Origin of the sequence: Fusobacterium sp. (assembly GCF_019012925.1) — a bacterium.
In the GTDB taxonomy this organism is placed as follows: domain Bacteria; phylum Fusobacteriota; class Fusobacteriia; order Fusobacteriales; family Fusobacteriaceae; genus Fusobacterium_A.
Map to the genome: position 1 here is coordinate 57,672 of NZ_JAGIRL010000021.1, position 57,671 is coordinate 115,342.

Consider the following 57,671-nt stretch of genomic DNA (forward strand, 5'->3'; position numbering starts at 1 on the left):
CTGCTCCCGCTTTTTCAAATACTTTTGCTGAGTCATACTCACAGTTTGTTCCAGGGAAAGCTGGAACTAATACTCTTGGTCTAGCTATCTTGTTCTTACATACTATTATCTCTTTTTTCTCATATGGTGTCCAAATATAGTTTTCAACCTTTTCAACTGTCTTATGTGGAAATACTGGGAATAACTTATCTAACCAAATTTTTTCTCCTTCACTCATATCAAGTGAAACATCTCCTACAACCACTTTATATTCTGATATTGTCTCTCCCAATAACTGAACATTCTCTCCAGTTAATTCAACAGTTGACTCAACTACAAATGTTCCATATCCCAATTTAAATAACTCATCACCTAAATCAGATATCTTTGCTCCTATTCTATTTCCAAATGTCATCTTACTTATTGCTTCTGCTATACCACCATTTTTCAATGTAAGAGCTGAGATGATATTTCCTTCTACTATATTTTTATGTACAAACTCAAAATTCTCTTTTAACTCCTCTATATTAGGCATATAGTTTTCTAACATATGATATTTTATTAAATATATCTTATTTCCAGCTTTTTTAAACTCTGGTGATATTACAACACTTGCTTTAACAGGAGTTACTGCAAAGGAAATTAGTGTAGGTGGTACATGTATCTCATTAAATGTTCCACTCATTGAATCTTTTCCACCAATAGCTGGTATTCCAAATCCTCTTTGTGCCTCTATTGTTCCTAATAAAGCTGAAAATGGTTTTCCCCAGTTTTTAGAACTCTGTCCCAATTTTTGGAAATACTCTTGGAATGATAATCTTACAGTTTTATAATCTCCTCCTACAGCTACTAATTTAGCTAAAGATTCAACTACTGCATAAGCTCCTCCGTGAAATTGTGACCAAGAAGAAAGTACAGGATTGTATCCCCAAGTAATTGCAGAAGCTGTATCTGTCTCACCTTTTAATAGAGGTATCTTCTGTACACTTACATCTGTTGGAGTCATCTGATATCTTCCACCAAATGGCATTAAAACTGTTGTAGCTCCTATTGTTGAGTCAAATATCTCCATCAATCCTTTTTGTGATGCTACATTTAAAGAAGAAAGCATATTATACCATCTCTCTTTTAAATCCTTACCTTCATAAGAAGATTTTACAAGTGGATTCTCCTCTAATTTTACATTCTCTACTTCCACTTCAGTCTCTTGAGTTACTCCATTAGTATCTAGGAACTCTCTAGATATATCCACTATTTTCTTACCTTTCCAATTCAATACAAGTCTATTTGTATCAGTTACTTCAGCTACTACTGTTGCCAATAGGTTTTCTTTATTTGCCAACTCTATAAACTTTTCTCTATCTTTAGCTTCAATTACTACTGCCATTCTCTCTTGTGACTCTGATATTGCTAACTCTGTACCACTAAGTCCCAAATATTTAGTAGGAACTACATCTAAATTTATATCAAGTCCTGGAGCTAACTCTCCTATTGCTACTGATACTCCTCCTGCACCAAAGTCATTACATTTCTTTACAAGTCTTGTAACCTCTGGATTTCTAAATAATCTCTGAATTTTTCTCTCTTCTGGTGCATTTCCTTTTTGTACCTCTGCTCCACAAAGTCTCAACGAATCATCTGTATGCTCTTTAGAAGATCCTGTCGCTCCACCACAACCATCTCTTCCTGTTTTTCCGCCTAATAATACTACTATATCTCCTTTTGAAGCATTTTCTCTTCTTACCCAGTCAGCTGGAACAGCTCCAACTACAGCTCCAACTTCCATTCTCTTTGCCTTGTATCCATCGTGATAGATCTCAGCAACATGTCCAGTTGTCAATCCTATCTGATTTCCATAAGCTGAATATCCAGCTGCAGCTCCTGTAGTTATTTTCTTTTGAGGTAATTTTCCTTGTAATGTATCCTCTAATTTCTCCAATGGATTTCCAGAACCAGTAACTCTTATTGCTTGGTATACATATGATCTTCCAGATAGGGGATCTCTTATAGCTCCTCCTAAACAAGTAGAAGCCCCTCCGAATGGCTCAATCTCAGTAGGGTGGTTATGAGTCTCGTTTTTAAACATAAGTAACCATTTCTCTAATTTTCCATCTACATCTACATCTATATATACTGAACATGCATTTATCTCATCAGAAACCTCTAAGTCATCTAGTTTTCCTGTCTTTCTCATCTCTTTTCCACAGATAGTTGCCATATCCATAAGTGACATATATTTCTTTTCGATTCTATCTTGATGTACAAATTTTCTAACTTCTACATACTTATCAAAAGCTCTTTGTAAAGTCTCTCCAAATTCACTCTTAGGGAATACAACATTTTTTATTCTTGTTTCAAATGTTGTATGTCTACAGTGATCTGACCAGTAAGTATCCAACACTTTTATCTCAGTCTCTGTTGGATCTCTTCTTTCAGTATTTTTGAAGTACTCTTGAACAAAAGCTATATCTGCTAGTGTCATTGCAAGACCAAGCTCTTTTCTAAATTTCTCTAACTCATCTCTATCATACTCAATAAATTTATTGAATACAGGAACCTCTTGTGCTTTCTCTCCCTCTTCGATCTCCAATTTTTCAAGAGATTTTTCTCTCATCTCCACAGGGTTAATATAGTATTTTTTTACTCTCTCTAACTCAGAATCTGAAAGATCTCCCTCTAATACTATCACCTTACCACTTGTTACTGTTACATTCTCGTTCTTATTTGAGATAAGATTTAAACATTGCATTGCTGAGTCAGCTCTTTGATCAAACTGTCCAGGTAAAAACTCCACTGCAAAATATTTCCCTTCATTTAACTCTAACTCCTCAGTTACTCTATCTGTAACTACTTCTGAAAATATCAATTTTTTTGCAGTCTCTAACTCTGATCTCTCTATTCCAAATATATCATAGCAATTGATCAATCTTATTTTTTTCAATCCTGTTAGTTGTAAACTCTCTTTTAACTCATTTTCAAGTCTCTTTGCCTCTAAATCAAAGCCCTGTTTTTTCTCAACAAAAATACGATAATTCATTTTTCCTCCTGAAAATTTTAATATAGATTCCTTTTAGTAAATTATTTAAAATAGCCCTTCTATTTTCCCATTCTCATCTATGTCTATCAACTCTGCTGCTGGTTTTTTAGGTAGTCCAGGCATATCTATTATATCTCCTGCCATAGCGACAATAAATCCTGCTCCTGCTGAGATTCTTAACTCATTTATAGTCACTGTAAATCCTGTTGGTCTTCCTATTAGTGAAGCATTATCTGATAAAGATTTTTGAGTTTTTGACATACAAACTGGTAATTTTCCATATCCTAACTCATCTATTGTCTTTAGCATCTTTTTAGCTCCACTGCTAAACTCTACACCTTCAGCTCCATATATCTCTTTAGCTATCAGTTCTATCTTCTCTTTTATACTCAAATCCAATGAATACAATGGTTTATACTCATCTTTTCCCTTTTCAATCTGTTCTAGCACTTGGTTGGCAAGGTCAATTCCTCCCTCTCCACCTTTTGCCCAAACGTCACATAAGGCAACTGGAACTTCCTGCTTTTTACAGTGCTCCTCTATATATTTTAACTCTCTATCTGTATCACTAACAAATCTATTGATAGCTACAACTACTGGTAAACCATATTTTTTCATATTCTCAATATGCTTATCTAAGTTTGTAATTCCTTTTTCTAAAGCTTCTAAACTCTCCTCTGAAAGCTCCTTCAATCCACCGTGATGTTTTAAAGCTCTAACTGTTGCAACTATAACAACACAATTAGGTTTTAGATTTCCTTTTCTACACTTTATATCTAAAAACTTCTCTGCTCCTAAATCTGCAGCAAATCCAGCTTCTGTTATTGCATAATCTGAAAGTTTCAATGCTAACTTAGTTGCAAGTATCGAGTTACATCCATGAGCTATATTAGCAAATGGCCCACCGTGAATAAATACTGGTGTGTTTTCTAATGTCTGTACCAAATTTGGTTTTAAAGCTTCTTTTAATAGTGCTGTTACAGCTCCCTCTATTTTTAATTCTCCCACTGTTAGAGCCTTTCCATCTCTAGAGTAGCCAAATACCATATTTTTTATCTTATCTTTTAAATCCATAAGTGAATTAGCTAAACATAAAGCTGCCATTATCTCTGAAGCAACTGTGATTTGGAATGATGATTCTCTTGGAATTCCATTAGCTTTTCCACCTAAACCTATCACTACATTTCTCAATGCTCTATCATTCATGTCAACTACTCTCTTCCAAGTAATTTTTGTTAAATCAATATTTAAAGCATTTCCTGAGTTAATGTGATTATCTATACAAGCTGCAATCAAATTGTGTGCAACACCTATAGCATGAAGATCTCCTGTAAAGTGAAGATTTATATCCTCCATAGGAATAACTTGAGAATAACCTCCACCAGTAGCTCCTCCCTTCATTCCAAAGACAGGTCCCAATGATGGTTCTCTAAGTGCAGCTATAGATGATTTTCCAAGTCTATTTAAAGCTTGTGTCAATCCAACTGTCACTGTTGATTTTCCCTCTCCAGCAGGTGTAGGAGTAATTGCTGTTACCAATATTAATTTTCCATCTTTTTTAGCTTCTAACTCTTTTAGTACCTCTAGATTTACTTTAGCCTTGTATTTCCCATACTGTTCAATACTATCTTCACTAAGTCCTATCTTTTTAGCTATCTCCATAATATTTTGAATTTTTGCTTCCTGTGCTATTTGAATATCAGTCTTCAATTTCTCCTCCTCAAATCCTTTCTAATTAAAAAGGTCTAAGTACACACTAATGCTTTGCATCAGTACACACTTAGACCATTAAATTTACCTATTCTTATATTTACAATTATGCCTTTGTTAGATTTCAGATTATATATTATATTTCTCTTCTTCTTTTTAACAAATAGCATTTCTCTCCTCCATAGCATTTTTCATATATACCAAAAGGAATGACAAAAAAGCATCTTGTCAAACAACTCATAGCGGTTAATTTAGGGTCAACCGTAGAAACTCCTGACCATATTACAGGTATATATGAGATATATTTTTTTCTATACATCTAGAATAACATAAAAGTTAATTTTTGTCAAAATAAAAACTTTTTTTAATGCTTTTTATTTTTTTTAATGTTCTTTGTGTATTTTTTGTTCTTATTTCTTACTTTTTACTAAACATACGACAAAAATACTCTAACCCCATAACATAACTGTCAACACCTAACCCAGATATCTGACCTACACAAGCTGCAGCTGTATAAGATATTTTTCTAAAATCCTCTCTTTTATGGATGTTTGAAAGGTGTACCTCCAATGTTGGAATCTCAATACTTTTTATAGCATCAAATAAGGCTATGGAAGTGTGAGTATACGCTCCAGGATTTATAATTACCCCATCATATTTTTCAAAGTATGCTCTTTGTAAAATATTGATCATCTCTCCTTCAATATTACTTTGAAAAATATCCAAGCTTATCCCTTTACTCTCTGCTATATCTTTCAGATAATTACACATATCTGCATAATTTTGATGTCCATATACTTCCTTCTCTCTTATCCCTAAAAAATTTATATTTGGACCATTTAATATCATTATCTTCATAATTTTTCTCCTCTTAGTTCCTTCTCTACCAACTCTTCTAACTCCTCTACCAAAGCTCTATCTACCGTGATTCCTTTCCATATTTCATCACTTTTTATAGCTTGGTTTACCAGCATTGAAACCCCGTTTACACATTTTAATCCATTTTTTTTTGCCAATCTTAGAAATTCTGTATCTGCTGGATTGTATATTAAATCTATAGCCATATCAAAACGTTTTAATATATCCTCAGTTACAGGTGAGTTAAGAGTATTTGGGTACATTCCTACTGGAGTCGTATTGATTAAAATCTCTCCTCCTATTATATCTTCATAAGAAACTACCATTATGTTTTTAAACCTTCTCTTTAATTCAGCTTTTTTGCTCTCTACATCTCTAGTTACAACAACTATCTCTTTAGCCCCTAGATCATTTAAAGCTACAATTACTGATTTGGCAGCTCCTCCACTTCCCAACACATAGCAACTCTTCTTACTTATCTCTACACTGTGCTCCTCTAACATCTTTATAAATCCAAAATAATCACTGTTGTAACCATAAGTTTTCCCATCTTCTATCCTTACCAAATTGATAGCTCCTATCTTTTTAGCCTCTTCTGATATATAATCTAACTCATCTAATAATACCTCTTTGTATGGAATTGTAATATTAAATCCTACTACATCTTCAGCTCTCAATTTTTTTAAAATATCTTTTTCATTCTCTATCTCATATAAAGAGTACTCTCCTGATAAGTTTAATTTTTGAAATACATAGTTATGAATCAATGGTGACAGTGAATGACCCAATTTTTTTCCAACAAGACCATATTTACTCATATTTTCCTCCACTTTCAAATATTTTATCCAATAAAGCTATAGCCATAATAGCCTCTATCACTACAACAGCTCTAGGTACTATGCATGGATCATGCCTTCCCTCTATTAAAAGCTTACAATTCTCTTCACTCCTTATATTTACAGTATTTTGCTCCTTTGATATAGATGGAGTAGGTTTTATAGCTACTTTAAAAGATATTGGCATCCCATTTGAAATTCCACCGAGTATACCTCCATTATTGTTAGTTAAAGTTTCTACCTTTCCACTGTTATAATGATACTGATCATTCACTTCAGAGCCATAATATCTCGTTATATCAAAACCACTTCCAAACTCAATCCCCTTAACTGCAGGAATTGAAAAAGCTAAATGTGCGATTGTACTTTCCAATGAATCAAAAAAAGGTTCTCCTACTCCACTTGGAACTCCAACAGCATAACAACTTATTGTTCCTCCTACCGAATCTCCTGTAACTCTCGCTTTTTCAATCTCAGCTTTTATCTTTTGAATCTTCTTCTCATCGATAATTGCCATCTCTTTGTTAGCTAATTTTTCAAATACCTCTTTATTTAACTCTTCTTTGGTCAATCCCTCTATCTCAATCCCTTTTATACTAGTTATTTGAGCTCCAACATATATGTTTTTTTGAGCTAGTATTATCTTTGCAATAGCTCCAGCAAAAACAATTGGTGCTGTAATTCGCCCTGAAAAGTGCCCCCCTCCCCTTACATCATTATATCCACGATACTTTATATATGCTGGATAATCACTGTGGCTAGGTCTCATCATAATTTTTAGATCCGAATAATCTTTAGATTTTTTATCCTCATTTCTTATTATGACACACATAGGTGCTCCAGTAGTCCTTCCTTCATAGATCCCACTCAAAATTTCATATCCATCACTCTCTTTTCTCTGTGTTGAAAATCTATTTTTTCCTGGTGCTCTCCTCTGCATCTCTCTTTCTATATACTCATCTATTATCTCTATTCCAGCTGGTAATCCATCAATATTTATCCCAATAGCCTTTCCATGTGATTCTCCAAAAATTGACAATCTAATAGTTTGTCCCCAGTTAGCTCCCATCTCTCTCTCCTTTACTTCTATTGTTAGTATAATTATACCATATTTAGATTATGAACTAAAATTTTATTGTGTATTTTTTTTTATATGTTACAATATATCTATATTCTATTTAGGAGGGAAATTTTTATGAAATTAAAATCTTTAATTGCAGGTATGGCTCTTATATCATCACTATCTGTTAGTGCTAGTCAAGGAGCTCAGTTTTCAGTTTTACCTGGAGTACAATTTGGAGCTACTAAAGCAGACTCTATTGATGGATTCAGTTTTAACTTATTAGGAGCAGAGAACCAAAATGTATCTGGTTTTGATCTATCATTAATAGGTTATAGAAAAGTTAATGGTAATTTCAGCGGACTTCATCTGTCTCTTTTCTTAGAAGCTTTTAGAGTAGATGGAAATATGAAAGGTATCTCTCTATCGCTTTGGAATGATGTTAAAGGTAGTGTTAGCGGTGGGACATTAGGTCTTGTAAATACTGTCGGTGGAGATGCAACTTTCCAATTTGGAGGAGTTAATATTGTAAATCGTGAAGCTCTTGTTCAAATTGGATTTGTTAACTATGCTCAACAAGTTGGAGGACTTCAATTTGGACTTGTCAATGCAACTAGAAGATTAGAAGGATTACAAGTTGGACTAGTTAACTATGCTGAAAATGGAGTGTTACCAGTTTTACCTATCGTTAACTTTAGAAAAACTCTATTTTAATATAAAAACTGCACCTAAAATCTTAAGTAATTAAGATAGGTGCAGTTTTTTATCTTACCTCTGTTTGTTTATACTTAAAATTATCCCCATAGCAGCAAATATCGTTACAATTGAGGTTCCACCAGCACTGAATATTGGCATTGGTATTCCAAAAACAGGTAACATTCCTAAGGCTACATATATATTGATAAGAACCTGTGTTATTAAGTATCCACCAATCCCTATAGCCAAATACTTTCCAAAATAATCTGTAGTTTCCATAGCTGTCCTCTTTATGTTATTAAAGAGCAATACAAATAGAAAAAGTAAAAGTAGCATACCTACAAATCCAAACTCTTCTCCAAAGGTTGCAAGTATGAAGTCAGTATTAGCTTCTGGAAGATAGTTGTACTTCTGTACTCCATTTGCATATCCCTCACCCAAGATTCCACCTCTTCCAAAAGCCATAAGTGATTGTGCCACTTGATAACCAATATCTAAATCATACTCATTTTTTAATACCCCATTCAAGTAACTAACTACTCTACGCAATCTATAACCATAGGTTAGCTTATCTCCTATAAAAGCTACATAATAGAAAAATCCTCCAGCTACTCCTATAAACAGTGAACTCAATCCTACTATCAATTTCATACTCACTCTACTCATAAAAAGCATTGTAATAGCAATAGCAATATAATGTATTGTAGTCCCTAAGTCTTTTTCTAACATTACCAAAACAAGATAGATAAGAACTATTCCAGCTACATTTGCTATTATTCCCAAGCTTTTATACTTCTCTTCCTCTCCCTTTTCTAAAAGTTTAGCTAAAATTATTATAAATGGAAGTTTCATCATCTCAGCAGGTTGAATACTAAAACCGGCTATTCTAATCCAACCAATAGCCCCATTTATTGTTGGTACATATTTTTTTAGAGCTGGTATTTTAGCTCCTATTACAACAGCTAAAAGAGATAAAATTGAAATTAACAGTAAAAAGCCTATCATCTTTTTTCTCTTCAATTTTTTATAATCTCTCGTTGAAACAAACATAAAAACCCCTATACCAGCACCTATATATGTACAGTGATTTCTTATTGTTTTTAAAATTCCTTTTAAATATACACCTTCTAGCTTTACACTTACCATATTCAAGAGACTCATTATTATGAGAAGAATGAGAATTACTACAATTCCACCATTTCTAATTCTTTTCCTTCTTCTTATAGCTTCCTCTTTATCCTGCCTATTTAATTGATTTCTCTTATTGTATAAATTTTCATTCTCCACTATCATACTCATACTATTATCACTCTATCTCTAAAAATTTTCTCTCTAAATACTCAGCTACACCGTCTTCTGTATTTTTTCCAATTATCTCATTGTTTGGTAGTCTATCTTTTAATCTAACTGAAGCATTTTCCATGATTAAACCCTTTCCTACCTCTTTTAACATCTCATAGTCATTTAATCCATCTCCAAAAGCAATTACACTCTCTAGAGGAATCTCTAATCTTTCCATCACACTCTTTATAGCTTCTCCCTTACATACAGAGTGTGCCATAATTTCTAAACACTCCTCTCCAGATAGTGTCAATGAAATTCTATCTCCAAACTCATTTTCAATCTCTTTTTCCAAAGCTTCTAACTCTTTAAAATTTTTACTTATAAAAAATATTTTTATAACTTTAGAGTAGTCAACTTTGTCAAAATCTTCCACTGTGTAAGAAAAGCCACTCTCTTGATGAAAACTTTTAAACTCCTCTAACTCCTCCTCTATATACCAGTTATTATCTGTATATATGTGTCTTGAGATATCTTTACTACATTTTTTTTCTAATATTTTTTTTACTACATCCTCTTCCATATCTCTCTCATATACAATCTCATTATTTTCATTATGGATTATTGCACCATTTGAACTTATCAAATATGAATCTAATCCCAACTGTTTTTTTAGTTCTAAGGCATCTAAATGGTGTCTCCCTGTAGCTATAAATATCTTTTTAACTCTATCTTTTACCTCTTTTATAACTTTTTTTGTTTTATCTGAAAATCTATGCTCTCCATTTAAAAGAGTTCCATCTAAATCACTAACTATTGCTTGATATTTCATTCTGTATTCTCCTTTATTTATATCTCTTATTCTACGTAATATAATACCATTAAAAAAAAATTTTGAAAAGTTTTTATTTTTTTATTGACAGTTTTTTAAAATTATGATATTATTATTTCTGTTGATGGGAGCGGAATATAGCGCAGTCCGGTAGCGCATCTGCCTTGGGAGCAGGGGGCCGCAAGTTCGAATCTTGCTATTCCGACCATTTAATATTGGGGTGTCGCCAAGCGGTAAGGCAACGGACTTTGACTCCGTCATGCGTTGGTTCGAATCCAGCCACCCCAGCCATTTGATAACTACCACTTAATCAGATTAAGTGGTTTTTTTTATTTCATTTTTAAAAAAATATATGCTATAATGAAAAAAAATATATTGAGGTGGTTTTTTATGGATAACAGAATTTTACAACTTGCAAAAAACTTAGTTTCTCACTCTTGTAGAGTTGAAAAAGGTGAGCGTGTTCTTATAGAGATCTTTGGAGATGCTCCTAAAAATCTAGCAAAAGCTCTAGTTAAAGAGGTAACTAATGTTGGTGGACTACCCTTTGTAACATTAAAAGATCAATCTATTACTAGAGAGCTTATTAAAAACTCTACTAAAGAACAGATTGAATTGATGGCTAAGTATGAATTGGAAAGAATGAAAGATATGGATTGCTATATTGGTATTAGAGGAAGCGAAAACACTGCTGAATTATCTGATGTTGCAGATGATAAGATGAGACTTTACTCTGATTGCTTCTCAATGCCTGTACATCTAAAAGAGAGAGTTAATAATACTAAATGGGTAGTTTTAAGATACCCAAACAACTCTATGGCTCAACTTGCAAATACATCTTTAGAGAGTTTTGAAGACTTCTATTTTGATGTTTGTTGTTTAGATTACTCTAAAATGGAAAAGTCTATGGATTCTCTGTCTCAACTTTTAGAAAAATCTGATAAAGTTAGAATAACTGGGCCAGGTACAGATATCTCTTTCTCTATTAAAGATATACCTAATGTTAAGTGTTTTGGTCGTAGAAATATCCCTGATGGTGAGGTTTACACAGCTCCTATCAGAAATAGTGTAAATGGAGTTATATCTTACAATACACCATCTGTATATGAAGGGTTTACTTTTGAAAATATAGTATTCGAGTTTAAAGATGGAAAAATTATAAAAGCTACTTCTAATAATACAGAAAAGTTAAATGAGATTTTAAATTCTGATGAAGGAGCTAGATATATTGGAGAATTTGCCTTTGGAGTGAACCCATATATTCTAAAACCTATGAAAGATACATTGTTTGATGAAAAGATTTCTGGAAGTATACACTTCACTCCTGGTCAAGCTTATAAACTAGCTGACAACGGAAACAAATCTAATATTCACTGGGATCTTGTTCTTATCCAAAGACCTGAATTTGGTGGTGGAGAGATTTGGATAGATGATGTTTTAATTAGAAAAGATGGAATTTTTGTATTAGAAGAATTAAAAGTTCTAAATCCTGAAAATTTAAAATAATTCGGAGGAGATTATGAATATACTTATGGCTCTCTCTCAACTTGAAGTGACGGGAGCAGAGGTTTATGGTGTTACATTAAGTGATGAACTTATAAAGAGAGGAAATAAAGTTATAATTGTTTCTGACACCCTTACAAAGAAAACTCAAGCTAAATATATAAAGCTTGAATTTAATAAAAGAGGTTTATCTCAAAGAGTAAAACAGGTTCAAACTCTACTTAAAATTATAAAAGATAATGATATTCAAGTTGTTCATGCACACTCAAGAGCTTCCTCATGGAGCTGTGAAATAGCTTGTAAAATAGCTGGTATTCCACTGATTACTACAGTACATGGAAGACAACCAGTACATCTTAGTAGAAAAATATTCAAAGCTTTTGGAGATAAGAGTTTAACAGTTTGTGAAAATATAAAAAAACATCTCATAAATGAATTGGGAGTAAAGAGCAGTAAAATCGAGATTCTTAGAAATCCTATTGAAACAGCTAAATATCCATTTAACTATTGTGATACCTTTGAGAAAGAGGAGAGAACTGTATCTATAATTGGAAGATTATCTGGTCCTAAGGGTGAAGTTGCCTTCAAAGCTCTAGAGATCTTACAAGATATTCCTAATATCACGACTCAAGTTATTGGTGGAAAAGATATTCCTAACAAATTTCAAAAGTTTTTAAATAATGATAGAATTAAATTTTTAGGTTATGTTGATGATATACCTGAAAAAATTAAAAGTTCTGATATTGTTATTGGTGCAGGAAGAGTTGGAGTGGAGAGTATTCTTTCTGGAAAACCTCTAATAGCTATTGGAGAAGCACAATATGTTGGATTGGTTAAGGAAGATAATATCTCTCAAGCTTTAGAATCAAATTTTGGGGATATTAACTTTAAAAATATAAGTGAATTCCATTGGGATAAGCTAAAAAAAGATATTGAAGATAGTGTCCTGCTATCTAAAGAACAACTTTTAAGCCTTAGAGATAGTATTATCTCTGAATTTGATTTGAATACAATCATTGATAGAATTGAGAAACTATATGCTAAGACTTATGTTATTAGAAAAAAATATGAGATACCTGTTGTTATGTACCATAGAGTTATAAGAGATAAAAGTGAAGGTGGAGTACACGGAATCTATGTTACAGAGAGTGATTTTGAAAAACAACTTCAATACTTAAAAGATAATAACTATGAAGTTATAACTTTTAAAGATCTCTTAGACAATAGATACAAAGAGCGTTTTAATTCAGGGAAAAAACAGATTATTCTCACTTTTGACGATGGTTATGTGGACAACTATAAATATGCCTTCCCACTCCTTAAAAAATATGGTTTTAGATGTGTTATCTATCTGCTCTCTGATTTAGATTATAATAGATGGGATGTAGATGTAAAAGATAATCCAGAACATAGATTTGAGCTTATGAATTTAGAGATGATAAAAGAGATGGACAAATATGGTATAGAGTTTGGGGGACATACTAAAACTCATCCGAAATTGGCAACTATCCCTATTGAAACTGCTCAAGTTGAGATTTTTGAATCTAAGGAGATATTGGAAAAAAGATTGGGGCATAAACTGATATCATTTGCCTATCCTTATGGTAATCTCAATAAAGAGGTTAAAGAGATAGTTAAAAATGCTGGTTATGAGTTTGCTGTGGCAACTGATTCAGGAGATATCTCATTTTCAGAGGATCTTTTCCAAATTAGAAGAATTGGATTCTTCTCTACAAATAATTTCTTTACATTTAAAAGAAAAGTATCTGGAAGATATAATTTTATAAAAATAAAGAGAGAAGAAAAAGAAAAAAGAAAGAAAATTTAAGGCGGTGTATAATGTTAATTACTGTTGATATTGGAAATACTCATATCGTTACTGGTCTATTTGATGAAGATGGAAAATTACTTCTAACTTTTAGAGTATCTACTAATGATAGACTTACTGAAGATGAATATTTTTCATATTTTAGAAACATTTCAAAATTTAATGGGGTAGAGATTAAAAGAGTGAGTGGAATTATCATCTCATCTGTTGTTCCTAATCTGATTACAATCTTTCAATTCTTTGGAAGAAAGTATTTCAATATAGAACCTATGATTGTTAATTTAGAGAAAAAACTTCCATTTTCTTTTGCTAAAAATATGAACCCTACAGGTTTTGGTGCAGATAGAATAATTGATATAGTTCAAGCTTTGGCTGATTATCCAGATAAAAATCTTATCATTATCGATTTAGGAACTGCTACTACCTTTGATGTTTTAAAGAAAAATGTATATATTGGTGGAGCTATTCTTCCTGGAATTGAGATGAGTATCAACGCCCTTTGTGGAAATACAGCTAAACTTCCTAAAGTTAAATTCACCACTCCAGAGTGTGCTTTAGGTTCTGATACAATTTCACAAATTCAATCAGGAATATTCTATGGTTATGCTGGACAAATAAAGCATATTATCAAGAAAATTAAAGAAGAAGTAGGAGAGGAGTGCTTCGTTGTTGCAACAGGTGGTCTTGGAAAACTACTCTCTGCAGAGATTGATGAAATTGATGTATATGAAGCTGATTTGAGTATTAAGGGACTTCACTCTATATACCTTGCCAATAAAAATTAAGTTGAAATTTGCAATAGCTCTTTTTTCCTTGAGAAAAAATATCTTGTATTAATTACTATTTAGTGGTATAATGATTGTATAGAAAACTGATTTGATAAATTAAACACTAACTTTTTTTCACGTTTCAAAAGCAAATAATCACGTTTCAAAAATTTTAGCGTTTGTTTTTTCTATTTTGGTTTTATCTAAAATTTTTGGAGGTGCATTTTAATGCTAAAAGGAACTGTAAAATGGTTTAACAAAGACAAAGGATTCGGATTTATTTCTGGAGAAGATGGAAACGATTATTTCGTACACTACTCTAACATAAACGCTAAAGGATTCAGATCATTAGAAGAAGGACAAGCAGTATCATTTGAAGTAACTGAAGGAGCTAAAGGTCCAGTTGCTTCTAACGTAACAGTAGCTTAATTTATTAAAAATAATTCAGGGTGCTGAAGAGTACCCTGTTTTTATCTGAAAATTGGAGAAAATATTATGAATAAACTGAGAGAAAAAAGACTCCATTGGTTAGTAAATACATTAGTTAAACTATTTTTATTTCCATTACTTATTGTAGGACTTTTATTGAGGTTATATGATAAGATTTTCAAAAAAGATAAGAAAAAGAAAAAAAGAGTGTTATATAATTTATGGTATTAGAATATGCATGGGTGGCGGAATGGTAGACGCGCAAGGTTGAGGTCCTTGTAGGTAGTTCTCCTGTGAGAGTTCAAGTCTCTTCTCATGCACCATTTTAACAACTAAGAGGGTAAATATATCCTCTTTTATTTTTTTTATATATAAAAAAATTTAAAGCAAAGTATTTAAAAATATGATACAATAGAAAACAAGAAATATAAACTTAATTTTAATTTTAAAGGAGAAAACATGAAGCTGACTAAAAAAGAAAAAATCATTATTATTTGTTCACTAGCAGTAATCTGTTTGAGTCTTTATACATCTAGTAAAAAGGATAGCTTAATAGATGGATTAGCAAATAGTCAGATTTTTTCAAAATCTTATCAAGAAAGTAGAAAAAAAAGATTTGAAAAGGAGATAGATAGAAAATTAACTAGTGACACTCTAGTTAAATACATCAAAAAACTCTCTCTTCAAAAGCTTGAAATTGTAAATAATTTATTGAATGATGAAGCCTTAGTACAGGTACTTAATACCAAAGATAAAGAAGATTACAACTCTGCAAAATACTTTTCCAATGATATATCTTACAAAGAAGCTTCCTCTATGTATAGTGCAAGTAAAGGGTTTAGAGAATTAAGTCTACTCTCTGAAAATATAAAAAATTATTTAGATAACAGTTTCCCTAATTTTGATTATAACTCAATTGTTGATAACGAGGGAAAAGTTCCTAAATTAATTACTGCAAAGGATAAAATTTTAAAACTTACACCTAACAAAGAGCTAAAATCTATAATTACACAACTAGATAAGGAACAATTAGATAAACTGAACTCTATTGTTAACAACAATGGTGGTATGATTGAGTTTTTAAATTTAAATGATAAATTTGTAACTGAAGTTAAAGAGAACTGTCACAACTTGCTAACTCATGGGCTTCCTATGGAATCTCTAGAGAAATTAGTTTCATTAAGTAAGAGAATAGATGAACTTTCCAATCTTGATGAAAGATTTAAAACATTTATCTCTCAAAATTTTGAAGGAGTAGATTTTAAAAAAATCTATCTTTATGGTGAGTTCTATCTAACTGATAAAAATAGTAACGTTGAGTTAGAAAAGGAGTATAGAAAAAAAATATATACATTTAATGATCCTTTCATTAAATTAAATCCTTATGGAAGAACTCCACTTACAGCCCTTATAAAAATTGAACCTACTGAGGCTAATAAAAAGGTTAAAGTTTTAGTTAGAGGACAGTTTGACAGTGAAAACTACTCATATACTACAACTATAAATGAATTAGGTGAATTTCCTGTAGTTGGTTTATATCCTAAATGTGAAAATAAAGTTAAAATAACTTTGGAAAACGGTAAAGAAAAGGATATAACTATCACAACAGGAAAACTAGATGATATTCTTCCTGCTATAGTCATTGAGAAAAAGATCCCTAGTAAGATGGAGAGTGGAATGAACTTAGTTTCATTTAATACCAAAGAGAAGGCTCTACCATTTGTATTTGATATCAATGGAAATATTAGATATGTACTGGATATCTCTTCTACTATGAATAAAGCTTATGTAGGAAAAGAGAGTAATGAGTGGATAGTAGCCAATGATAAAGCTGTGTTTACCTTTGATATTTTAGGAAAGATTTTAAGTACTAGAGATCCAGAATATTATGCTGAGAATGAGAACTGGAAAAATGGTGTATTATTTAGAGAGATACAGTATTTACCTAAACTCAATAATCAGTTAGCTGTTTATGGTTTTAGTGATAAAGTTTATCCAAGTGGTGTTTTTTCAGAGCTAGGAATTGATAGCAAACAGGAGCTATTTAAAGCTAGACTTTATTTTGATAAGAATAGTTTTGAAGAAAATAACATACTATCAGGTAGAAGAATAGAACTTTTTTAATGGAGTAGGAGATAAAAATGGAACAAGAAAAAGGAATGACTTTAAATACGATATATATTTTAATATTAGGTAGCATTTTTTATTTAGAAAAATACATCTTTATATCACGTGAAAATCTATTCTCTCTTTACTCTATGATAGGTTTTTTCATTCTTATGTTAAGTGCATATGTCACTGATAACATGAAATTTCAAAGATATAAGGATAAATTTGTCAATTTTATTTTGATTGCTATTGTAGATGTTATCTGTTTTATGATCTGGTTTTTTTATAGCTGGGATCTATCTTTAATCCCATACATGCTCATCTTTATAGCATCACAAATCTTATTAACTGTACTTATCAGTATAGCTGTTTTCAAGATTAAGAATGTCACTATCTATGGTGAAGGGGAGATGAAAAAGAGAGTTGTTGATAGTATTGAACACTTTCCTGACTATAGATATATTGATTTCAAAGAGAATGATGATCTTGTAAAATTTACAAAAGAGAATGATATATCTTTAATTATTCTTTGTAAGGAGAAGTTAGAGAGCAATGAGATTAGAGATATCCTCTCTCTTAAATTAGGTGGTATTGAAGTTAAAAGCTATTTCGATTATATGATTGAAAATGAAGGTAAGATTGAAGTTGAATTCATAGATGAAGAGTGGTTACTACAAGCTTATGGTTTTAAAATCTTACGTAGTCAAATTCAAAATAATATAAAGAGATTATTTGATATTATTATGGCTATTATTATTGGAATAATGGCTCTTCCTGTTATGATCATTGCTACTATTATAGTTAGACTTGAGAGTCCTGGTCCTGTAATATATAGTCAAGATAGAGTGGGAGAGAACGGAAAAGAATTCAAAGTTCACAAATTCAGAAGTATGAGAAATGATGCTGAAAAAGATGGAGCTAAATGGGCTCAAGTTAATGACCCTAGGGTTACTAAATTTGGAAATTTTATGAGAAAAACAAGAATTGATGAGCTACCTCAACTTGTCAATGTCTTTAAAGGACAGATGAGTTTTATTGGACCAAGACCAGAAAGAATGGTTTTCATCAAGGAATTAGAAAAAGAGATTCCATACTACAATTTAAGACACATGGTTAAGCCTGGGCTTACTGGTTGGGCTCAAGTTATGTATCCATATGGTGCCAGTGTTGAAGATGCTAGAAAAAAATTGGAATATGATCTTTACTATATTAAGCATCACAGTCTTTATTTAGATTTAATAATTATGTTTATGACATTTAAAACTGTTGTATTTGGAAAAGGAAGATAATTATGTTAACAATTTTTACCCCTGTATATAATAGAGAAGATACACTTGAAAGACTATTTAATAGCTTACTTAGACAGACATGTAAAGAGTTTCAATGGGTGATTATAAATGATGGCTCTAGTGATAACAGTGAAAAACTTATAAAAGAGTTTATCCAAAACTCTCCCTTTGAAGTCATCTACAAATATGTAGAGAATGGTGGAAAGATGCGAGCTATTAATGAGGGTGTAGCTCTAGCAACTGGGGAGTACTTTTTTATAGTGGATAGTGATGACTATATTTCTGAAGATTGTGTTGAAAAGATCTTATCCTATGGAAAGGAGCTTCCCTCTAATCTAGGGGGAATGATCTTTAGAAAGATCAATCTCCTAACTAATGAGATCACTGGAAAACCATTTCCTAAACATATTCTTGATTCATCACCTATTGAGATTGTCTATAAGTTGGGAATAGATGGAGATAAAGCAGAAGTATTCCGAACTGCACTCTTAAAAGAACATCCATTTCAAGTACATACTGGGGAAAAGTTTATTCCAGAGGCAATTATCTGGATAAAAATTGGTGAAAAATACAAGATGAGATACATTGATGAAGGAATCTACTATTTTGAGTATCTTGAAACAGGTTATACTAATAACTTTAAAAGATTACTACAAAATAATCCAAAAGGATTTACTGATTACTACAAATTTATGTTATCTCACCATATTCCACTAAAAAATAGATTAAAGTTTTTTATTCGTTATATACAGTGTGTATACTATAATCTGATCAATAAAGGAGGTAAGCTTTGAAAATACTTCATATAATAACATCTTTGGAACTTGGTGGAGCAGAGAAACTTCTTACTGATCTAGTTCCCTTTCAAAAGAATAAAGGGCATTTTGTCAAAGTTTTAATACTTAGTGATAAGGGGGCTGTTTTTAAAAAGACTCTCGAAAATAAAGGGGTTGAGGTTCTAGTATGTAAAAGTAACTCCATTAAATCTTTTAAAAATATCTTTCATATTCTTAGAGAGATAAAGAGAGAAAACTATGATATTGTCCATACTCATTTAGTACATGCCCAATATTGGACAAGACTAGCTAAACTTTTTGATACTAAGAAGAGAAAATATATCACAACTGAGCATAGTACCTCGAATAGGAGAAGAGAGTCTAAACTTATGCAGTTTATTGATAAATTTATATTTAAGGGCTTTGATAAAATTGTGAGTATCTCTGAAGCTACTGAAAAAAGTTTAAAAGAATGGTTAGAGATATCTGATGATAGATTTGAAATAATATATAATGGAATTGATCCTACAGAGTTTAGAAACTCACTACCATATGAAAAGATTGAGTTGGGAGTTAAAAATGAGGACTATCTTTTAATGATGGTTTCAAGATTCCATAAATCAAAAAATCAAAAGGGAGTTATTGAGGCTCTAAAATGGTTACCTGTTAAATATAAACTTGTTCTTGTAGGTGATGGAAAACTTGAGAATGATGTAAAAGAGTATTGTGAGAAAAACAATCTTTCAAATAGAGTTAAATTTTTAGGCTTGAGAAGAGATATTCCAAAATTACTAAAAACTGCTGATATCGTTATTCAATACTCTTTCTTTGAAGGGTTTGGAATAACTGCAGTAGAGGCTATGGCTTCTGGAAAACCTGTTATAGCTAGTGATGTTCCAGGTTTGAGACAAGTGGTTGAGAATGCTGGTTATCTAGTGAGTATAGATGATTCAAAAGAGTTGGCTAAGGCTATTTTAGCTCTTAGAGTTGAAAATAATTATGAAATAATAAGTAAAAAATGTTTAGAAAAAAGTGAAAACTATACTATTGAATCTTGTGCTAATAATTATTTAGCACTTTATAAAAAGGAGATAGAAAGATGATAGCTTATTTTGGAATACTGTTATTTTTAGGTGTTGGTGTCACAATAGAACAAATTAATCACAATAAAAGGTGGAGAGAAAATTACTTTATATTTTCTCTTCTCCTTTTAATTTTATTTTTTGGATTGAGAGGATATATAGGCTATGACTGGTTTTCATATAAGCCTAACTTTGACAATGTCCAAAATATTATGGAGATTATCAAAGGAGATAGGAGATCTCTTGCTACTGGTTATGAGATTGGATTTCAAATATATAATTCACTTATAAAATCTTTTACACAAAACTATTTTATATACAATCTAATTAACTCGGTAGTTGATATATCTATTTTGTATATTGTTATCAAAAGATACTCTAAATTTCAATTACTTACCCTCCTGCTATTTTTTGGAATCTATGGAGTTGCTTTAGAGATTGATATGATTAGAAATTTTAAAAGTATTCTACTCTTTTTACTCTCTATTGAGTATATTGAAAAGAGAAACTTTCCTCTATTTTTACTTTTTAATATAGTTGGAATACTCTTTCATATTAGTTCAATTCTATACATACCTATGTATTTTATTCTAAATATTAAATGGAATAGAAATCTTATTTTATTTCTATTTATTTTAGGTAATATCTACTATATCTCAAATACAAGGGTATTTTTAACTGTTATAAAAAACTACTATAACTATCTACCAGCTGGAATAGGTACAAGGTTAAATGGTTATTTTAATATCATTCCTTTAGATTTTCCACTAGGATTTTCTCTCTATTATTTTGAAAGAGTAGCTCTCTTTTTATTAGCTTGGTTAGTATCAGATAGTTTAAAAAATAAGAGATATGGAAATATTATGTTAAACTCTATGTATATTTCAATATTTTTCTTTCTATATTTTTCTGAGTTTTCTATAATTTCAATGAGATTTAGTCTACTCTTCATCTACTCATATTGGTTTATTATACCTATGTTTTTAGAGATATTACCAAAATTACCAATAGTTATCTTTGCTCTTCTATTGGCAATATTTAGATTAAACAACCAAATTAATTTTATTGGAAGTCGTGAAGTCTACTCCTATCAAAATATCTTATTCAACGCTAAGGATTTGAATACTCAACTTGAAAAAGTTAAGTCTGCTAGTCAATTTAAGAGCCTTGGTCACGGAAAAGAGATTTCACTACTATTTTAAGGAGATAATTTATGAAAATAATGTTTGTCGCTAACTATATGTGGGATATCTACATATTTAGAGCTGGAGTTTTAAGAGCTTTGGTAGAAGCTGGTCATGAAGTGGTAGCTGTAGCCCCTGATGATGGTAGAATTGATCTAGAAAAAGCTATTCCAGGTTTGAGAACAATTTCTATTAAACTTAATAAAAGGGGAATAAACCCAATTGAAGATATTAAACTTATTAAAGATCTATATCTATTATATAAAAAAGAGAAACCTGATCTTATCTTTCACTATACTATTAAACCTAATATCTATGGAAGTATTGCTGCAAAACTTTCTAAATGTAACTCTATTGCAATATTGACAGGTTTAGGATATTCATTTGTACAAAAAAGTTTAGTTTCAAAGATAGCTGTATCTCTCTATAAGTTTAGTTTGAGATTTTCTAAAGAGATATGGGTACTCAATAGAGATGATAAGGATACTCTTATCTCTAAAGGAATAGGCTCTGAAAATAAAATATTTATCCTTCCTGGAGAGGGAATTGATTGCGATAGATTCAAACCTTTAAAAAAGGATAGAGATGATCAAAAGGTAGTATTTCTAATGGTGGCTCGTGCTTTTATTGATAAAGGATTTAAGGAGTATGAAGAGAGTGCTAGAAGAATTAGAGCTAAGTATGGAGATCAAGTTGAATTTTGGTATTTAGGAGCTTTAGGAGAGAATGCTGTCTCTGGAATTACTAAGGAGTATATGGACTCTCTCGTTCACGAAGGAACTCTTAATTATTTGGGAATCACTGATAAGCCTGAATTGATAATAAAAGAGTGTGATGCTATTGTCCTTCCCTCTTATAGAGAGGGGATCTCTAAAACTTTACTTGAAGGAGCTGCTATGGGAAAAGCTATTATTGCTTCTAATGTAACTGGTTGTAAAGAGATTGTTGATGATAATATCTCTGGCTATCTTGCTCAAGTTAAAAATGTAGATGAGCTTGTTGAAAAAATGGAAAAATTCATCTCTTTAACAGCTGATGAAAGAGATAAAATGGGACTTTTAGGAAGAGAAAAAGTACTTCGTGAATTTGATGAAAAAATAATTATTGATATTTACAAAGAAAAGATAAAATTATAAGGAGAGTATGATGGATTTAAGTATTATAGTTCCCATATATAATGTTGAGGAGTATTTAGCAGAGTGCTTGAAGAGTTTATATAAGATAAGTACTCTAAAATATGAGGTCATCTTAGTCAATGATGGGTCTAAAGATAATAGTTTTAAGATTATGGAAGAGTTTAAAAATCTATATCCTAATAAAACCGTAATAGTTAATAAGGAAAATGGTGGACTCTCTTCAGCTAGAAATGCTGGTCTTAAAGTTGCTAGAGGAAGATATATCTCTTTTATTGATAGTGATGATTTCATAGATACTGATGAGTTTGAGAAATTTGTTATTGAGGGAATTAAGGGAAGATTGGATATTGTTGTAGGTAATATGAGATACTATATTCCTGGAAAAATAGGTGAACCTCTATTTAGATCCAAAAAAATTAAGGATTTAGAAACTACTGATGGAGTAAATTTCCTATGGAATCTATTCCAAGCACCTAAATGTTACAGAGAAGAGGTTGTTGATGATATATATAGAAGGGATTTTCTACTGAAAAACAATCTTTTCTTCAATGAGGAGATTGTTCATGAAGATAGTGAATTTACAACTCTAGCCTATCTTAGAGCAAAAAAAGTAAAATATATTGATAAAGCTTTCTACTTTTATCGTCAAAGAGAGGGTAGTATTATGAATAAAGTTTCTGAAAAAAGCATTGTCTCTCTTGAAAAAATCTGTGAAAAACTTTTCTTAGAGTGTAAAAATATAGAGAGTAAAAATGGAAAAGAGGTTTTAGCTGACCTGATCCTTAGCTTTTACTCTACAGTTGTATATAAAAGATACAATGGAAATAATGATTATCAAAGAGTTTATAAAAGATACAAAGAACTGTATAAAGAGTTAAAAAAATATACTAAAGCTAATTTTGAACAGAAGTTGCTCTCTTTCTCTATCTTTATTCCAAATACTCTTAGAAAACTTTTAGGTAAAGAGATCAGTAATGTACAGAAAGTTCCAAAATTTTAGATAATATTATAAAAAGAAGTTGATTAACTAGAGCTCATAAGTATTCATCACTAGCTAAGTTAATCTAACTTCTCTCTAAAATTTCTATAATTACTTTAACATCTCGTAGTTAGTGGCAACCATTGGGACTTTTAAAATATCTAACATTCTTTCTAAAAGTACACCCTCTTTACTTGGATAATTAAATCCATAACTTGCCATAATACACTGTGTTATAAACTGTACTCCTCTTTCCATGGCTATTGGTAAACTATCACCTTGTAATAAACTTCCTATTACCACACTTGTATATGCGTCTCCTGTTCCTGGATAAGATGCTGGAATATATTTACAACTCACTCTCCAAAATAGATCATTCTCTCTATCATATGCCACTACACTTGTCTTTTCACTATTTGTTGTATCTGGAACACTTGTTGCTATAACTATTTTAGGTCCCATCTCTGACAACTCTTTTATATACTTTTTTATTTTTTCCTCAGTTATGCTCTCTTTATAATCCTTACCTAGTAGATACATAACCTCAGTGAAGTTCGGAGTGATTATATCAGCTTTTTTTATTAAGCTTCTCATTCCATTTACCATCTCTTCACCCATAGTCTTATACAGTTTACCATCATCTCCCATCACAGGATCTACAACTGTAAATTTTGCCTTTTTTCCAAAATAATCAATGAAATCTTTTACTATCTCAATCTGTTTAGGTGAGCCTAAAAAACCTGAATATATACAATCAAACTCCAAGTCCAATTTTTTCCAATGATTTATATGCTCCTGCATATACTCAGTTAAATCTATAAAACTATACCCTTCAAATCCTCCAGTATGTGTTGATAGTATTGCTGTTGGTACTGGACATACCTGAACTTTCATATTTGATAAGATCGGGATTATTGTAGTAAGAGATGCTCTTCCATATCCTGACAGGTCGTGTATTGCTGCTACTTTTTTCACTAGATGCTCCATTTTTCCACCTCACTTTTATTTTCATATATAATCTAACATATTTCTCATTTTTAATCAACCTTAGATTAATTTATCTCTCTTTCTCTCACTATATTTCCCTCTATATCATACCACTTCCAACTTCCTACCATATTGTTTTCTCTATAATTTCCTATCATCTCAAGCTTTCCATTCTCATAATATCTTCTCTTTTCTCCATCTAACTTTCCATTTTTATAGTTTTCTACTACTAACCTCTGCCCGTTGATAGAGTAACTTCTACTCTCACCATCCAATTTCCCACACAGATAGTGAGCCTCTGTTTTAATTAGACCATTAGAATAATATGTAATTTTTACTCCATCTAACTGATTTTTTTTATAACTACTTTTTGAAATTACTATCTCATTCTCATATATAGAGGAAATTCCATCTAACATATCATCTTTATACTCCAAGCTTTCAATTAACTTTCCCTCTTTATATCTCCTCAATACTCCCTGTTTCCAATTATTTTCATCTAAATAGTATTCATAGGTAAAACCTCTAATCTCTTCAACTACTCTCTTTATACTCATTCTATCTCCTTATAAAGAAAAGAGGAAATTTCCCTAAGGTGATTTCCTCTTTAATTTTTTATTAATCTCTTATTTAGCTAATTGATAGATAGCCTCTACATATATTTTTAGAAGAGTATCTATTTTATCTATCTCAAGATATTCATTTTTCTGATGCATATTATCCACTTGTGATGATAATAGTGCTCCAAAAGCTACTCCATTAGTTACACTTCTTGCATATGTACCTCCACCAATTGCTATTGGTTGGCTCTCTACATCTCCTGTAACATCTTTGTAGACATTCATAAGTGTTGAAACTAGGAAACTGTCCTTAGCTACATATAGAGGAGCTGTATCTCCTGCTAATTCCACTTCTATAAATTTAGATGCTCTTTCCTTTATGATCTCAATAACTTTTTTATTCTCTACTTTAACAGGACATCTTATATCTATACAGATCTCTAGAATTCCATCTTTAAGAGTAGTTTTTCCTATGTTTAGAGTTAACTTTCCACTCTCATCATCTTCAAAATTCACCCCTAAAGATTCTCCATCTATATCCATCTTGATACAAGTATTAAAAAATTCTACTAATGATCTAAACTCTTCATTTTTAACCTTAACTTCTCTTAAAAATTCAAATAAAGCAGAGACAGAGTTATAACCTAAGTATGGTTTTGAAGCATGTGCTGATTTACCGTAAGAGTTGATATGGTAATTTCCATTTTTCTCCTCACACTCTATCTTATACTCTCTACTTTCATTGTATGCTACTAAGCTCTCTGCCACTCCCTCTAAATAATCTACAGGTATAGTTAATTCACATCTTTCTGGTACAGAGTTAAATGCATTTCCTCCACTCAATGAAACATTAGCTAATGTTGAGTAGCTATTTTTTAATCTCACACGTACAATTCCCTTCTCAGCAAATGTAACAGGGAAGTTTGAATCTGGTGTAAAAGCTAGTGTTGGTTGTGGCATTTTTAAAGTTCCAAAATAGTGTTCCATACACTTACTTCCACTCTCTTCATTAGCTCCTAATATCATTCTTACTCTTTTATTTAATTTTACTCCTGAATCTTTTATAGCTTTCATTGCATATAGGCAGATAGTTGAAGGTCCTTTGTCATCTAAAGTACCTCTTCCATAGATTCTTCCATCTACTAGAGCTCCACTATATGGTGGGTAATCCCAACCTTCTCCCTCTGGAACTACATCAACGTGTCCTAATATTCCTAAGACCTCTTCTCCCTCTCCAAACTCAATTGTTGCAACATAGTTATCATAGTTAATAACTTCAAAGCCCATATCTTTTCCTAACTCAACAAAATAGTTTAAAGCTTTTGCTGGTCCCTCTCCAAATGGCATTCCTTCCTTTGCCTCTTCCATTACACTCTTAATTTGAATAGCTCCTTGAATGCTCTTTATAACATCATCTTTGTATACTAATACTTTCTCTTGTAAACTCATTTTTCCCTCCATTGTATTAATAATCTATTTTAAAAAACTTCGCTTCCTAATTCATTTTGTAACTCTCTATATTTAAAAAATAAAAATCTCATATACTCATACTCAAAAGGTGATCCTGTTTGGTAATATTCAAACTGTACATTAGCTCTAGTATTAACTGCTGAAACTGTTGTTACACCTATACTATTTAGTTCATCTAGATCACTTGCTCTATAGATTGCTCCTCTTCCAAAAGTATCTACTCCCTTTCCAAAAGCATCTCTTACAAAACTTGGACCCAAAATAGGTAGAACTAAATACGGTCCCTTTCCAATTCCATAACGAGCCAATGTCAATCCAAAATCCTCGTATGGCTTAGGCATTCCCAATGATGAAGCTACATCTACTAAACCACCAAAACCCAAAGCTGTATTTATAGTAAATCTCCCTATAGCTCTCATTGCCTTTCCTATCTTAAACTGTAAAAGTGAGTTACTTGTTACAGATATATAATCTGTATTTTCAAAGAAATTTTTAACTCCTGTTCTAATTGGCTTCGGTGTCACTGTCTTATAAAATCTCACTGTTGGTAAAAATATATACTTGTCAAATTGATAGTTGAAGTAGTATACTCTCCTATTCAATGGTTCAAATGGATCATACACTTCAAAATACTTAAATGATTCCTTACTATTTTTCTCCAATTCTTGAGCAAAGCTTGTAAAGGATAGAAGTAAAAGTATAATCACTAATATCTTACTAAATCTCATGACTTAACTCCCCCTTTTCTAAAAACTCTAACATTATTTTTACATTTGTACTAAAAAACATATTTCCACAATGTCCACCATATGGATAGATTAATAATCTATTTCCAAAAGTTGATTTAAGAAATTCAAAATCACTCTCATCTAAAATTAGTTCATCTGCATTTGTTACCACAGCTATTTTTGAACTATTTTTTAAATAATCCTCTATATTATTCAGTCTAGCTCTCTCTACCAACTGCTCTAACTTGAGATCTTCTCCTAGTTTTTCACGATAATATGGAAGTGCAACTCTATTTATATACTCATCAAAAGTTGCAAAATTTATCTTTTCAAAATATCCAAACATTGGTGTAAATTTTCCAACTGGTTCTTTTACATAGACCTTTCTATTATTTATCACATCAGTGATGTAGTTTAAATCAATAGATGTCAATCTAAAAGCTCCTCCAATTAGCTCTTGCATCTCTTTATTGGTCAATTTATTTTTAGAAAATAGCTTGTAAATAGTCTCTATATCTATTGAAGTATACTCAGGTAAAGTACTGCTAACTACCGTATCTATAATCTTTTCTATCAAACCACCTATTTTTTCAGCTCTCTCGTTTTCAGGAAAATCTAGGTAATTATCCAACTTCAAAGCAGAATTATAGAGATTTACTGCTGGATTAATCATAAATACCCTCTTAAAATTAAACTCTTTCTCTGACTCATCTATATAGGATAATATTCCTGCCTCTGTTGCTCCTAAACTATATCCAACTACATAAAAGTCACTTACCTTTATTTTTTTAGATATTCTTTTATTAATCTCTTTCATTATGTTGTAGATATCCTTTGAGTCCTCCATTATTAATCCAGGCATACGTGAACTAGACCCATTAATAATAAAATTATTATTCATTGGAGAAGAGATCGAAACAACATGATAACCTGCATCATAGAATATTCTCTGGAAATACTCCATTCTGATAGAGTTATGAGATGACCCTGTCCCAGCCAACAAAAATACCAAAGGTGCCTCTGTCTTTTGTGGTACCAATGAGAACTTAAAACCTTCATTATACCAAAACTCTTCACCAACTGCCTTTGTCCAAGGTAGCTTTATACTATACTCCTTTCTTGGAACCTTTGTACTCACTCCCTCAACCATTAAATTTGAACTTCCAAATATTGTTGCTATATTGGGATTATGAAATGGATAATCATAGTTTCCAAAAGAGAGTGTAGTTATAAATATATAAAATATTCCTAATAATTTCTTCATACTATCCTCCAACTATTTAATCTGTACTCTATATTCTACTTCATAAATACTGTTTTTTCAATGAAAAAATGATTATTATAAAAAAAAGAGGCAATTTTTATACTGCCCCTCACCTTTTTTATTCAGTAATTGTAACTCTTTCACTCACAATTACTTTTACTTTCTGTATCCTCTTATCCTTCATTGATAGGACTTTTAAAATTACATTTTCATACTCTAAAACTATCTTCTCCTTATCATTTGGAATACGTTCTAGCTCTCCTATTATAAATCCAGATAAGGTATCATAATTATCTGAATATAGTTTAGTTCCCAATTGATAATTTAGAGTATCTAGGGAAAATAATCCATCAACCACATAAATATTTTCATTTATCTTTTTCATTTTTGGATCATGATTTTCATGCTCATCTTCTATTGTTCCTACTATCTCTTCTATTAAATCTTCTATTGTAACAATTCCAGAAAATCCACCATATTCATCTATCAATATTGATATAAATGTTTTTGAATCTCTCATCTCTTTAAATAGTACATCTATCTTCTTAGTTTCAGGTATAAAGTATGGAACTCTCAATATAGAACGGATATCCACATTTTCAAAACCTTTTTTTCTAGCTTCTAATATAAAATCTTTAATAAATAACACGCCTATTATATTATCCACTTCATCTTTATAGACAGGAATTCTTGAGTATTTTTTTGATAATAACTCATCTAAGTACTCCTCTAATGGTAGCTCTATATCTATCATATAAGTATCTGTCCTCGGGGTCATAACCTCTCTAGCACATTTATCATCAAATGATAAAACAGAGGTTATCATATCTTTTTCCGTCTTGTTAAACACTCCATGAATCTGTCCCACTTCCAATAGAGATTTTATCTCCTCTTCTGAGATCTTTTCCTCAATATTATCCAACTTATATCCCAATAGCGTTAAAATAACATTTGTTGAAACAGATAGTAATTTTATAAATGGGTATGCCACCTTAGCAATGAGATATATTGGTTTTATAGCAAACATACTTATTGCTTCAGCCCTATGCAATGCTATTCTCTTAGGAACTAACTCTCCAAATACCAAAGTAAAATACGATAAAACAATTGTTACAATCACAATAGATATCTCTTTGGTGTACGCTGAATTCAAAAACTCTAATCTCCTACTTAAAACCTCTGCAAATCCTGTTGCTGCTGAAGCACTTGCAAAGAATCCTGAAAGTGTTATTGCCACTTGAATTGTAGATAAAAAATTTGTTGGTTCCTCTAAAATTTTCTGTATGAGTTTAGCTTTCTTATCGCCCTCCTCAGCCAAAAGATTTATCTTATTCTTGTTGATTGAAACCATTGCTATCTCTGTACAAGCAAAGAAAGCATTTGTCATAGTTAAAAAAACTAAAAATAAAAGATTTAAAAAAACATTAAACTGGGGACCCGTGTCCATTTTTAAAATTCCTCCTTAAATATAAATATATTTTTAATTAACTGTTATGTCAAACTGTTGACTTAACGTAGTTACTAAACTTGTTTTAGTGATAATTCCCCTAAGTATTCCATTTTCATCTACTACTGGTAAACTTGAGAGTTTATTTTCATTGACCTCTTTTAAAACATCTACTATTGAATTATCTGGACTTGTTGTAAATGCTGGTATCTCTAAAATCTCTTTTACAGGTTTATAGTGTTCTTTCTCTTGCTGAATTAATTTTCCTGTTATTATTCCTTCAAATTTTCCCTTTCTATCCACAACTAATAGAGAATCTACTCTCTCATGTCTCATCTTTCTCAGACATTTGAATAGGGTCATCTCAGCTGAGCAAGTTATTGGATTATCCAGCATTATATCCTTAACTTTTATATATTCTGGTGATGACCAAATTCTATTCTTTCCTACAAAATTACTTACAAATTCATTTTCAGGTGATTTTAATATAGTTTCTGGATCATCATACTGAATGATCTTTCCTGTTCCCATAATACAAATTTTATCAGCTATCTTTACTGCCTCATCCATATCATGACTGACAAAGATAATTGTCTTTTTATACTGAGTCTGTATATTTATTAACTCATCTTGCAGCTGTGATCTAGTGATTGGATCTAAAGCTGAAAATGGTTCATCCATCAGTATTATATCTGGATTTGTCATCAATGCTCTTGCTATTCCAACTCTCTGTTGCTGACCACCACTTAACTGTTTAGGATACCTATCTGAAAATTTTTCATAGGAAAGTCCCACCATCTCCATCAACTCTCTCACTCTATCTCTTCTTTGAGCTTCAGGTACTTTTTCTAATTTAGCTACCAACTCTATATTCTCTTTTATTGTCATATGTGGAAATAATCCTGTTTGCTGTATAACATATCCTATCCCTCTTCTCAAATCTATTATATTCTTCTCTCCAATATCCTCTCCATTGATCAATATCTTTCCACTTGTTGGTTTTATCAAACCATTTATCATCTTTAGAGTTGTAGTTTTCCCACAACCTGAAGGACCTACAAAGACTGTAATACTTCTATCTTCAATCTTCAAATTTATATCGTGTAAAACTATATTGTTTTTAAATATCTTATTAACTCCTATAAATTCAATCATATTACTCACCTTTATCTTCTCTATTTTGAAATTAACCCTTTTTCAATTAAAAATTGATGTGCTACCTCTTGAGGATCTTTTTTGTATGTATCCACTTGATTATTCAACTCTCTCATCACATCATCACTTAAAAGCTCTATAAGAGAGTCTGTTATACTAATTAGCTCTGGATATCTTTCCACTAAGTCCTTTCTCATCAATGGAGCTGCATGATATGGCAGAAAAAACTCCTTGTCATCTTCTAATACAACTAAATCATATGTTTTTATTAATCCATCAGTTGCAAAAGCATCTATTATATCACTCTCACCATTAGCAATTGCTTGATAACGTAATGCACCATCAATAGAGAGGGAATCTTTAAATCTTAATCCTGGATAAGCATTCAATAATCCTGGAAGTCCATCATGTCTATTGGTAAATTCAAATGTTGATGATATTATTAGATTAGGTGCAACACTCTTTAAATCACTTATATTTTTTAACTTATATTTTTCAGCTGTTTCTCTTCTCACTGCTAATCTATAAGTATTATTAGCCCTCATCTCCTTACCAACTATCACATCATACTTTTCCTCTATCTCTCTTTTAGATGTTGAGTATACCTCTGAAGATTTTATATCTCTTGAGACAGGATTGTGTTTTAACATATCTGCAAACATTGTTCCTGTATACTCCATATACACATCTACTTCTCCTGAATTAAGTGCTCCAAATATTACCTGTGTTCCACCTAATGCAAATTTTCTATTAACTTTTATATCTGTCTTGCTCTCTATAAGATCTGCTAGTAAACTATTTAAAATAATCTGTTCTGTATAATCCTTACTTGCTACAGTCACTACTTTTTCTCTCTTATGGTTAAATTTAGCCATTAAACTTTTTCCAATAATGAATGTACTTAGTAGAAGTGTCAATCCTATAATAATTTTTTGAAAAACTGTTACTCTCTTTCTATCGTTATCACTATTTGATATTCCCTTTGGAACAACTACCTTCTCTACAGCTGCTGCTGTCCAATCTATAAAAAGAGCCAAAAGACAAGCTGGAATCGCTCCTGCCAAAATTTGATTGGTATTAGCTGTTCTGATACCTGAAAAAACTAAAAATCCTAATCCTCCTGCTCCTACAAAGGCAGCAATTGTCATCAGTCCAACAGCTGTAACAGCAGAGATTCTAATACCTGCCATTATTACTGGAAGAGCCATTGGTATTTGGATCTTATATAAGATCTGAAACTTGGTTAGCCCCATTCCCTCTGCAGCTTCTATCATCTGTGGATTAATCCCCTCAATACTAGTATAGGTATTTTTTATTATGGGTAGTAATGAATATAATACAACCATAAATACAGAGGGTAACAATCCTATCCCTAAGAAGGGTATTAAAAATCCTAACAATGCCATACTTGGAACTGCTTGAACTGTATTAGCAATTCCCATAACACTTTTATTCAAACTTTTAAAATGGCTAATTAAAATTCCCAATGGAACTCCTATCACTATGGCTAACAACACTGATATAAGTGTTAAATTTATATGCTCTATCAACAGTGATAATATCTGCTCCTGTTCTTGAACAACATATGTGAAAAAATTCATAGTCATCCCCCCTAAAAAATTGTACAAAAAAACACTATGAGTAGAGTCATAGTGTTTATATTTAAAAAATTGCAATATAAAAAGCCCTTAACTCTTTTCAACGCTGACGAGGTTAGCTGACGGACTCGGACTGAAAAGTATCCTATTCCCTAAGGAAATTCGCCCCAAAAGGTGGGTCCCCCGCTTTGTTTTTTCAAAACAAATTAAGCATATTAGATTATGTTTGAATTATACATTATTTTTCTTAAAGAGTCAAACTATTTTTTATATTTCTTATTCAATGCCCTCAATATAGCATATGTTTCTAAATCCATATTTCCAGTCATATTTTTAGGGTTAAAGTGAGCTTGAAAATTATATACTACCCTTCTACTCTCTTCGTCCCATTCATCATTATAATTTATTTTATAACCATATTTTCTAAATTCCTCTTTTATTTTCTCAACAGGAGTTACTTGATATAATTTTTCATTCATAAAAAATCTTTTATCTTTTTCGTCGTACCAAGCACCTATTCCGTACTCTCTATAAAGCAATTCCCAAGGAAACTTTGGACCTGGATCAATCTTTCTTGTAGGAGCTATGTCCGAATGTCCTACAATGTCATATGGTTTTATCTTATACTCAGCTATTAGTTTTTGAAGTAAGTTTGCTAATTTCTTTATCTGCCCCTCTTGAAAGTATATATATTCCTCTCTTGGTATAAAAAAACCATACTTTTTCTCTCTCTCATTATATTTTCTTACCCCTTTATTACTTATCTCTATCCCTATGGATGTATCATTTAAATTGCTTCGTCCATTGAATTCACTCACACCTGCGTGCCAAGCTCTTTTCTCCAATGGAACTATATTATATATAGGTTCTTCATCTTTAGTGGAAATAAAGTAGTGTGAACTAACATTCCCTTGAGTCAATCCTCTCAAACCCACTTCATCTGTTGTTGCTGTATAGTGTAATACTATAAATTTTACTCTTTCATTCATTCCCCTAGATAAATACTTTTTACTATTAACAGTATAATTAATTCTAGAACATGACAAAGATAAAACTATAGTTAGAGTTAAAATAATTATTTTTTTTACCATTTTTTATCTCCTAAAAGTATTTTTTCTAGTATATTTTACAATATTTTAAAAAAAATAGCAAAAATTTATAAAAAATTATTGTAAATGTTTGGATTTTGTGATATAACATAGAAACTTGCGTATTTATAAATTTTAGGAGGATAAAATGACAAAAAAAGATTTTACAAAAGTTTTATTTGAAAAAGGAATATTTGCTTCTAAAGCTGAAGCTGAAAGAAAATTTGACTCTATCCTTGAAGTTCTTGAAGAAAGCTTAAAAGCTGGAGAAGAAATCAACTTTATTGGTTGGGGAAAATTTGAAGTTGTAGAGAAAGCTGAAAGAGTTGGAAGAAACCCTAAAACAGGTGAAGAAATCGTAATTCCTGCTAAAAAGACTGTTAAATTCAAAGCTGGAAAAAACTTAGTTGAAAAAATGAACTAATTACATAAAGGAGCCATTCAGCTCCTTTTTTTAATTATTCATTCTCTAATACTATTTGTTGTTTAAACTTTCAATCAATCCACCTTTAAAGCCTATTAAAAATTCTAAAATAGCAAAATAACCATAAAAAATCCCAAAACAAATTGCTGATGAAAAACCAAAATTTATTAAATCTTTTTTTTCTACTGTTCCTTTTATTAAAGATACTATAATTAAGCCAAAAATAAATAGATATCCTAAAATACAAATAAACCCTAAAAATAATTTAAAAATATTCATCAAAATTATTAATAGGCTAGTTATTGCTATTAGTAAATACACAAATATTTTCATACTACTTTCCCCCTATTTTTCATTCAATACTTTTTCCAATATAACTATATATTTGTTAATAAGAATATACCAAATTTTAAGAAAAAATCAAGAGGTATTTCAATAATTTCTCTAAATATATAAAAAGAGCAGATTTCTCTGCTCTTTAAGACTATTTAGTTCCTTTTTTATAAGCTCCTTCAGATCCGAAAACATCAACAATTTTAGTTTTGTAGTAAGCTTTCATCTCATCTTTAGCTGCTCCTAAGTATTTTCTAGGGTCAAACTCTTTTGGATTAGTTCCTAATACTCTTCTAATAGCTGCTGTGAAAGCTAATCTTCCGTCAGTATCTACATTTATTTTAGCTACTGCTGATTTAGATGCTTTTCTTAATTGAATATCTGGTATTCCGATAGCATCTTTAACTTCTCCACCAAACTCTTTTATCATAGAAGTATATTGTTGAGGAACTGCAGATGATCCGTGTAAAACAATTGGGAATCCTGGTATTCTTCTTTCGATCTCTTCTAATATATCAAGTCTTAATTTAGGGTCTTCTCCTGGTTTGAATTTGTGAGCTCCGTGAGAAGTTCCGATAGCTATTGCTAATGAATCTACTCCTGTTTTTGTTACGAACTCTTCAACTTCATCTGGGTTTGTATAAGTGTGTGATTCAGCTTTAACATCATCTTCTATTCCTGCAAGTACTCCTAATTCAGCCTCTACAGTAACATCTTTTGAGTGAGCATACTCCACAACTTCTTTTGAAACTTCTATATTTTTAGCAAAATCATAGTGTGACCCGTCGATCATTACTGATGAGAATCCTGCTTCGATACAAGTTTTTACAGTTGCTAAGTCTGGACCATGGTCTAGGTGTAAAGCTACTGGTATATCTGATCCCATATTTCTAGCTCTATCTACAGCTGCTTTAGCTAATAAAGGTGCTACATCTGCTCCCATATATCCTAAAGCTCCTTTTGAACATTGTAGAATTACTGGTGATCCCATCTCAGCACAAGCTTCAACTATAGCTAATGCCATCTCCATATTATTAAAGTTAAAAGCTGGTACTGAATATCCTTCTTTATTTGCTTTTGCAAACATCTCTTTTGTGTTTGAAAGACCTAATTCTTTATAATTGTATCCCATTTTTTCCCTCCTGAAAAATTATATATATTAATTTTAACAAAAATTAATAATAAAATCAATTAGAGAATTTTCTATTTTTTATTTAGATTAATTTTTTACTTTTATTTGTTTCAAAATGTATCTAAAAAAACTCTTAATTCTCATTCTTTTCTTTATCATCATCATTGCTTCTGGAACTAACTCAATAACTGTCTCAATAGTATCCTGATACTTTAAAAATCTACCCTCTAATAATCTTTGAGTAGAAACTATCCAAGAGAGAAGAAGTAGATTAAAAATCCTTAAAAGATTTAACAAGAAATTTATAACTCCCTCTTTTGTTAGATAAAAATTATAAAACTTGGCAATTACCTCTCCCTCTTGTGTATAAAATATCTGAAATAAGCAAGTTATAAAATAGAAGAAAAACAAAAATTTTACTCTTTTTATATGCTTTATTAAATCCTTATTATACTTTAGATTTAGTATGAACAAGACAACTGTTGATATTCCAATATAGTATAGATTGCTGTAAAATATGTTAACTAGTAGTAGTATGAACAGACTACTTTTTAACAATTTCTAATCCTCCCATATATGGAACTAATGCTTTTGGTATTAAGAATGATCCATCCTCTTGTTGGTAGTTTTCCATTATAGCTACTAGTGTTCTTCCTACTGCTAATCCTGACCCATTTAGAGTATGGCAGTACTCACTCTTAGAGCTTCCATTTGGTCTGTATTTAAGTCCCATTCTTCTAGCTTGGAATCCTTCACAGTTAGAACAAGAAGAGATCTCTCTATATTTTCCTTGAGAAGGTAACCATACTTCTAGGTCATAAGTTTTAGCTGCTCCAAAACCTATATCCCCTGTACATAGTTGGATAACTCTATATGGTAACTCAAGTCTTTGTAATACTTCCTCAGCATTATTTACCATTTTTTCTAATTCATCATAAGATGACTCTTGATTTGTTATTTTTACCATCTCAACTTTGTTGAATTGGTGTAATCTTATTATTCCTTTTACATCTTTTCCATAAGATCCAGCTTCTCTTCTAAAACAAGGTGAGTATGCTGTATAGTATTTTGGTAACTCTTTCTCATCTAATATCTCTTTTCTATGGATATTTGTCATAGTGATTTCTGAAGTAGAGATTAAGAACATATCATCAGTTGTTCTATACATATCATCTTCAAATTTTGGAAGTTGTCCTGTTCCTTCACAAACCTCTCTTTTTACCATAAATGGAGTTATATGCTCAGTATATCCATGCTCTGTTGTGTGTAGATCTAGCATAAAGTTAATTAATGCTCTCTCCAATCTTGCTCCTAATCCTCTGTATAGAACAAATCTAGATCCTGCTAATTTTGCTCCTCTTTCAAAATCAAGAATACCTAATCCTTCACCTATATCCCAGTGTGCTTTTGGTTCGAATGAAAACTCTTTTGGAGTTCCCCATCTTCTGATTTCAACGTTTGCATCTTCATCTGCTCCAAATGGAGTGCTTTCATGGTACATATTTGGGATTGTCATTTGAATATAAGTTAATTTCTCCTCAACTTCAGCTAATTTTGCATCTAACTCTTTTATTTGAGCAGAAACTTTTCCCATCTCTTCTATTAATGCTGAGGCATCTTGCTTTTCTTTCTTTAATCTAGCTATTTCAGTAGATTCTTGGTTTCTTTTTTGTTTTAAAGCTTCTACCTCTCCTAATATCTCTCTTCTTTTGTCATCTAGTTGAAAAAACTCATCAAGAGTTAGATTACTATTTCTATTTCTTAACATCTCTTCAACTTTTTCTCTGTTTTCACGTATGAATTTTAACTCTAACATACTCTTTTCTCCTCTCACAATATATTTTAATTGTTAGTTTTATAACCTAATCTTTTTATCTTCACATTTTGTTGCTCTATTCCTACCATCTCTAAATATGAGTTTGGTGATGTGTTTATAATCTCCATAGAGATCTTATCTCCCTCTCTTGAAAAAGATTTCAATCTCTCTTTTAAGTTTCTAGTTACAACTTTTCCCTTTTTCTCTCTAACTTCAAGTATTTCATCTCTATTGAATAGCTCTTCAAGCTTATCCATATCTGAACTACTTCCCTCTACCTCATATAACATATTAGTAAACTCTTCCATTATTGAGGATTTTCTAGGAACTTCTTCCACTTTATGTACTTTAAATCCCAATACTCCACTCTCATTAAGTCTTTTTACGACCTCTTCATTGGAAATTTCTGCATCTGTCTCAAAGTCCATAATCTCATTATAAGCTTCTGTTCCTAAGGATATAGGGCTTCCAAAGGACATCTTTGGTCTCGGATGGAATCCTTCACTATATTTTACAGGAATTTCCGATTTATTGAATAGTCTCTCAAAAAATCTTAATAAGTCTAGATGGGATATAAATTTCATTTCTCCACATTTGTCAAAATAAACTCTTTTCTTCATTCTTACCTCATCTTTTCTTATATTTGTATTCTTATATTTTACCACTTTCTAATAAAATTTCAAATACCTTTTTACTTTTCCTGTAATTTTTTCTCAATATTTCTAACTTTTTTCAATAAATCAGGAACTTTTTTCAATGCTATCTTCACTTTTAAGTCCTCTCTATGATCCATTAGTGGATATCCAGATAAAACTTGATTATCATCTACATTACCTACTACACCAGATTTAGCAGCAATTACAACATTATTTCCTATTTTTATATGTCCAGCTACTCCAACTTGTCCAGCCAATGTTGTATTATTTCCTACCTCTACACTTCCTGCTATTCCAACTTGAGAAACTATTAGACAGTTCTCTCCTATTATATCATTGTGAGCAATCTGTACTAGATTATCTATCTTAGTATATTTTTTTATTATAGTATCTCCAATAGCTCCTCTATCAACAGTTGTATTAGCTCCAATCTCTACATTATCCTCTATTACTACACTACCTATCTGATCTATCTTAGTGTTATTCCCACCTACTTTTACAAATCCAAAACCATCAGATCCTATAACTGCCCCTGGTTGAATTACACAGTTTTTTCCAATTTTACAAAACTCTCTCACAGTAACATTTGAATATATTGTACTTCCCTCTCCAATTGTAACTCCTTCACCAATAGTTACATTTGGATAGATTGTAACATTATCACCTATCACTGCATCATGCCCTACATATACATTTGGTCCTAATTTTACATTTTTACCTATGACACTTGAATCCTCTATCATTTTTTCAAAAGGTTTTGTCTCTCTCTTAAAGAAATTCAAAAGCTTTGGCATCAATGTTCTTGGATTCTCTTTTACTACCAAGTACATTTTCCCAATATTAGGTAGTGGTATATCTGGTACTAACACTACTTTTGCTTTAGTTTCATCTAATTTTTTTAAAAACTTCTCATCTGAAGCAAATGTTATATTTTCCTCCTGAGCTTGAAAAAAGGGAGCAAGCCCAGAAACATATTCTAGACTTAAATCTCCCCTTACTTCACACTCTAGGAGGCTCACTAACTCTTTAATACTATATCTCATCATTATCCTCCTAGTTTAACATTTATTTTTTAGATTTTTCCATAGCTTTTATTACATCAGCAGTAATATCTTTTCCTCCAAACTTTACTGCTCCAGCTTCTAATATGTAGTCATATTTCTCTGCTTTTGCTACTGAGTCTATAGCTGATTGCATTACTCTATCTATCTCTTGAATTCTTGTATACTCTTCTTTGTTTACTTTTACATGTGAATCTCTTGCAAATTTTTTGAATGCTTCAACTTGCTTTTGGAATCCCTCTTTCTCTTTATCAGTTACTTTGTTTCCTTTAGATTGAAGCTCTAATTGTATTTTTTGAAGAGCAACCTCTTTTTGCTTTATCTCATTCTCTATTCTATTTCTCTCTTTGTTTAAGTTCTCTTGGATTGTTTTAGTTTGAGAGTATTTTAAAAATGCCTCTTGTGAGTTTACATACCCTATTTTTTCAGCTAAAACTGATGCCGATAAGCTTAATGCCATAATTGTTATCATTATTTTTTTCATTATATTACCTCCAAAGTATTATTTTTATCTATATTAGAATGATTGACCCATATTGAAATAGAATTCCATTCCACTAGTATCATCATTACCTATTGGCCATCCAAAGTCAAATCTTAATGGACCTATTGGTGTATTTACTCTAAGTCCTACTCCTGCTGCCATAGCTACATCATTTGCAAATTTATCATCATGTTGATATGATAGGTCTCTTCCTTCGTAATCCCAAGCTCTTCCAGCATCAAAGAAAACAACAAATCCTAAAATATCATTAAATTGTGTTCTATTCTCTATAGTTCCTACTAATTTTTTTGTTCCTTTGTAGAATCCACCGTCATATCCTCTAAGTGTACTTCCTCCACCTACCCAGAATCTTTGACCCTCTTTAGTGGTATCTGTCATTATTCCAGTTACTGCTCTATAAGCAAAGGTATTTTTCTTGAAGAATCCTCCGTGGTATTTTCTAAGTTCAAGTGTTATGTTTCCAAAAACATCTCCCTCATAACCATTAGCATATCCCACTTCTAGTTGTAATTTTCCATACTCTCCAGTAGTTGGATTCCAGAAATGATTTCTTGTATCATAAGTTATTGAAGGGAATATACTCCAGATAACATATTTATCATCTAGACCCTTAGCTTCTCTATTTCTATAGTTTCTCCATTTAGTTACACCATTCTCTTCTATAAACTGATCTTTATCAGAAGTCTCTTCTACATACTCAACTTTTGTTCCTAAGCTCAATCTAACATTTTTGCTCAATCCTTTTCCTATGTTAAATTTAGCTCCAATAGTATCTATCTCATTGAATATTGCACTATCATCATCTTCATAAGTATTCTTATAGATGCTCCATCCCCAAGATATTCTATCAGTTCCTTTTATCCAAGGATCATAGAAATTTATTGAGAAACTTGAGTAATCTTCATCTGATTTTTCAAATGTAAATCCTAACTCTTGTCCTTTTCCTTTCCAGTTAGTATCTTTTATTGAAATTGTTCCCAATAGTCCAATCTCAGAACCATAAGATATAGCTCCTTGAAGTATTGCAGTTCTCTCTTCATCCAATAAAAGGACTATATTTTTTCCATCTGGATCTCCAGGTATATTTCTAGCTTCATATTTAACATTTTTAAAATGTCCTAATCTCATTAGATTTTGTACTGTATCATCATATTTTTTAGAGTTGAATATCTCATTTTCATGGAACTCTAACTCTCTTTCAACTACATATGATTTTGTCTTTAAAACATCATCAGTAGCCTTTCTTCTAGCTCCTTTTTGTTTTGTTACCATCTTTTTAAACTCGATATTTCTAACTATACCTTCACTTAAATAGATTTCAAGTTCAAGGTTTGCATTAAGCCCAATATCTGTAACTTCAGCAAGAACATAACCAGCGTCTTGATATTTTTGGATTATTCTATCTCTGTCCCCTCTGATTGTATTGATGTTAAATATCTTTCCAGGTTCAGTTTTGATTACTTCCATAAGTTCATCTGTAGAATAAACTGTGTTTCCTATTATATTAACTCCATTTATAATTGGATTTTCAAGAACGTGGTATATTACTTTTACACCCTTTCCTGATTTTACAACATCTGGCATTACATCTCTAAAATATCCACTCTCAATAAGGTTTTTATGTCCCTCTATAACCTTATTCTTTGAAAAATATCCACCAGCTTGAACAGGAATCATAGCTCTTATCTCTTTAGTTGGTACATGAGTATTTCCTATTATATCAATCTCTGATACAACTATACTCTTATCTACTTTTTCTCTCTCTGATAGAGGAATTATCCCTTTTGACTCCAATAATTTTTTAGTATCCTTCTTTTCTGTTACATCAACAGTAAGCTTAATACCATTGTCATAGACAGTTGGATATATAGATACATCATCTACATACTCTAAATCTTTAATTGATTTATAGTCTGATATCATATCCTCTGTTATGTATTTTTGCCCCTCTTTTGACTTCATACTCCCCAGTATTACTTCGTAAGGAATCTCTCTATTATTTATTATCTCCACCTTTGTTACTTGATAGTTAGTAACATCAGCAAAGGAGAAAATACTTAATACAAAGATCAGTAGTCCAGCTATTCTTTTTCTCATCTCTACCTCCACTATTTATTTATAAAGATATCTATTAGCTTATCATATTTTTTCTCAAATTTAAAGTCTATATGATAATTTAAATTCTCTTTAGATTCTTTATCTGATGTTTTTTTTCTGTTTTCTGGTAACTTTCCAACTCCTACTCCAATAGATTTTACAGCATCAAATCTGTATTCCAATGAGAAGTCATACTCTTTAAATGCTCCGTTACTCTCCTCTTGCTTATTGTTTCCTGTATTATCCTCCTCCAATAGTGTTCCTTTTGCAACCCACCATATTTTATCTTTATATATATTATCTTCTGCCTCTAATACTGCACCTAATTTTAAACTACTCTGACTTTTATCATCATTATTGTTAGAACTATTTTTTGTATTCTGAGTCAAAAGGTTTGAGCTTATTCTAAACTTCGATATATTTAATGTATGTTTTACTAGATTAGCTATTGGTTTTAACACCTGTGTTATCTGTCCTCCAATTACATTTGTAATCAAAGTTGTAGTTGCTTCATTATTCTCTCCAAAACTATCTGTATCTGTTAAAAGTGAGTTTAAGTTTCCACTACTACTTCCATTTCTAGAACTAATAGTAAATTTTAAATTATCTAGATTACCGTTTAAACTTAAACCGATCTGATCATCTTGCACTAACACTCTAGCATCTATTAAAAGATTTGGATTTACTTTTGGTAGATAACTCTTAGGATCGTTAAATATAACAACTGCTCTATCCAAATAAAAAGTGTTATCATTGAGGTTAAAGCTTCCACCTAAGACCTCTGTATTTCCAATAAAAGTGTACTTTCCATTCTTTCCTGATAAAACTCCATTACCTATAACATTTCCTTTTATATCCTCTACCAAGCCATTTATATCCCCTATATCCAATTTTATTCCTTCATTTATTTTTATTCTAACATCAATTGAAGGGGCATTTTCAATTATACTCTCTATTTTAAAATCGCTTCCTAGATCTTCACTCTGATTTATAGTTTTAGATGTAGAGCTAAATAAAAACTCTTTTATCTTTTGAAAAATACTCTTAGATGTATTTGGTATCTCTGATACCAAACCTTTTTCAATCTCAATATTTCCTCTGATATCCTTCTCTCTTATTCCTATATTAGCACTAAAATCAACATTAAAATAATCACCATATCTATATTTTATACCATTTAATTTTAAATTTCCATTATATTTTATATTTTCATAGTAGTATGGATTATCTGAAATGTCTTTCAATGTTGGAAAAATTATCTCTCCTTTAACTCCTAAATCCCCATCATTCAACTTTCCAGAAAAATCTTTTATAGATATTTTATTATTCTCTAATCCTATTGTACTGTTAAATTCTTGTAATTTCAAGAAAAAATCTTTTTTTTCTAAATTTAAATTTTTTATTTTAATAAATCCATCATTTCTACTGTCAGTTATTTTTAAATCAAACTCAGCATTTCCCCTTATATCTGAGATATTATAAGGTTCTAAAAATACATTTAAAAAATCTAAATCTATGTTAGATGATTTTGCATAATATCTATATCTGTTCTCTGTAATATTATACTCTCCATCTGATGAGAATTTATTATGTAAATATTTAAATGAGAGTTCATCTAATTTTACCTCTTTCATATCTCCAGATAGAAACACTCTAATTGTATTAAACTTAACTTTTTTTACATCAATCTCACTACTTAAAATAGAAAAGTTATAGTTTAAATCATCTAACTCTCCCAATAATTTCCCCTCTAAATAGAGCTTACCTTCAACACCATCTATTGGAATATAATCTTTCAATTTAGCTAGTGGCAGTTCCTGCTTATCTACCTTTACCTCCAAGAAGTTGTTAGGTAGATCATAACTTCCTGTAACAGTAAATAGATCTTGTAGATTTTGATTGCTAAAAGTTAGATTTTTTAACTTAACTATTCCAGCATTTAAATTCTCTGCTGAATAATCAGCTTCAATATATGCTGTAGGAAAAATCATTCCATTCATATATACCTTATCAACTGTGGATTTTAGCCCAACTTTTAACTTTTTATTCTCTCCTTCAGCCACTACTGTTCCAATCACTCTATATTTTAAATTTTCATAGTTATAATAACGTCCTATATTCTCTTCCAATATATTTAACTTGGCTCTATACTTTCCATCTTTTACTGAGTATCTAGCTTTCAATATATTTTGGTTTATCTTAACATTATTAGTTGTTACTACCTTATCCTTATAGTTGATCTCTCCAGTAATTTTAATCTCTTCCTCATTTTTAAAACTTATTCCAACATCTGAAATACTTATCTTTCCTATAGGATTCTCCAGATTCCCATCTATACTTGCAGTAACTTTATTTAATTTGATCTTAGGGAAATCAATATTAAATCTTTCCAATGATAAACCATTTGTCTCTAATTTTCCTTTTAATTTTGATGTTTTAAGATCATAGCTTCCATTTATAGTCAAAAGCTGATTGTTAAAATTTTTAATTTCAAAAATATCATCTTTCAGCCTCAATGAAACTATAACTCCATTTAGACTGTAATTTTCATAAGAAAGTTTATCTATCTCTCCTTGATACTCAAAAAATAAGTTGTTTTTATTATTTAATAAAACCTTACCGTGAATATTTTGAACCTCTCCTAGATATTTTAGATACAGTGAGTGAATGTCTAAATCTCCATTAAATTTACCATTTTCACTCTTTAAAGTTCCAAGGATTTTCCCTTTTATCCAAAACTCTTCCTCTCCCAACTTTCTTTTGATATCCAAGTTCTGCCCGTCCATATTGAAAGCATAGGAACTGTTTTCTAAATCAATCTCTCCAGTTAGCTCTAACTCTTTTTTCTTACCATTTATTATAGAGGCCTCATTTAATAAAAATCTATTCTTATCTATTGCATAGTCAAATATAATATCTAGATCAAAAATATTTAACCCTATTCTCCCTTTTCCAGCAGAAAACTTCTTATCAGCTAAACTGTATTCTAAAAAGTATTGATTTTTCTTATCTAACTGGATTTTTTTCTCTTTAGTAAAATATTTTCCCTCTAAATCAATTATGTTAGAATCTAACACAATAGCAATTTGATCCTCTAAAATATCAAAATTCAGATCTCCATTGATATTTGGAATGTAACTCTTATTATTTACATTCTCCACTTTAAATTTTAACATTCCTCTCTTATCTATAAGATCAAATGTCCCAGTTATCTTCTCCTCTATCCCTACATTTTTCTCCTTATCTAAGGTAGCTAGATCTGTGGAGATTATTGGTAGATGTATACCGGACTTATCATAGATAAGCTTTACTTGGGTATCATTCAATCTCAACTGCTCCAATTCAGCCCTCTTTACAAAGGCATCAATATTTATCTTCAACTCATTTTTTAAGTTGAGATTAAATTTTACATCATTAACAACTAGATTTTTGAATGGTAGCTCCACTCCATCTAAATATGATAGTTTTTCTAAATCTTTCTGCTTAATATCCTTTAATTTAAAATCTATATTAAGCTCATTATCCTTATATGAAAGTGTGAATTTTTCTGGTTTTTCAAATACTTTACCAATAGCGTTTAAAAATATACCCTCTTTGGTAAACTCAACTTTTCCAGTTACTTCTTTCACTTCATCAGCTAGATCAATATATTTTACATTTACCCCATCAAAGTTTATCCAACCTAACATACCACTAGATGCTATAGTGAGATCCATATTCAATTTCCCACCATTGTATGATACCTCTTTTCCATCATAACCATACTGTACCAACTCTGTTTTTACATCTATATCCTTAAGTTTTATAGTCATAGAGTATGGCTCTTTACTCGTAGAGAAGGCAAAGTCATACACCTGTTCCTTATTACTTCCAATAAAGTGTAGATTTATTCCCTCACTCTCGCTAAAAGTTAGATATCCATTGGTATTATAAGCTGTCTCTTCTATTGGTAATCTATATCCTAAATCTCTAAATACAGTTGTTACATTTATACCCGTTATCTTGTCTATAGGGATTCCTATCCCAGGTTCATATTTCTCATCTTTAGGTTTCTCTTTTTTCTCCTCTTCAGGTTCACTCTCTCCAGTAAAAGCTGCAACTATATTTATATCTCCATTTTTTCTTCTAGTTATATTTGCAGTTCCTCCATCTATGATGATCTCATCTATCCTTTTCCTCTTTAAAATATCTTTTGAATAGAGGATCTCCACTTTTGGAGTATCTATAATTACCTCTTCCCCATCTGCTAATATAAAATCTTTTATTACTATCTTTTCTTTTTCAAATTCTATACTGCTACTTTTAAATGTAGGTCCTACAAATAACCTTACCACCACTTCTACTGTTTTTGGCAAATTGTACTTTATATTCCAAGCAACTCCAAAAAACAATAAAAAGAGGAAAGTAACAAATATAAGTTTTTTTCTATTTTTCTTATAAAAATCTGTCATTTCCTCTCTTCCTTTCTCCTATAAAGGTCTTTTTAAAGGTATACCTGACCTTCTTGGATATTTTTTATCTGTTTTTTCTCTTTTTTCAATCTTTATAACTACTCTTGGATCTTTACAGAATGGAAGTTCAAAATTAAATATCTCTATAATTTCAGAGTTTAAAATTTCTAAAGCATTTTGTGCTTCAGTTTCCTCTCCTGTTCCCTCCATTTTTTGAGAAAGGAAGACTCCATCTTTCTTCAAGAAAGGGATTATGTATTCTAATATTGTACTTAACTTTGATACCCCCCTACAAAGTCCTAAATCATAGCTTTCTCTTTTTTCATCACTTATATAATCTTCAGCTCTTGATGTAACTACCTCAACATTTTCAAGATTTAACTCATCTTTTACTAATTGTAAAAATTTTGTCTTCTTTCCAATAGAATCCATCAATGTAAATTTTATATTCTCATTAAAAATAGCTAGTACCATTCCTGGAAATCCAGCTCCTGTTCCCACATCAATAGCAGTTTTCATACTGTCATCTAACAGATTTTGTAACAATAAAGAATCTAGAAAATGCTTCTCTATCATAGATTTTTCATCTCTTACAGCTGTTAAATTAGTGTGTGAGTTATACTCTTGTAAAAGAGTTAGGTACTTTAGAAGATTATCAACCTTCTTTTCAGTATACTCTACTCCAATCTCTTTCAATCCATTTACTAAGAACTCTCTCATCTTAATTACCTCTCGCTTTTAAATATATCAACAACACTTGTATATCTGCAGGTGATACCCCTGAAATTCTTGAGGCTTGTCCTATATTTAATGGTTTCGCCTTTTTCAATTTATCTTTTGCTTCTTTTGGAATATTTGTTAGACTATCATAATCTAAGTCTGCTGGTATTTTTTTATTTTCTAAGCTTTTATGTTTTTCTATCATCTTCATAGATCTCTCTATATATCCAGAATATTTAACTTGAACTTCAACTTGATACTCTGTATCTCTGCAATAATCACCTAACTCTAAATTTCCCAATTCTGCAATATATTTTACATCTTCAAATGTTACAGTTGGTCTTCTTAAAAGTTCGAAATAAGTGATTCCATCTTTTAATAGAGTCTCCCCTCTCTTTTCAAGTACCTCATTTACTCTAGGATTACTTGGTCCAACATAGTTTGTTGCTAACTTCTCTTTTATCTCTTCCACATCTTTTTCTTTCTTTTCAACTCTTCTATATTCCTCTTCAGGTAGTAGTCCAATCTCATATCCTATCTTTGAAAGTCTTAAATCAGCATTGTCCTCTCTCAATAGTAATCTATACTCACTTCTTGCTGTGAACATTCTATACGGCTCATTTGTTCCCTTAGTTACCAAGTCATCAATTAGAGTTCCAATATAGGAATCTGCTCTATCCAATACTACTGCCTCTTTATTTTGAATTTTTCTAACAGCGTTAATTCCAGCCATAAGCCCTTGAGCTCCTGCCTCTTCATATCCAGAAGTTCCATTTATCTGTCCAGCTAAAAATAGATTCTCAACTGTTCTACTCTCCAATGAGTATTTTATCTCTTGTGGTGGAATATAATCATACTCTATTGCATAAGCATATCTCATTACATGTGCATTTTCTAGACCAGCAACATTTTTTATCATTCCCTCTTGTACATCTGTTGGTAATGAAGATGATAAACCTCCTAAATAGATCTCAGTTGTCTCATTTCCCTCTCTCTCTAAGAAAAGATGGTGTTGATCTTTATCCTGATATCTAAAAACTTTATCCTCTATTGATGGGCAGTATCTAGGTCCTGTTCCTTGAATTGTTCCATTAAATAACGGTGATCTATCCTTGTTACTCTTAATTATTTCATGAACTTTTTCATTTGTATGAGCTATGTAACAAGAGATCTGTTCTCTTCCCAATACCTCTTCATCTTTTGTTCTACTAGAGAATTTTAATAGTTCTGTATCCCCAGGTTGCTCCTCTACTTTTGAAAAATCTATACTTCTAGCATCTATTCTTGAAGGTGTTCCAGTCTTGAATCTTCCTAGTTTTATTCCAGCTCTTTCTAAAGATAGTGGTAGATCATCAGAAGATAGCTCTCCCATTCTTCCACCACTAAAATGGTTCTCTCCCACGTGAATAAGTCCTCTCATAAAAGTTCCAGTGGCTAGTATTACCATCTTAGCTCTATACTCAACACCCTCTCTAATCTTAACTCCTACTGCCTTCCCATCTTCAATTACTATATCTGTTACCATTCCCTGTATAGCATTTAGGTTAGGACAGTTTTCTATTGTTTTCTTCATCTCTTTTGCATACTTAACCTTGTCAGCTTGTGCTCTTAAAGCTCTTACTGCTGGTCCTTTTTTAGTATTCAAAACTCTGATCTGTACAAAAGTTTTATCTATATTTCTTCCCATCTCTCCACCTAGAGCATCTATCTCCTTAACTAAGTGAGATTTTGCTGGTCCACCTATTGATGGGTTACATGACATCACTCCTATATTGTCCAAAGTTATTGTAAAGATTGCAGTATTTGCACCCATTCTTGCTGCACTTAGAGCAGCTTCACAACCTGCATGTCCTGCTCCTACTACAATGACATCAAAATTATGCATTTTATCCTCCTAAAATCTATTCTAAATTTATTTCAAATTCTCAAAAAAGTCTGCTGTTTTATCATCAGTTATCATAAGTAATACATCTCCCTTTTCAATCATAGTTGTTGCTAAAGGGTTTGGATTAAAACTCTGATCCTCTTTCTTTATTCCCACTACATTGGAATTGTATTTCTTTCTAATATCCAATTCAATTATACTCTTACCCCAAAAAACAGACGGTGCTTTTACCTCTAATAGTAAAAAGTCTGCTGAAAATCTCAAGTGCTCAACTAAATTTGGTTCCATTGCAAGTTGTGCAACCCTTCTTCCCATATACTCCTCTGGATATATCACCTTAGTAGCTCCTATCTTAGCTAGTACTTTTCCATGACTTTTAGTAACAGCCTTAGCTATTATCTTCTTTACCCCTAACTCTTTTAAATTTAGAGTTATCATTATACTCGGTTCAATCTCTCCTACACATACAAATGCTATATCATAATTTCCAGCACCTATCTCTTTTAAGCTCTTCACATCTGTTGCATCAAGCATTATAGCATTGTCCACTGTGTTTTCACTTATGCAATCCTGTACTATCTCCTCATCTGTATCAATAGCAAGTACCTCTTCATTTGACTCATATAACGTCTGAGCTACACTCGTTCCAAACCTTCCTAATCCTATTACTAAATATTGTTTCATTATTTTCGCTCCTTAATTTTATCCTACTAATATATTCTCTTTCGGGTATTTTGATATAGCTTTATTTTTACTCTCACCTATTGCCAAAGCAAAAGTAAGTGGTCCCAATCTTCCTACAAACATTGTGATAATTATTAAAATTTTTGAAAAAACACTCAAATGTGGTGTAATTCCTAAAGTTAATCCAACTGTTCCAAAAGCTGAAATTACCTCAAATACAACTTGTTCCATTGGAAAACTCTCCACAACCAAGATACAAGTGATAATAAATGCCACATATGTAATTCCTATTACAAGTATTGCTAAGGCTCTATTTAAAATCTCCCAATCTATTCTTCTATTAAATACCTCTATATTCTCTTTTTTCTTTACTATACCAATGACATAGAACATAATTATTCCAAAAGTTGTAGTCTTTATACCTCCACCTGTTGATCCTGGTGAAGCTCCTATAAACATTAGAATACAACTTATAAAAATAGTTGCATCTCTTAAATTTCCAAGTGGAATTGTATTAAATCCTGCTGTTCTCAAAGTTACACTTTGGAAGTATGAAGCTAATATTTTTTGTATAAAATTCAGATCCCCTAAGGTATCTGGATTGGAATATTCTAACAGTAAAAATAGTATCATTCCACCAAAAGTTAGCATTATTGATATCAATATAGCCATTTTTGAAGTCAGATTAAATCTATCTATTCCATTTCTAATTACTGCAACAAATGAGGTGATTACTGCAAATCCAATTCCTCCCAGTGTAATCAAATATCCTATAGTTAAGTTTACAGTAACATTGGATTTAAATCCCTCTAAGTTATTGGAAAATAGGGCAAATCCAGCATTACAAAAGGCTGAAATCGAATGGAAAACCCCAAAATACAACGCCTTCCAAAAACTCATCTGATCCATAAATTCCATTGTCAATATTATAGCTCCAATACTCTCTATTGTAAAAACTATAAATAATAATTTCTTTATAAAATCTGCTATCTCTCCACTGTTATCAGCATTTCTCTCCTCTTTTAACAACTCTCTCTCATGAAATGTCATCTTCTTTCCAGTAGCTAAAAATAGTATAGAGGAAAAAGTCATAACTCCCAATCCACCCAGTTGTATAAAGAATATGATAATAGTAGTCCCTATTGGAGAGAATACTGTAGCTGTATCAACTACTGTAAGCCCTGTTACACATATAGCTGAAACAATTGTAAATAGTGATGATATAAAACTCAGGCTCTCACCTTCATTCAATGAAAAAGGCATCATCAATAGAATGGTTCCTATCAATATTGCCAATAAAAAACCAAGTATCAACTTTCTTGAAGGAGAAAGTTTTTTTAAATACTCCTTTGTTTCCTGTATATTCATCTTATTCCTTTCTGATTTAACTCAATTTTAATTTTTCTCTATCTTCATATTATACAGGATTCTTTAGTATTTTACAACTATGAATTCTCTTGTAAAAAATAATAAGAGTCGCTATAGCTCTCACTATAACAACTCTTATCTTTTTATAATTTTGCTGTATTTTCTATAATTTTTACTATTAGATCTCTAGCTTTTTCCATTGATTGTATTGGAATATACTCAAATTTTCCATGGAAGTTATGACCACCTGTAAATAGATTTGGACATGGTAACCCTTCAAATGATAATCTTGCCCCATCTGTTCCACCTCTTATTGGTCTTATCTTAGGAGCTATCTCCAACTCTTCCATTGATTTTTTTGCAAGTTCAATAATATGCATCACAGGTTCTATCTTCTCTCTCATATTGTAATAACTATCTTTTACCTCTATCTCAATTACTGCATCCTTATATTTAGCTTGAAGATATACTACAGCATTTCTTATAAGCTCCTTCTTCTCATTGAATTTAGCCATTGAGTGATCTCTTATAATATATGTCATTGTTGTATCCTCAACTGTTCCTGTAAATTCATCTAGCAAGAAGAATCCCTCATAGTTTTCTGTATGCTCTGGTCTTTGGTCACTTGGTAACATTGAGTTTAACTCCATAGCTATTATTATAGAGTTAATCATACTGTTTTTAGCACTTCCTGGGTGGATATCTCTACCTTTAATCTTAATCACAGCAGAGGCAGCATTAAAGTTTTCATACTCTAACTCCCCTATCTCCCCTCCATCTACTGTATATGCAAACTCACAACCAAATTTTTTAACATCAAATAGATCTGCTCCTCTTCCTATCTCCTCATCTGGTGTAAATCCTATCTTAATATCTCCATGTTTGATCTCTGGATGAGCTTTTAAATATTTTATAGCTTCTATTATCTCAACTATTCCAGCTTTATCATCTGCTCCTAACAAGCTTTTTCCATCAGTTACAATAAGATCTTGTCCTATATAATCATTTAAATGTTGAAAATCTTTTGGTGATAGTACTATGTTTTCAGCTTCATTTAATACTATATCTCCACCGTTATACCCCTCTACTATTCTTGGATTTACACCCTTTCCATTATAACTAGGTGCTGTATCCATATGTGCTATAAATCCTATTGTTGGAATCTTATCATCACAGTTAGCTGGTAACTTTGCCATAATATAGCAATTGTCATCTAATGATATCTCCTCTAGTCCCAACTCCTTTAGATCTTCAACTATTATCTTAGCTAAATCCCATTGGATCTCACTACTTGGACATTGTTCACTCTCTGGATTTGAATCTGTTGCTGTCTTTACATACTTTAAAAATCTTGTTATCATCAGTATCCCCCCTATTTAGTTTAATATATTGTAAAACTTTTAAGAGTTTTTTTCAACTATATTTTCTCTATCTCCTCTTACCTTTTCCTCCAACTCTTTAAGATGCTTTAACTCCAATCTTATAAATATAAAAGTCAATACTGCAGCAATAAAATCAGAAACAGGAGCTGCATACCATATTCCAGCAACACCAAACAATTTAGACATTATAAATATACTAGGAACCAACACAATTATCTGTCTAGTTAAACTCATGAAAAAACTCATCTTAGGTTTTCCTATAGCTTGGAAATAGATTGATGAGATTATCTGGAATCCTATTAATGGTAACATAAAAGTCTGTATTTTTAACCCAACTGAGGCTATTCTTACTAACTCTTTCTCTTGAGTAAAAATATTTATAAAGTATTTTGATAAAAACTGAATAGCTAAAAAATCTATAACACATAGAACTGTAGCTGCAAAGATAGCCTTGAAAAAAGCCTCTTTTACTCTGGGATAGTATCTTGCTCCATAGTTATATCCTAATATAGGTTGTAATCCTTGATTTATTCCAAAAATAGGCATTAGCATAAATGTTATTACAGCTTGAACTATTGCCATTGCTCCAATAGCACTATCTCCACCATAATCTTTCAATGTACTGTTATATATGTAGTTTACTATACTAGCTCCCATCTGTATAGCAAAAGGAGCACTTCCTAAAGATAGAATGTTCTTTATTTTAACTACATCCAATCTAAAATTTTTCATATGTAATTTCATTCCACTAAATTTTGAAGTGAAATAATATAATGCCCATATACCTGATACATATTGAGAGATTATTGTTGCCCAAGCAGCACCTCTCACTCCCATATTCAGATAAAATATGAATATTGGATCCAATACTATATTAGTAATTGCTCCAATAAGTAGTGTTGCCATTGCCATTTTAGGATTTCCATCTGAACGTATAGAAGCGTTAGCAACATATCCAACCACTGCTGCAGGAAATCCAAAAGCTAAAATTTTCAGATACTCTTTGGCATAGATAGTTGTATTTTCACTTCCACCTAACTTTTCTATCAGCCAATCCAATCTCCATAAAATAAACACCATCAATATTACAGAGATTATAAAACCAAAAAACACTGCAGTTCCCAAATATCTTTCAGCTTCCTCTTTTCTCTTTTTTCCCAAGTTTAATGATGAGTTTGTAGCCGACCCCAAACCAATCAGTATAGAAAAACCAAATACAAAAATCACTACTGGAAAACTTATTCCAACACCTGCTATAGCTAGGTGTCCTACTTTTGCTATATTTCCTATATATATTCTATCTACAATGTTGTACAGAGCATTTACTAGCATACCTATTATAGCTGGTAAAGAAAACTGTATCAGCAACTTTGTAATCTTTTCCGTTCCCATCAATTGATGTTTTTTCTCCATTATAAAATCCTCTCCTTAAAATACTTTAAAAATTTTCAACTAATTTTTCCATCAAACAAAAAAGTTGGTTTATCTCCTCTTTTGTTAATATCTTTTCCACTCTCTTATGAAAAACTTTTGTAACTTGAAATACTGTTTCTATAATCTCATCAGCTTTTTCTTCCAAAGTGAGATATATAACTCTTTTATCCTCTGTAGAAGCAGTTTTTTTTACATAACCCATTCTCTCTAGCTTATTTACAAGAGAGGTCACTGTTGATTTATCCTTACTTATTAGATTGCTTATCTCCTTCATTGATAACTTTTTATAAACACTTAATATTATAATGATTCTAATATGGGAATACACTAAATTATCTATCCCCTTTTCTCTCAATAACTCCTCAATATAGATAGCACCTCGATGTTGTACCCTACTTATATAACTAAAAAGTGTATTTCTTATCTCAAAATTTTCCATCGCTCTCTCCTTTCCATGATAGTTTATCATAAAATTAGTTTTATATCAAACTATTTTTGCTAAAAAATTTGGAACTACTCTCAACTATATTAATCAAAAATTAAAAAGAGAGAGATACTTACATATCTCTCTTCCACTTATATTCTTTCTTTTTTATCTATTAATGACTACCCTGCTTGTATAAAAGCTCCTTCATCTTAAAAACCTTACTCTCTGGAAGTAAAAGTGTCAATTGATCTCCACTCTCAATAACAGTATCCCCCTTAGGAATAATCTCGTGTTCACTTCTTGTGATTGCCACAACTAAAATATCACGTTCCCAAGCTACTTCACATATCTTTTTTCCATCCAGTTCTGACTCTGCTGCTACTGGTACTGTTATGATTGTTTTACTCTTACAGATCTCTTCCTCTTTAGGTGTATCTTTTGGCATACGCTCAAATAATATCTCATAGACAGGTTCCAATCCTAAAAGCTCTGTTACATAGTAAGCTATTACAGAAACTGTTACCAATGCTAATAGATGATCTAAATTTCCTGTCATCTCTAGTATCAATACTGCCCCTGTGATTGGTGCTCTTACTACAGCCACAAAGTATCCAGCCATTCCTAAAACCATAAAGTGTGGAACAGCTCCTATTCCTATATCAAAATACTTTATAAGTGTAAGTCCATATATCTTACCAATAATAGCTCCTAAAACTAGCATAGGTAAGAAAATTCCTCCTGCAAACCCTGTTGCATAGCATAGTGCTGTAAAAAATAGTTTTACTATGAATATTATCATCAATAACTGTATTGTTCTATTTCCACCAGCCATCTCTTCCACTAGTTCATGTCCTCCACCTGTTACCTCTGGTAAAAAATAACAGAATAGAAAAGATGTAGACATAACAAATGAAATCTTTACCCATCTAGGTAATTTTATGCTTTTAAATCTGTCCTGTACCTTTATTAGAGTTACTGTAAACAGTTTACCAAAAAACGCAATAATAACTCCAAGTAAGATATAAAGTATAAACTGATAGTATGGATTCATATTTTTTGGATATAAAGCAATCAAATCAAATGAAGGATTCATTCCAAATATTCTTCTTCCAACAAAATCAGAGGCTATACTAGCTAAAAATGTACAGATTAGTAACTTTGCAGAGATGAATTTATGCAACTCCTCCAACGCAAATATAACTCCTGATAATGGAGCTCCAAAAGCACCAGATAATCCCGCACTAGCTCCACTAGTTACAAGATATTTTTTCTCGATAGTATCACGATCAAAAATCTTTGTCATTCCAAAACCTATATATGACCCTAACTGTACTGATGGTCCCTCTCTCCCTAGAGAAAGTCCAGCACCTATACTCATAAGACCAGCTATAAATTTTGCAATTAGCTCCTGTAGCCATTTACAATAATCTAATTGTCTTAATAGTATTCCTTTTACTTGTGGAATACCACTTCCGGATATTTTGGGATATTTTCTAGATATGTAATCTACAAATAATCCGATCAAAACAAAAAATAACCAAATAACAAATACAAAATATGGTTTTCCTTCCAAAGAGTTACCTATTACCTCAGTTCTAAAATGGTTAAAAAAGTTTAAAGCCAATCTATAAAGAGATACTGTAAATCCTGTCAAGGCTCCCACCACTACACATAGCAAATACAACTTTCCGCTCCCTTTTTGTAAGAGCTTTAGATTATCTGCTGCTGTTTCCGTTTTCATTAGCAACCTCCAGCTTTTTATTATCTAACTCTTCTATTTTAATATTTTTTCTGTTGTTATTCAACTATTTTTTTTATTTCTATATATTATTGGCAGGCATATAGAAATATTACTATATGCATTATACCAACTTTAGTTTTCCTTTTCTATCTATCAAAAAAAAATTAATTTTGTTCATAGTTTTATAATTTAAGTTTTATTTTTACTATATTTTATTCTCTTTTATTGTTCATAATTACTGAATCTAATCTAATACAACCTTTTCAATTATTTTTATACTTTTATTTTCACTATCAATTTCACAAAGAGCTCCCAATGGTAGTGTCAACATAGGCTCACTGTGCCCACTCTCCAAATTATACAGTACTGGCTTTCCTAAATTTTTAAAATAATCTTCAAAAACCTTTAATAGTGGCATATCCTTTTCAGAATCAGGCTCACAATTTTTAAAGTCACCCAATACAACACCTTGAACTTTATCCAAAACTCCATGTTTTTTTAATTGATTTAAAAATCTATCAACCTTGTAAGTTTTCTCACCTATCTCCTCTAAAAACAGTATCTTATCTCTATAATCTAAGTCATACTCTGTTCCTAGAGTGGCTATAAGAGTTGCTAAATTCCCACCTACGAGTACACCTCTAGCTCTTCCGTGAGATATCACTCCAATCTCTTTTGAAAAGTTTTTTATCTCTATCTCTTTTGAAGAGCTTGAAAGCACCTCCACAAAGTTTTTATAACTCTCCTCGTTATAGCTTCCTGAAAAATTGCTCACAGCCATAGGTCCATGAAATGTCACAAGCTGAGCTCTCTCATTTAGTGCTATGTGTAATGTAGTTATATCACTATATCCTATAAATATTTTAGGATTTTCTCTGATTACATCCAAATCTAAGTACTCTACTATTCTATTGCAACCATAACCACCACGCATACACATTATTGCTGATACCTCTTTATTTGCAAAAAATTCATTTATCTCTTGAGCTCTCTCTACATCAGTCCCAGCATAAGAGTACCACTCTTTTTTAGTACACTCTCCTAAAATTACTTTATACCCCATAGCCTCTATGTTCTTCTTAGCCTCTAAAACTCTCTCAAAAGAGGTATTACTTGCTGGTGCTACAATTCCAATAGTATCACCTTTTTTTAATTTTTTCCCTAACATATATCACCTCTAAAATAGATCTATCAGTAATTTTTCCATCTCATTTTTCAACTTTCTTCTCCTTCCATTCCAATGATTTACTATGATAGTAAAGGCATACTCTCTACCATCTTTTTTTATATATCCAGTATATGATTGTATTCCACCCATACTACCACTTTTTATTCTCACTTCTCCATCAAACTTTTTAGGATCTAAAAAGTCGTGAACTGTACCTTCATAACCACCTCTAGGAAGTAATTTAATATAAGCAGGATAGTTTTGATACATATATGTTACTATACCTGTCAATAACTCTGCTGATACATAATCACCTCTTGATAATCCACTTCCATCGTCCATGTTCAATACCTTTGTATCTATACCCTTCTCTTTCCAAAACTCCTCTATATTAATATCTTGAAGTTTTAACAGTTGGAATAGATGTTCTGTATAGTGGTTATCACTTCTTTTTAATAGAGTTCTTACCATCTCTTTTATTGGTGCAGATTTTGTCACAGCTAATATCTTCGGATTTTTAGCTCTTTTAGATGTATCTCTAGCTGTTTTTACCTTTCCATTGACCTTTATGTTTGCTGAGTTTAAATTACTTTTTAAATACTCACCTAAAAATAATCCTGGATTAGGAATATCACTCTGTACTACTATCTTTGAGTTCTTAGGTACCTCTCCAGTCAAAACTCTCTTGTTCTCAAGTGGTAAACCTCTAACAGAAAAAT

The 57,671-nt window shown here is 31.3% G+C and carries 48 protein-coding genes, 3 tRNA genes and 2 riboswitches (2 of these 53 cut by a window edge); of the genes, 16 read left to right on the forward strand and 35 right to left on the reverse strand.

Annotation, left to right across the window (positions count from 1 at the left end):
• The 5 genes from QZ286_RS03290 to aroC all read right to left on the reverse strand — a co-directional run.
• Window positions 1-3,016, reverse strand: the 5' portion of a protein-coding gene (locus QZ286_RS03290) for a phosphoribosylformylglycinamidine synthase (protein ID WP_291255557.1). The gene continues 713 nt to the left of window position 1, outside the view; 3,016 of the gene's 3,729 nt are visible here — the first part of the coding sequence; the start codon lies at window positions 3,014-3,016; its stop codon lies off the left edge, out of view.
• Between the two features lie 45 nt (window positions 3,017-3,061).
• On the reverse strand, window positions 3,062-4,726 hold the full coding sequence (locus tag QZ286_RS03295; protein WP_291255558.1) for a formate--tetrahydrofolate ligase: 1,665 nt from the start codon (window positions 4,724-4,726) through the stop codon (window positions 3,062-3,064).
• Window positions 4,727-4,946: 220 nt separating this feature from the next.
• Window positions 4,947-5,044, reverse strand: a riboswitch (purine riboswitch).
• A 99-nt stretch (window positions 5,045-5,143) separates the two neighbouring features.
• On the reverse strand, window positions 5,144-5,584 hold the full coding sequence (aroQ, locus tag QZ286_RS03300; RefSeq protein ID WP_291255559.1) for a type II 3-dehydroquinate dehydratase: 441 nt from the start codon (window positions 5,582-5,584) through the stop codon (window positions 5,144-5,146).
• Complete coding sequence (gene aroE, locus QZ286_RS03305) at window positions 5,581-6,402, reverse strand: shikimate dehydrogenase (RefSeq protein WP_291255560.1); 822 nt, start codon at window positions 6,400-6,402, stop codon at window positions 5,581-5,583. Before aroE ends, aroQ begins: the two co-directional genes overlap by 4 nt.
• Window positions 6,395-7,489 carry a chorismate synthase gene (gene aroC, locus QZ286_RS03310; protein ID WP_291255561.1) on the reverse strand — a complete coding sequence of 365 codons (1,095 nt, stop codon included), beginning with the start codon at window positions 7,487-7,489 and terminating at the stop codon, window positions 6,395-6,397. Before aroC ends, aroE begins: the two co-directional genes overlap by 8 nt.
• Window positions 7,490-7,615: 126 nt before the next feature.
• Between aroC and QZ286_RS03315 the strand changes: the two genes are divergently transcribed.
• Window positions 7,616-8,194 (forward strand): hypothetical protein, encoded by a 579-nt coding sequence (locus tag QZ286_RS03315; RefSeq protein ID WP_291255562.1) that lies wholly within the window; start codon window positions 7,616-7,618, stop codon window positions 8,192-8,194.
• 54 nt (window positions 8,195-8,248) lie between these two features.
• Here the strand turns inward: QZ286_RS03315 and QZ286_RS03320 are convergent, their stop codons facing one another.
• Complete coding sequence (locus QZ286_RS03320; protein ID WP_291255563.1) at window positions 8,249-9,475, reverse strand: FtsW/RodA/SpoVE family cell cycle protein; 1,227 nt, start codon at window positions 9,473-9,475, stop codon at window positions 8,249-8,251.
• Window positions 9,476-9,482: 7 nt separating this feature from the next.
• Entirely contained in the window at window positions 9,483-10,289 is an 807-nt protein-coding gene (locus QZ286_RS03325) for a Cof-type HAD-IIB family hydrolase (protein ID WP_291255564.1), read from the reverse strand.
• A 131-nt stretch (window positions 10,290-10,420) separates the two neighbouring features.
• On the opposite strand from QZ286_RS03325, the gene QZ286_RS03330 reads away from it, so the two are divergent.
• The 14 genes from QZ286_RS03330 (at window position 10,421) to QZ286_RS03395 (ending at window position 23,392) form a co-directional block, all read left to right on the forward strand.
• Window positions 10,421-10,497: transfer RNA gene (locus tag QZ286_RS03330), tRNA-Pro, on the forward strand.
• 8 nt (window positions 10,498-10,505) lie between these two features.
• Window positions 10,506-10,580: transfer RNA gene (locus tag QZ286_RS03335), tRNA-Gln, on the forward strand.
• 99 nt (window positions 10,581-10,679) lie between these two features.
• Window positions 10,680-11,795, forward strand: coding sequence for an aminopeptidase (locus tag QZ286_RS03340; protein ID WP_291255565.1), 1,116 nt, complete (start codon window positions 10,680-10,682; stop codon window positions 11,793-11,795).
• Between the two features lie 13 nt (window positions 11,796-11,808).
• On the forward strand, window positions 11,809-13,620 hold the full coding sequence (locus QZ286_RS03345; RefSeq protein WP_291255566.1) for a polysaccharide deacetylase family protein: 1,812 nt from the start codon (window positions 11,809-11,811) through the stop codon (window positions 13,618-13,620).
• A gap of 11 nt (window positions 13,621-13,631) precedes the next feature.
• The gene (locus QZ286_RS03350) at window positions 13,632-14,405 is read left to right on the forward strand and encodes a type III pantothenate kinase (RefSeq protein ID WP_291255567.1); all 774 of its coding nucleotides are present in this window, start codon (window positions 13,632-13,634) and stop codon (window positions 14,403-14,405) included.
• A 210-nt stretch (window positions 14,406-14,615) separates the two neighbouring features.
• The gene (locus QZ286_RS03355) at window positions 14,616-14,816 is read left to right on the forward strand and encodes a cold-shock protein (RefSeq protein ID WP_005884840.1); all 201 of its coding nucleotides are present in this window, start codon (window positions 14,616-14,618) and stop codon (window positions 14,814-14,816) included.
• A 236-nt stretch (window positions 14,817-15,052) separates the two neighbouring features.
• Window positions 15,053-15,139: transfer RNA gene (locus QZ286_RS03360), tRNA-Leu, on the forward strand.
• 136 nt (window positions 15,140-15,275) lie between these two features.
• The gene (locus QZ286_RS03365) at window positions 15,276-16,940 is read left to right on the forward strand and encodes an aryl-sulfate sulfotransferase (protein WP_291255568.1); all 1,665 of its coding nucleotides are present in this window, start codon (window positions 15,276-15,278) and stop codon (window positions 16,938-16,940) included.
• Between the two features lie 17 nt (window positions 16,941-16,957).
• The gene (locus QZ286_RS03370; protein WP_291255569.1) at window positions 16,958-18,214 is read left to right on the forward strand and encodes an exopolysaccharide biosynthesis polyprenyl glycosylphosphotransferase; all 1,257 of its coding nucleotides are present in this window, start codon (window positions 16,958-16,960) and stop codon (window positions 18,212-18,214) included.
• Between the two features lie 2 nt (window positions 18,215-18,216).
• On the forward strand, window positions 18,217-19,008 hold the full coding sequence (locus QZ286_RS03375) for a glycosyltransferase family A protein (RefSeq protein ID WP_291255570.1): 792 nt from the start codon (window positions 18,217-18,219) through the stop codon (window positions 19,006-19,008).
• Complete coding sequence (locus tag QZ286_RS03380) at window positions 19,005-20,093, forward strand: glycosyltransferase (protein WP_291255571.1); 1,089 nt, start codon at window positions 19,005-19,007, stop codon at window positions 20,091-20,093. The genes QZ286_RS03375 and QZ286_RS03380 overlap by 4 nt, the downstream gene beginning before the upstream one ends.
• The gene (locus tag QZ286_RS03385; RefSeq protein ID WP_291255572.1) at window positions 20,090-21,274 is read left to right on the forward strand and encodes an EpsG family protein; all 1,185 of its coding nucleotides are present in this window, start codon (window positions 20,090-20,092) and stop codon (window positions 21,272-21,274) included. Before QZ286_RS03380 ends, QZ286_RS03385 begins: the two co-directional genes overlap by 4 nt.
• An 11-nt stretch (window positions 21,275-21,285) precedes the next feature.
• Entirely contained in the window at window positions 21,286-22,392 is a 1,107-nt protein-coding gene (locus tag QZ286_RS03390; protein ID WP_291255573.1) for a glycosyltransferase family 4 protein, read from the forward strand.
• 10 nt (window positions 22,393-22,402) lie between these two features.
• Window positions 22,403-23,392, forward strand: coding sequence for a glycosyltransferase (locus QZ286_RS03395; protein WP_291255574.1), 990 nt, complete (start codon window positions 22,403-22,405; stop codon window positions 23,390-23,392).
• A gap of 90 nt (window positions 23,393-23,482) precedes the next feature.
• Here QZ286_RS03395 and QZ286_RS03400 read toward each other — a convergent pair whose 3' ends face one another.
• The 9 genes from QZ286_RS03400 to QZ286_RS03440 all read right to left on the reverse strand — a co-directional run bounded on the left by QZ286_RS03400 (window position 23,483) and on the right by QZ286_RS03440 (window position 33,671).
• Window positions 23,483-24,358 (reverse strand): pyridoxamine kinase, encoded by an 876-nt coding sequence (locus QZ286_RS03400; protein ID WP_291255575.1) that lies wholly within the window; start codon window positions 24,356-24,358, stop codon window positions 23,483-23,485.
• A 65-nt stretch (window positions 24,359-24,423) separates the two neighbouring features.
• On the reverse strand, window positions 24,424-24,915 hold the full coding sequence (locus QZ286_RS03405; RefSeq protein ID WP_291255576.1) for a hypothetical protein: 492 nt from the start codon (window positions 24,913-24,915) through the stop codon (window positions 24,424-24,426).
• Window positions 24,916-24,984: 69 nt separating this feature from the next.
• Window positions 24,985-26,367, reverse strand: coding sequence for a dipeptidase PepV (pepV, locus tag QZ286_RS03410; protein WP_291255577.1), 1,383 nt, complete (start codon window positions 26,365-26,367; stop codon window positions 24,985-24,987).
• Window positions 26,368-26,396: 29 nt separating this feature from the next.
• Window positions 26,397-27,116: a VacJ family lipoprotein gene (locus QZ286_RS03415; protein WP_291255578.1), complete on the reverse strand. Its 720-nt coding sequence runs from the start codon at window positions 27,114-27,116 to the stop codon at window positions 26,397-26,399.
• On the reverse strand, window positions 27,106-28,380 hold the full coding sequence (locus QZ286_RS03420) for a serine/threonine protein kinase (protein ID WP_291255579.1): 1,275 nt from the start codon (window positions 28,378-28,380) through the stop codon (window positions 27,106-27,108). Before QZ286_RS03420 ends, QZ286_RS03415 begins: the two co-directional genes overlap by 11 nt.
• A 118-nt stretch (window positions 28,381-28,498) precedes the next feature.
• Complete coding sequence (locus QZ286_RS03425; RefSeq protein WP_291255580.1) at window positions 28,499-29,827, reverse strand: hemolysin family protein; 1,329 nt, start codon at window positions 29,825-29,827, stop codon at window positions 28,499-28,501.
• 33 nt (window positions 29,828-29,860) lie between these two features.
• Window positions 29,861-30,982, reverse strand: a complete 1,122-nt coding sequence (locus QZ286_RS03430; protein ID WP_291255581.1) for an ABC transporter ATP-binding protein — start codon at window positions 30,980-30,982, stop codon at window positions 29,861-29,863.
• 20 nt (window positions 30,983-31,002) lie between these two features.
• The gene (locus tag QZ286_RS03435; protein ID WP_291255582.1) at window positions 31,003-32,583 is read right to left on the reverse strand and encodes an ABC transporter permease/substrate-binding protein; all 1,581 of its coding nucleotides are present in this window, start codon (window positions 32,581-32,583) and stop codon (window positions 31,003-31,005) included.
• An 86-nt stretch (window positions 32,584-32,669) separates the two neighbouring features.
• Window positions 32,670-32,803: riboswitch (cyclic di-AMP (ydaO/yuaA leader) on the reverse strand.
• A gap of 37 nt (window positions 32,804-32,840) precedes the next feature.
• The gene (locus tag QZ286_RS03440) at window positions 32,841-33,671 is read right to left on the reverse strand and encodes an N-acetylmuramoyl-L-alanine amidase (protein ID WP_291255583.1); all 831 of its coding nucleotides are present in this window, start codon (window positions 33,669-33,671) and stop codon (window positions 32,841-32,843) included.
• A 145-nt stretch (window positions 33,672-33,816) separates the two neighbouring features.
• Here QZ286_RS03440 and QZ286_RS03445 point away from each other — a divergent pair, with 145 nt between their 5' ends.
• Entirely contained in the window at window positions 33,817-34,092 is a 276-nt protein-coding gene (locus QZ286_RS03445) for an HU family DNA-binding protein (protein WP_291255584.1), read from the forward strand.
• Window positions 34,093-34,143: 51 nt separating this feature from the next.
• On the opposite strand, the gene QZ286_RS03450 is transcribed toward QZ286_RS03445, so the two are convergent.
• From QZ286_RS03450 to dacB, 19 genes are all read right to left on the reverse strand, one after another.
• Entirely contained in the window at window positions 34,144-34,425 is a 282-nt protein-coding gene (locus QZ286_RS03450; RefSeq protein ID WP_291255585.1) for a hypothetical protein, read from the reverse strand.
• Window positions 34,426-34,576: 151 nt separating this feature from the next.
• Window positions 34,577-35,557, reverse strand: coding sequence for a class II fructose-1,6-bisphosphate aldolase (fba, locus tag QZ286_RS03455; RefSeq protein WP_291255586.1), 981 nt, complete (start codon window positions 35,555-35,557; stop codon window positions 34,577-34,579).
• Between the two features lie 87 nt (window positions 35,558-35,644).
• Window positions 35,645-36,115 carry a CbiQ family ECF transporter T component gene (locus QZ286_RS03460; RefSeq protein ID WP_291255587.1) on the reverse strand — a complete coding sequence of 157 codons (471 nt, stop codon included), beginning with the start codon at window positions 36,113-36,115 and terminating at the stop codon, window positions 35,645-35,647.
• The gene (gene serS / locus QZ286_RS03465; protein WP_291255588.1) at window positions 36,102-37,373 is read right to left on the reverse strand and encodes a serine--tRNA ligase; all 1,272 of its coding nucleotides are present in this window, start codon (window positions 37,371-37,373) and stop codon (window positions 36,102-36,104) included. The genes QZ286_RS03460 and serS overlap by 14 nt, the downstream gene beginning before the upstream one ends.
• A gap of 26 nt (window positions 37,374-37,399) precedes the next feature.
• Window positions 37,400-37,993 (reverse strand): TIGR03936 family radical SAM-associated protein, encoded by a 594-nt coding sequence (locus QZ286_RS03470; RefSeq protein ID WP_291258683.1) that lies wholly within the window; start codon window positions 37,991-37,993, stop codon window positions 37,400-37,402.
• A gap of 71 nt (window positions 37,994-38,064) precedes the next feature.
• Window positions 38,065-39,072, reverse strand: a complete 1,008-nt coding sequence (lpxD, locus tag QZ286_RS03475; protein WP_291255590.1) for a UDP-3-O-(3-hydroxymyristoyl)glucosamine N-acyltransferase — start codon at window positions 39,070-39,072, stop codon at window positions 38,065-38,067.
• A gap of 22 nt (window positions 39,073-39,094) precedes the next feature.
• Window positions 39,095-39,574, reverse strand: a complete 480-nt coding sequence (locus tag QZ286_RS03480; protein WP_291255591.1) for an OmpH family outer membrane protein — start codon at window positions 39,572-39,574, stop codon at window positions 39,095-39,097.
• Window positions 39,575-39,607: 33 nt separating this feature from the next.
• Window positions 39,608-41,692: an outer membrane protein assembly factor gene (locus QZ286_RS03485; RefSeq protein WP_291255592.1), complete on the reverse strand. Its 2,085-nt coding sequence runs from the start codon at window positions 41,690-41,692 to the stop codon at window positions 39,608-39,610.
• A gap of 11 nt (window positions 41,693-41,703) precedes the next feature.
• Window positions 41,704-46,143, reverse strand: a complete 4,440-nt coding sequence (locus tag QZ286_RS03490; RefSeq protein WP_291255593.1) for a hypothetical protein — start codon at window positions 46,141-46,143, stop codon at window positions 41,704-41,706.
• Between the two features lie 18 nt (window positions 46,144-46,161).
• Window positions 46,162-46,863, reverse strand: a complete 702-nt coding sequence (gene rsmG / locus QZ286_RS03495) for a 16S rRNA (guanine(527)-N(7))-methyltransferase RsmG (protein ID WP_291255594.1) — start codon at window positions 46,861-46,863, stop codon at window positions 46,162-46,164.
• A 1-nt stretch (window position 46,864) separates the two neighbouring features.
• The gene (gene mnmG, locus QZ286_RS03500) at window positions 46,865-48,748 is read right to left on the reverse strand and encodes a tRNA uridine-5-carboxymethylaminomethyl(34) synthesis enzyme MnmG (RefSeq protein ID WP_291255595.1); all 1,884 of its coding nucleotides are present in this window, start codon (window positions 48,746-48,748) and stop codon (window positions 46,865-46,867) included.
• A 27-nt stretch (window positions 48,749-48,775) separates the two neighbouring features.
• The gene (locus tag QZ286_RS03505) at window positions 48,776-49,432 is read right to left on the reverse strand and encodes a TrkA family potassium uptake protein (RefSeq protein ID WP_291255596.1); all 657 of its coding nucleotides are present in this window, start codon (window positions 49,430-49,432) and stop codon (window positions 48,776-48,778) included.
• Window positions 49,433-49,450: 18 nt separating this feature from the next.
• Window positions 49,451-50,800: a TrkH family potassium uptake protein gene (locus tag QZ286_RS03510; RefSeq protein ID WP_291255597.1), complete on the reverse strand. Its 1,350-nt coding sequence runs from the start codon at window positions 50,798-50,800 to the stop codon at window positions 49,451-49,453.
• Window positions 50,801-50,943: 143 nt separating this feature from the next.
• Window positions 50,944-52,161, reverse strand: a complete 1,218-nt coding sequence (gene pepT, locus QZ286_RS03515; protein WP_291255598.1) for a peptidase T — start codon at window positions 52,159-52,161, stop codon at window positions 50,944-50,946.
• Window positions 52,162-52,200: 39 nt separating this feature from the next.
• Window positions 52,201-53,595: an MATE family efflux transporter gene (locus QZ286_RS03520; RefSeq protein ID WP_291255599.1), complete on the reverse strand. Its 1,395-nt coding sequence runs from the start codon at window positions 53,593-53,595 to the stop codon at window positions 52,201-52,203.
• Window positions 53,596-53,620: 25 nt separating this feature from the next.
• Window positions 53,621-54,055, reverse strand: a complete 435-nt coding sequence (locus QZ286_RS03525; protein ID WP_291255600.1) for a MarR family transcriptional regulator — start codon at window positions 54,053-54,055, stop codon at window positions 53,621-53,623.
• 160 nt (window positions 54,056-54,215) lie between these two features.
• Entirely contained in the window at window positions 54,216-55,784 is a 1,569-nt protein-coding gene (locus QZ286_RS03530) for a ClC family H(+)/Cl(-) exchange transporter (RefSeq protein WP_291255601.1), read from the reverse strand.
• 244 nt (window positions 55,785-56,028) lie between these two features.
• Entirely contained in the window at window positions 56,029-56,952 is a 924-nt protein-coding gene (locus QZ286_RS03535; protein WP_291255602.1) for an LD-carboxypeptidase, read from the reverse strand.
• 9 nt (window positions 56,953-56,961) lie between these two features.
• A protein-coding gene (gene dacB, locus QZ286_RS03540; RefSeq protein WP_291255603.1) for a D-alanyl-D-alanine carboxypeptidase/D-alanyl-D-alanine-endopeptidase crosses the window boundary here: on the reverse strand, window positions 56,962-57,671 show its 3' portion. Its footprint extends 943 nt past the window's final position; only the last 710 of its 1,653 coding nucleotides appear in the window; its start codon lies off the right edge, out of view; it ends in the stop codon at window positions 56,962-56,964.

Bases quoted from the DNA above. Each gene is read 5' to 3' on its own strand.
- aroQ (WP_291255559.1), bottom strand. From the start codon at position 5,584: ATGAAGATAATGATATTAAATGGTCCAAATATAAATTTTTTAGGGATA.
- aroE (WP_291255560.1), bottom strand. From the start codon at position 6,402: ATGAGTAAATATGGTCTTGTTGGAAAAAAATTGGGTCATTCACTGTCA.
- aroC (WP_291255561.1), bottom strand. From the start codon at position 7,489: ATGGGAGCTAACTGGGGACAAACTATTAGATTGTCAATTTTTGGAGAA.
- QZ286_RS03315 (WP_291255562.1), top strand. From the start codon at position 7,616: ATGAAATTAAAATCTTTAATTGCAGGTATGGCTCTTATATCATCACTA.
- QZ286_RS03320 (WP_291255563.1), bottom strand. From the start codon at position 9,475: ATGAGTATGATAGTGGAGAATGAAAATTTATACAATAAGAGAAATCAA.
- QZ286_RS03325 (WP_291255564.1), bottom strand. From the start codon at position 10,289: ATGAAATATCAAGCAATAGTTAGTGATTTAGATGGAACTCTTTTAAAT.
- QZ286_RS03340 (WP_291255565.1), top strand. From the start codon at position 10,680: ATGGATAACAGAATTTTACAACTTGCAAAAAACTTAGTTTCTCACTCT.
- QZ286_RS03345 (WP_291255566.1), top strand. From the start codon at position 11,809: ATGAATATACTTATGGCTCTCTCTCAACTTGAAGTGACGGGAGCAGAG.
- QZ286_RS03350 (WP_291255567.1), top strand. From the start codon at position 13,632: ATGTTAATTACTGTTGATATTGGAAATACTCATATCGTTACTGGTCTA.
- QZ286_RS03355 (WP_005884840.1), top strand. From the start codon at position 14,616: ATGCTAAAAGGAACTGTAAAATGGTTTAACAAAGACAAAGGATTCGGA.
- QZ286_RS03365 (WP_291255568.1), top strand. From the start codon at position 15,276: ATGAAGCTGACTAAAAAAGAAAAAATCATTATTATTTGTTCACTAGCA.
- QZ286_RS03370 (WP_291255569.1), top strand. From the start codon at position 16,958: ATGGAACAAGAAAAAGGAATGACTTTAAATACGATATATATTTTAATA.
- QZ286_RS03375 (WP_291255570.1), top strand. From the start codon at position 18,217: ATGTTAACAATTTTTACCCCTGTATATAATAGAGAAGATACACTTGAA.
- QZ286_RS03385 (WP_291255572.1), top strand. From the start codon at position 20,090: ATGATAGCTTATTTTGGAATACTGTTATTTTTAGGTGTTGGTGTCACA.
- QZ286_RS03390 (WP_291255573.1), top strand. From the start codon at position 21,286: ATGAAAATAATGTTTGTCGCTAACTATATGTGGGATATCTACATATTT.
- QZ286_RS03395 (WP_291255574.1), top strand. From the start codon at position 22,403: ATGGATTTAAGTATTATAGTTCCCATATATAATGTTGAGGAGTATTTA.
- QZ286_RS03400 (WP_291255575.1), bottom strand. From the start codon at position 24,358: ATGGAGCATCTAGTGAAAAAAGTAGCAGCAATACACGACCTGTCAGGA.
- QZ286_RS03405 (WP_291255576.1), bottom strand. From the start codon at position 24,915: ATGAGTATAAAGAGAGTAGTTGAAGAGATTAGAGGTTTTACCTATGAA.
- pepV (WP_291255577.1), bottom strand. From the start codon at position 26,367: ATGAGTTTACAAGAGAAAGTATTAGTATACAAAGATGATGTTATAAAG.
- QZ286_RS03415 (WP_291255578.1), bottom strand. From the start codon at position 27,116: ATGAGATTTAGTAAGATATTAGTGATTATACTTTTACTTCTATCCTTT.
- QZ286_RS03420 (WP_291255579.1), bottom strand. From the start codon at position 28,380: ATGAAGAAATTATTAGGAATATTTTATATATTTATAACTACACTCTCT.
- QZ286_RS03425 (WP_291255580.1), bottom strand. From the start codon at position 29,827: ATGGACACGGGTCCCCAGTTTAATGTTTTTTTAAATCTTTTATTTTTA.
- QZ286_RS03430 (WP_291255581.1), bottom strand. From the start codon at position 30,982: ATGATTGAATTTATAGGAGTTAATAAGATATTTAAAAACAATATAGTT.
- QZ286_RS03435 (WP_291255582.1), bottom strand. From the start codon at position 32,583: ATGAATTTTTTCACATATGTTGTTCAAGAACAGGAGCAGATATTATCA.
- QZ286_RS03440 (WP_291255583.1), bottom strand. From the start codon at position 33,671: ATGGTAAAAAAAATAATTATTTTAACTCTAACTATAGTTTTATCTTTG.
- QZ286_RS03445 (WP_291255584.1), top strand. From the start codon at position 33,817: ATGACAAAAAAAGATTTTACAAAAGTTTTATTTGAAAAAGGAATATTT.
- QZ286_RS03450 (WP_291255585.1), bottom strand. From the start codon at position 34,425: ATGAAAATATTTGTGTATTTACTAATAGCAATAACTAGCCTATTAATA.
- fba (WP_291255586.1), bottom strand. From the start codon at position 35,557: ATGGGATACAATTATAAAGAATTAGGTCTTTCAAACACAAAAGAGATG.
- serS (WP_291255588.1), bottom strand. From the start codon at position 37,373: ATGTTAGAGTTAAAATTCATACGTGAAAACAGAGAAAAAGTTGAAGAG.
- QZ286_RS03470 (WP_291258683.1), bottom strand. From the start codon at position 37,993: ATGAAGAAAAGAGTTTATTTTGACAAATGTGGAGAAATGAAATTTATA.
- lpxD (WP_291255590.1), bottom strand. From the start codon at position 39,072: ATGAGATATAGTATTAAAGAGTTAGTGAGCCTCCTAGAGTGTGAAGTA.
- QZ286_RS03480 (WP_291255591.1), bottom strand. From the start codon at position 39,574: ATGAAAAAAATAATGATAACAATTATGGCATTAAGCTTATCGGCATCA.
- QZ286_RS03485 (WP_291255592.1), bottom strand. From the start codon at position 41,692: ATGAGAAAAAGAATAGCTGGACTACTGATCTTTGTATTAAGTATTTTC.
- QZ286_RS03490 (WP_291255593.1), bottom strand. From the start codon at position 46,143: ATGACAGATTTTTATAAGAAAAATAGAAAAAAACTTATATTTGTTACT.
- rsmG (WP_291255594.1), bottom strand. From the start codon at position 46,863: ATGAGAGAGTTCTTAGTAAATGGATTGAAAGAGATTGGAGTAGAGTAT.
- mnmG (WP_291255595.1), bottom strand. From the start codon at position 48,748: ATGCATAATTTTGATGTCATTGTAGTAGGAGCAGGACATGCAGGTTGT.
- QZ286_RS03505 (WP_291255596.1), bottom strand. From the start codon at position 49,432: ATGAAACAATATTTAGTAATAGGATTAGGAAGGTTTGGAACGAGTGTA.
- QZ286_RS03510 (WP_291255597.1), bottom strand. From the start codon at position 50,800: ATGAATATACAGGAAACAAAGGAGTATTTAAAAAAACTTTCTCCTTCA.
- pepT (WP_291255598.1), bottom strand. From the start codon at position 52,161: ATGATAACAAGATTTTTAAAGTATGTAAAGACAGCAACAGATTCAAAT.
- QZ286_RS03520 (WP_291255599.1), bottom strand. From the start codon at position 53,595: ATGGAGAAAAAACATCAATTGATGGGAACGGAAAAGATTACAAAGTTG.
- QZ286_RS03525 (WP_291255600.1), bottom strand. From the start codon at position 54,055: ATGGAAAATTTTGAGATAAGAAATACACTTTTTAGTTATATAAGTAGG.
- QZ286_RS03530 (WP_291255601.1), bottom strand. From the start codon at position 55,784: ATGAAAACGGAAACAGCAGCAGATAATCTAAAGCTCTTACAAAAAGGG.
- QZ286_RS03535 (WP_291255602.1), bottom strand. From the start codon at position 56,952: ATGTTAGGGAAAAAATTAAAAAAAGGTGATACTATTGGAATTGTAGCA.